This window comes from Nonomuraea sp. NPDC004186, from assembly GCF_053603495.1.
Window position 1 is genome coordinate 1 of sequence record NZ_JBSGFQ010000040.1, and the last position, 55,683, is coordinate 55,683.

General features: G+C 69.3%; 54 protein-coding genes and 3 pseudogenes. 37 read left to right on the forward strand and 20 right to left on the reverse strand.

The annotated features are described in order from the left end of the window. Positions 1-62 precede the first annotated feature (62 nt). Complete coding sequence (locus ACWEPL_RS29520; RefSeq protein WP_452438062.1) at positions 63-512, reverse strand: N-acetyltransferase family protein; 450 nt, start codon at positions 510-512, stop codon at positions 63-65. 197 nt (positions 513-709) lie between these two features. Between ACWEPL_RS29520 and ACWEPL_RS29525 the strand changes: the two genes are divergently transcribed. Further along, positions 710-1,414 carry a universal stress protein gene (locus ACWEPL_RS29525; RefSeq protein WP_452438063.1) on the forward strand — a complete coding sequence of 235 codons (705 nt, stop codon included), beginning with the start codon at positions 710-712 and terminating at the stop codon, positions 1,412-1,414. A 64-nt stretch (positions 1,415-1,478) separates the two neighbouring features. Continuing rightward, positions 1,479-2,318, forward strand: coding sequence for a universal stress protein (locus ACWEPL_RS29530; protein WP_452438064.1), 840 nt, complete (start codon positions 1,479-1,481; stop codon positions 2,316-2,318). Here ACWEPL_RS29530 and fdhF read toward each other — a convergent pair. The 3 genes from fdhF to ACWEPL_RS29545 all read right to left on the reverse strand — a co-directional run bounded on the left by fdhF (position 2,313) and on the right by ACWEPL_RS29545 (position 7,896). Further along, on the reverse strand, positions 2,313-4,988 hold the full coding sequence (fdhF, locus tag ACWEPL_RS29535) for a formate dehydrogenase subunit alpha (RefSeq protein WP_452438065.1): 2,676 nt from the start codon (positions 4,986-4,988) through the stop codon (positions 2,313-2,315). The genes ACWEPL_RS29530 and fdhF overlap by 6 nt on opposite strands. Further along, positions 4,985-6,628 (reverse strand): NAD(P)H-dependent oxidoreductase subunit E, encoded by a 1,644-nt coding sequence (locus ACWEPL_RS29540; RefSeq protein WP_452438135.1) that lies wholly within the window; start codon positions 6,626-6,628, stop codon positions 4,985-4,987. The genes fdhF and ACWEPL_RS29540 overlap by 4 nt, the downstream gene beginning before the upstream one ends. Before the next feature lie 422 nt (positions 6,629-7,050). Beyond that, a complete protein-coding gene (locus ACWEPL_RS29545; protein ID WP_452438066.1) occupies positions 7,051-7,896 on the reverse strand; it encodes a universal stress protein in 846 nt (281 codons plus the stop codon). Between the two features lie 186 nt (positions 7,897-8,082). On the opposite strand from ACWEPL_RS29545, the gene ACWEPL_RS29550 reads away from it, so the two are divergent. Continuing rightward, entirely contained in the window at positions 8,083-8,217 is a 135-nt protein-coding gene (locus tag ACWEPL_RS29550) for a hypothetical protein (RefSeq protein ID WP_452438067.1), read from the forward strand. Between the two features lie 338 nt (positions 8,218-8,555). Then, positions 8,556-9,281, forward strand: a complete 726-nt coding sequence (locus tag ACWEPL_RS29555; RefSeq protein ID WP_452438068.1) for a flavodoxin family protein — start codon at positions 8,556-8,558, stop codon at positions 9,279-9,281. Positions 9,282-9,409: 128 nt separating this feature from the next. Here ACWEPL_RS29555 and ACWEPL_RS29560 read toward each other — a convergent pair. Then, positions 9,410-9,589 (reverse strand): annotated as a pseudogene (locus ACWEPL_RS29560) (hypothetical protein); the annotation flags it as partial. Positions 9,590-9,747: 158 nt separating this feature from the next. After that, positions 9,748-9,828 (reverse strand): annotated as a pseudogene (locus tag ACWEPL_RS29565) (hypothetical protein); the annotation flags it as partial. Between the two features lie 130 nt (positions 9,829-9,958). On the opposite strand from ACWEPL_RS29565, the gene ACWEPL_RS29570 reads away from it, so the two are divergent. Both ACWEPL_RS29570 and ACWEPL_RS29575 read left to right on the forward strand, forming a co-directional pair. Beyond that, complete coding sequence (locus ACWEPL_RS29570; RefSeq protein WP_452438069.1) at positions 9,959-10,333, forward strand: hypothetical protein; 375 nt, start codon at positions 9,959-9,961, stop codon at positions 10,331-10,333. A gap of 644 nt (positions 10,334-10,977) precedes the next feature. Beyond that, positions 10,978-12,096, forward strand: coding sequence for a DUF4238 domain-containing protein (locus ACWEPL_RS29575; RefSeq protein ID WP_452438070.1), 1,119 nt, complete (start codon positions 10,978-10,980; stop codon positions 12,094-12,096). Positions 12,097-12,440: 344 nt separating this feature from the next. Here ACWEPL_RS29575 and ACWEPL_RS29580 read toward each other — a convergent pair whose 3' ends face one another. The 4 genes and pseudogenes from ACWEPL_RS29580 to ACWEPL_RS29595 all read right to left on the reverse strand — a co-directional run bounded on the left by ACWEPL_RS29580 (position 12,441) and on the right by ACWEPL_RS29595 (position 17,933). Then, positions 12,441-12,983: a hypothetical protein gene (locus ACWEPL_RS29580; RefSeq protein WP_452438071.1), complete on the reverse strand. Its 543-nt coding sequence runs from the start codon at positions 12,981-12,983 to the stop codon at positions 12,441-12,443. Between the two features lie 454 nt (positions 12,984-13,437). Then, entirely contained in the window at positions 13,438-16,059 is a 2,622-nt protein-coding gene (locus ACWEPL_RS29585; RefSeq protein ID WP_452438072.1) for a tetratricopeptide repeat protein, read from the reverse strand. A gap of 128 nt (positions 16,060-16,187) precedes the next feature. Continuing rightward, on the reverse strand, positions 16,188-16,670 hold the full coding sequence (locus ACWEPL_RS29590) for a hypothetical protein (protein WP_452438073.1): 483 nt from the start codon (positions 16,668-16,670) through the stop codon (positions 16,188-16,190). Between the two features lie 428 nt (positions 16,671-17,098). After that, positions 17,099-17,933: pseudogene (locus ACWEPL_RS29595) on the reverse strand (transposase family protein). Positions 17,934-18,833: 900 nt separating this feature from the next. Between ACWEPL_RS29595 and ACWEPL_RS29600 the strand changes: the two are divergent. Both ACWEPL_RS29600 and ACWEPL_RS29605 read left to right on the forward strand, forming a co-directional pair. Beyond that, on the forward strand, positions 18,834-19,904 hold the full coding sequence (locus tag ACWEPL_RS29600) for a tyrosine-type recombinase/integrase (RefSeq protein ID WP_452438074.1): 1,071 nt from the start codon (positions 18,834-18,836) through the stop codon (positions 19,902-19,904). A 114-nt stretch (positions 19,905-20,018) separates the two neighbouring features. Beyond that, the gene (locus ACWEPL_RS29605; protein WP_452438075.1) at positions 20,019-20,402 is read left to right on the forward strand and encodes a hypothetical protein; all 384 of its coding nucleotides are present in this window, start codon (positions 20,019-20,021) and stop codon (positions 20,400-20,402) included. 271 nt (positions 20,403-20,673) lie between these two features. Here the strand turns inward: ACWEPL_RS29605 and ACWEPL_RS29610 are convergent, their stop codons facing one another. Beyond that, positions 20,674-21,843: an acyl-CoA dehydrogenase family protein gene (locus ACWEPL_RS29610; RefSeq protein ID WP_350737744.1), complete on the reverse strand. Its 1,170-nt coding sequence runs from the start codon at positions 21,841-21,843 to the stop codon at positions 20,674-20,676. Positions 21,844-21,956: 113 nt separating this feature from the next. Here ACWEPL_RS29610 and ACWEPL_RS29615 point away from each other — a divergent pair, with 113 nt between their 5' ends. Next, a complete protein-coding gene (locus tag ACWEPL_RS29615) occupies positions 21,957-22,670 on the forward strand; it encodes a TetR family transcriptional regulator (RefSeq protein WP_363983049.1) in 714 nt (237 codons plus the stop codon). Here ACWEPL_RS29615 and ACWEPL_RS29620 read toward each other — a convergent pair. Beyond that, positions 22,660-23,070, reverse strand: coding sequence for an organic hydroperoxide resistance protein (locus tag ACWEPL_RS29620; RefSeq protein WP_452438076.1), 411 nt, complete (start codon positions 23,068-23,070; stop codon positions 22,660-22,662). The genes ACWEPL_RS29615 and ACWEPL_RS29620 overlap by 11 nt on opposite strands. An 80-nt stretch (positions 23,071-23,150) precedes the next feature. Between ACWEPL_RS29620 and ACWEPL_RS29625 the strand changes: the two genes are divergently transcribed. After that, positions 23,151-23,723: a TetR/AcrR family transcriptional regulator gene (locus tag ACWEPL_RS29625; protein WP_363983055.1), complete on the forward strand. Its 573-nt coding sequence runs from the start codon at positions 23,151-23,153 to the stop codon at positions 23,721-23,723. A 25-nt stretch (positions 23,724-23,748) separates the two neighbouring features. On the opposite strand, the gene ACWEPL_RS29630 is transcribed toward ACWEPL_RS29625, so the two are convergent. Next, positions 23,749-25,551 carry a PA14 domain-containing protein gene (locus tag ACWEPL_RS29630; RefSeq protein ID WP_452438077.1) on the reverse strand — a complete coding sequence of 601 codons (1,803 nt, stop codon included), beginning with the start codon at positions 25,549-25,551 and terminating at the stop codon, positions 23,749-23,751. Positions 25,552-25,667: 116 nt separating this feature from the next. On the opposite strand from ACWEPL_RS29630, the gene ACWEPL_RS29635 reads away from it, so the two are divergent. The 4 genes from ACWEPL_RS29635 (at position 25,668) to hypF (ending at position 32,005) form a co-directional block, all read left to right on the forward strand. Then, positions 25,668-26,687 carry a phosphotransferase enzyme family protein gene (locus ACWEPL_RS29635; RefSeq protein ID WP_452438078.1) on the forward strand — a complete coding sequence of 340 codons (1,020 nt, stop codon included), beginning with the start codon at positions 25,668-25,670 and terminating at the stop codon, positions 26,685-26,687. A gap of 97 nt (positions 26,688-26,784) precedes the next feature. Then, complete coding sequence (locus ACWEPL_RS29640; protein WP_452438079.1) at positions 26,785-28,392, forward strand: FAD-dependent oxidoreductase; 1,608 nt, start codon at positions 26,785-26,787, stop codon at positions 28,390-28,392. 35 nt (positions 28,393-28,427) lie between these two features. Beyond that, complete coding sequence (locus tag ACWEPL_RS29645) at positions 28,428-29,660, forward strand: cytochrome P450 (RefSeq protein WP_452438080.1); 1,233 nt, start codon at positions 28,428-28,430, stop codon at positions 29,658-29,660. Next, a complete protein-coding gene (gene hypF, locus ACWEPL_RS29650; protein ID WP_452438081.1) occupies positions 29,657-32,005 on the forward strand; it encodes a carbamoyltransferase HypF in 2,349 nt (782 codons plus the stop codon). Before ACWEPL_RS29645 ends, hypF begins: the two co-directional genes overlap by 4 nt. A 1-nt stretch (position 32,006) precedes the next feature. Here hypF and ACWEPL_RS29655 read toward each other — a convergent pair whose 3' ends face one another. Continuing rightward, the gene (locus ACWEPL_RS29655; protein WP_363983072.1) at positions 32,007-32,528 is read right to left on the reverse strand and encodes a hypothetical protein; all 522 of its coding nucleotides are present in this window, start codon (positions 32,526-32,528) and stop codon (positions 32,007-32,009) included. A gap of 110 nt (positions 32,529-32,638) precedes the next feature. Here ACWEPL_RS29655 and ACWEPL_RS29660 point away from each other — a divergent pair, with 110 nt between their 5' ends. Genes ACWEPL_RS29660 through hypE form a run of 13 tightly spaced genes read left to right on the forward strand, consistent with a single transcriptional unit; the run spans position 32,639 to position 42,196 of the window. Next, positions 32,639-33,685 (forward strand): NADH-quinone oxidoreductase subunit B family protein, encoded by a 1,047-nt coding sequence (locus tag ACWEPL_RS29660; RefSeq protein WP_350737770.1) that lies wholly within the window; start codon positions 32,639-32,641, stop codon positions 33,683-33,685. A 16-nt stretch (positions 33,686-33,701) separates the two neighbouring features. Then, complete coding sequence (locus tag ACWEPL_RS29665; protein ID WP_363983075.1) at positions 33,702-35,507, forward strand: nickel-dependent hydrogenase large subunit; 1,806 nt, start codon at positions 33,702-33,704, stop codon at positions 35,505-35,507. Continuing rightward, positions 35,507-35,962 (forward strand): hypothetical protein, encoded by a 456-nt coding sequence (locus ACWEPL_RS29670; protein ID WP_350737776.1) that lies wholly within the window; start codon positions 35,507-35,509, stop codon positions 35,960-35,962. Before ACWEPL_RS29665 ends, ACWEPL_RS29670 begins: the two co-directional genes overlap by 1 nt. Further along, positions 35,959-36,594, forward strand: a complete 636-nt coding sequence (locus ACWEPL_RS29675; RefSeq protein WP_350737779.1) for a DUF5947 family protein — start codon at positions 35,959-35,961, stop codon at positions 36,592-36,594. The genes ACWEPL_RS29670 and ACWEPL_RS29675 overlap by 4 nt, the downstream gene beginning before the upstream one ends. Then, the gene (locus tag ACWEPL_RS29680) at positions 36,591-36,809 is read left to right on the forward strand and encodes a hypothetical protein (protein WP_363983079.1); all 219 of its coding nucleotides are present in this window, start codon (positions 36,591-36,593) and stop codon (positions 36,807-36,809) included. The genes ACWEPL_RS29675 and ACWEPL_RS29680 overlap by 4 nt, the downstream gene beginning before the upstream one ends. Positions 36,810-36,823: 14 nt before the next feature. Next, positions 36,824-37,459 (forward strand): DUF6084 family protein, encoded by a 636-nt coding sequence (locus ACWEPL_RS29685; RefSeq protein WP_452438082.1) that lies wholly within the window; start codon positions 36,824-36,826, stop codon positions 37,457-37,459. A gap of 6 nt (positions 37,460-37,465) precedes the next feature. Further along, positions 37,466-38,383, forward strand: a complete 918-nt coding sequence (locus ACWEPL_RS29690; RefSeq protein ID WP_452438083.1) for a hypothetical protein — start codon at positions 37,466-37,468, stop codon at positions 38,381-38,383. Then, positions 38,380-39,201: a hydrogenase maturation protease gene (locus ACWEPL_RS29695; RefSeq protein ID WP_452438084.1), complete on the forward strand. Its 822-nt coding sequence runs from the start codon at positions 38,380-38,382 to the stop codon at positions 39,199-39,201. The genes ACWEPL_RS29690 and ACWEPL_RS29695 overlap by 4 nt, the downstream gene beginning before the upstream one ends. Positions 39,202-39,207: 6 nt before the next feature. Beyond that, positions 39,208-39,315 carry a DUF6893 family small protein gene (locus ACWEPL_RS29700; protein WP_397375203.1) on the forward strand — a complete coding sequence of 36 codons (108 nt, stop codon included), beginning with the start codon at positions 39,208-39,210 and terminating at the stop codon, positions 39,313-39,315. Positions 39,316-39,322: 7 nt separating this feature from the next. Beyond that, entirely contained in the window at positions 39,323-39,706 is a 384-nt protein-coding gene (locus ACWEPL_RS29705) for a hydrogenase maturation nickel metallochaperone HypA/HybF (RefSeq protein WP_350737794.1), read from the forward strand. Next, the gene (locus ACWEPL_RS29710; RefSeq protein ID WP_350737797.1) at positions 39,684-39,956 is read left to right on the forward strand and encodes a HypC/HybG/HupF family hydrogenase formation chaperone; all 273 of its coding nucleotides are present in this window, start codon (positions 39,684-39,686) and stop codon (positions 39,954-39,956) included. The genes ACWEPL_RS29705 and ACWEPL_RS29710 overlap by 23 nt, the downstream gene beginning before the upstream one ends. A gap of 12 nt (positions 39,957-39,968) precedes the next feature. Beyond that, a complete protein-coding gene (gene hypD, locus ACWEPL_RS29715) occupies positions 39,969-41,126 on the forward strand; it encodes a hydrogenase formation protein HypD (protein WP_363983090.1) in 1,158 nt (385 codons plus the stop codon). Continuing rightward, on the forward strand, positions 41,123-42,196 hold the full coding sequence (gene hypE / locus ACWEPL_RS29720) for a hydrogenase expression/formation protein HypE (protein WP_355211270.1): 1,074 nt from the start codon (positions 41,123-41,125) through the stop codon (positions 42,194-42,196). Before hypD ends, hypE begins: the two co-directional genes overlap by 4 nt. Here the strand turns inward: hypE and ACWEPL_RS29725 are convergent. The 3 genes from ACWEPL_RS29725 to ACWEPL_RS29735 are packed head-to-tail and all read right to left on the reverse strand — an operon-like array spanning position 42,179 to position 43,514. Next, entirely contained in the window at positions 42,179-42,811 is a 633-nt protein-coding gene (locus ACWEPL_RS29725) for a D-sedoheptulose-7-phosphate isomerase (RefSeq protein WP_452438085.1), read from the reverse strand. The genes hypE and ACWEPL_RS29725 overlap by 18 nt on opposite strands. After that, complete coding sequence (locus ACWEPL_RS29730; RefSeq protein WP_355211264.1) at positions 42,808-43,035, reverse strand: HypC/HybG/HupF family hydrogenase formation chaperone; 228 nt, start codon at positions 43,033-43,035, stop codon at positions 42,808-42,810. The genes ACWEPL_RS29725 and ACWEPL_RS29730 overlap by 4 nt, the downstream gene beginning before the upstream one ends. Then, the gene (locus ACWEPL_RS29735; RefSeq protein WP_452438086.1) at positions 43,032-43,514 is read right to left on the reverse strand and encodes a phosphoheptose isomerase; all 483 of its coding nucleotides are present in this window, start codon (positions 43,512-43,514) and stop codon (positions 43,032-43,034) included. The genes ACWEPL_RS29730 and ACWEPL_RS29735 overlap by 4 nt, the downstream gene beginning before the upstream one ends. Before the next feature lie 186 nt (positions 43,515-43,700). On the opposite strand from ACWEPL_RS29735, the gene ACWEPL_RS29740 reads away from it, so the two are divergent. Further along, entirely contained in the window at positions 43,701-44,240 is a 540-nt protein-coding gene (locus ACWEPL_RS29740; protein WP_363983105.1) for a DinB family protein, read from the forward strand. 37 nt (positions 44,241-44,277) lie between these two features. Continuing rightward, positions 44,278-44,988, forward strand: coding sequence for an alpha/beta fold hydrolase (locus ACWEPL_RS29745; RefSeq protein ID WP_452438087.1), 711 nt, complete (start codon positions 44,278-44,280; stop codon positions 44,986-44,988). Between the two features lie 73 nt (positions 44,989-45,061). Here ACWEPL_RS29745 and ACWEPL_RS29750 read toward each other — a convergent pair whose 3' ends face one another. Further along, positions 45,062-48,778, reverse strand: a complete 3,717-nt coding sequence (locus ACWEPL_RS29750; RefSeq protein ID WP_452438088.1) for an nSTAND1 domain-containing NTPase — start codon at positions 48,776-48,778, stop codon at positions 45,062-45,064. Positions 48,779-49,398: 620 nt separating this feature from the next. On the opposite strand from ACWEPL_RS29750, the gene ACWEPL_RS29755 reads away from it, so the two are divergent. From ACWEPL_RS29755 to ACWEPL_RS29775, 5 genes are all read left to right on the forward strand, one after another. Continuing rightward, entirely contained in the window at positions 49,399-51,081 is a 1,683-nt protein-coding gene (locus ACWEPL_RS29755; RefSeq protein ID WP_452438089.1) for a YncE family protein, read from the forward strand. 43 nt (positions 51,082-51,124) lie between these two features. After that, positions 51,125-51,445, forward strand: a complete 321-nt coding sequence (locus ACWEPL_RS29760; RefSeq protein WP_452438090.1) for a hypothetical protein — start codon at positions 51,125-51,127, stop codon at positions 51,443-51,445. Between the two features lie 279 nt (positions 51,446-51,724). Further along, positions 51,725-52,246, forward strand: coding sequence for a hypothetical protein (locus ACWEPL_RS29765; RefSeq protein ID WP_452438091.1), 522 nt, complete (start codon positions 51,725-51,727; stop codon positions 52,244-52,246). 96 nt (positions 52,247-52,342) lie between these two features. After that, the gene (locus tag ACWEPL_RS29770) at positions 52,343-52,858 is read left to right on the forward strand and encodes a hypothetical protein (protein WP_363983123.1); all 516 of its coding nucleotides are present in this window, start codon (positions 52,343-52,345) and stop codon (positions 52,856-52,858) included. 252 nt (positions 52,859-53,110) lie between these two features. Next, entirely contained in the window at positions 53,111-53,974 is an 864-nt protein-coding gene (locus ACWEPL_RS29775) for an NBR1-Ig-like domain-containing protein (RefSeq protein ID WP_452438092.1), read from the forward strand. A gap of 302 nt (positions 53,975-54,276) precedes the next feature. Here the strand turns inward: ACWEPL_RS29775 and ACWEPL_RS29780 are convergent, their stop codons facing one another. Together ACWEPL_RS29780 and ACWEPL_RS29785 are read right to left on the reverse strand one after the other, a co-directional pair. Then, the gene (locus tag ACWEPL_RS29780) at positions 54,277-54,414 is read right to left on the reverse strand and encodes a hypothetical protein (protein WP_452438093.1); all 138 of its coding nucleotides are present in this window, start codon (positions 54,412-54,414) and stop codon (positions 54,277-54,279) included. 5 nt (positions 54,415-54,419) lie between these two features. Continuing rightward, positions 54,420-54,716: a hypothetical protein gene (locus ACWEPL_RS29785; RefSeq protein ID WP_452438094.1), complete on the reverse strand. Its 297-nt coding sequence runs from the start codon at positions 54,714-54,716 to the stop codon at positions 54,420-54,422. Between the two features lie 57 nt (positions 54,717-54,773). Between ACWEPL_RS29785 and ACWEPL_RS29790 the strand changes: the two genes are divergently transcribed. Genes ACWEPL_RS29790 through ACWEPL_RS29800 form a run of 3 tightly spaced genes read left to right on the forward strand, consistent with a single transcriptional unit; the run spans position 54,774 to position 55,666 of the window. Next, the gene (locus ACWEPL_RS29790) at positions 54,774-55,013 is read left to right on the forward strand and encodes a hypothetical protein (protein WP_452438095.1); all 240 of its coding nucleotides are present in this window, start codon (positions 54,774-54,776) and stop codon (positions 55,011-55,013) included. 57 nt (positions 55,014-55,070) lie between these two features. After that, positions 55,071-55,274 carry an LLM class flavin-dependent oxidoreductase gene (locus ACWEPL_RS29795; protein ID WP_452438136.1) on the forward strand — a complete coding sequence of 68 codons (204 nt, stop codon included), beginning with the start codon at positions 55,071-55,073 and terminating at the stop codon, positions 55,272-55,274. Then, the gene (locus tag ACWEPL_RS29800) at positions 55,271-55,666 is read left to right on the forward strand and encodes a hypothetical protein (protein ID WP_452438096.1); all 396 of its coding nucleotides are present in this window, start codon (positions 55,271-55,273) and stop codon (positions 55,664-55,666) included. The genes ACWEPL_RS29795 and ACWEPL_RS29800 overlap by 4 nt, the downstream gene beginning before the upstream one ends. The last annotated feature ends 17 nt before the right edge of the window (positions 55,667-55,683 follow it).

Consider the following 55,683-nt stretch of genomic DNA (forward strand, 5'->3'; position numbering starts at 1 on the left):
CGGTCAAGAACGACAGCGGCAGGCTGCACGTCTGGAACGGCGAAGGCGCCAACGAGTTCTCCTCAGCCGCCGAACTCGGGCCCGGCTGGGAGCCGCCGGATCATCGGCCGGTTTTCGGCCAGCACGTCGGCCACCAGCTCGCGCACGCCGTGCTCGGCGGCGTCCACGGCGAGGTGCTCCAGCAGGAGCGTGCCCAGGCCGTGCCCGTGCACGGCGTCGTCCAGAAGGATGCCCAGGTCGGCACGGCCGTCCTCGATGGGGATGTACTCGGCTATCGCGACCAGCCGGCCGTGCAGACCGGCCACTCGCGCGCGGCCGTCGTACTTGTCACTGGTGATGCGATCGATGTAGGCGTGCGCGGTGTTGCGTCCGCCGGTGAAGAACCGCAGGTAGGCCGAGCGCTCCGACGAGCGGTCCACCAGCTCGTGCAGAGCCTCGCGATCGGCGGGACGCAGCGGGCGTACATGTGCGATGCCGCCATCACGCAGCAGTACGTCGTATCCGTCAGGCATGCCGGGCTCCCGTTCAGCCGAGTTTTGGCCCTTGAACCTGACGTTTCCGCACGACGGGTGTGCTCGGCAGTGCCGGACGACCTTCTGGCCGGGGACCAAGGTCCCGGCGGGCCGGGTCGCCGGACCCTACGGCGGGTTCCGGGAATGCTCCGACACTGAAGGTGATGACTTCCTGCCCGGGAAAGGGGCCCGAGGACATGGACCACATCGTGCTCGGCTACGACGGCTCGGACTTCTCGATGCAGGCCCTGGACTGGGCGCTGGACGAGGCGGAGCTCCGCAAGCTGCCGTTGACGCTCGCCCACGCCTGGCAGTGGCCGTACGGCGATGCGGAGGAGGAGGCCAAGTCCCACCTGCGTAAGGCGGCCGATCACGTGCTGTGGCACGGCGCCGAGTGCGCCCGCTCGACCAGTTCGGGGGTACAGGTCGAGACCGATCTCTACGAGGGCCCTGCGGCTCAGCGCCTCGTCGAGCTTTCCGGCGATGCCGTGCTCGTCGTGGTGGGCTCCCGCGGGTTGAGCGCGCTGCCCAGGGCCGTCGTGGGCTCGGTGGCCGGATATGTCGCCGCTCATGCCGAGTGCCCCGTGATCGTGGTACGCGGCCCGGGTCCCCTGCCCGCCCCGACGGATCCGGGACCGATCGTCGTAGTCGACAGGGAGCCGGATACCTCCGTCCTGGAATTCGCGTTCGGGGAGGCCGCCCTGCGTCAGGTGCCGGTGTCCGCCTCGGTGGACCTGACCGAATGGGCGGAACACCGCCCGGAAGTCCGCGTCCAGCCCGGCGAGGCTCATGATCACGCGACGCTCATGGTCGTCGGGCGCAGGCGCGCCGCCTGGGTCGGCGCGGCAGACTCCCTCCTCCAGCACGCTCCCTGCCCTGTGGCGGTGGTGCCCGAAAGGTGAGCGCCGTGTGCGCGGATGTCCGTTTCGGGAAGCAGGAGGTAGAGCTCTGGGAAGGAGGCGGATTATGGCCGGATCAATCGTGGTCGGCGTGGACGGCTCCACGCCATCGAGCGCGGCGGTCGAGTGGGCTGCGGCCGACGCCCGACGCAGACGGCTGCCTCTGAAGATCGTGCACGTGTGCGAACCATGGCCGGAGGGCTTCGACGGCAGGAAGTACTGCCTCGGCACGCTGGAAGCCGCCGCCGACAGCGCTCACGCGGTGGGCGGGGAGGTCAAGACAACCACGGAGCTGCTCGAAGGCAACGTGGTCGAAGCGCTCATCGGCCAGTCGGCGTCGGCAGATTCCCTGGTGCTGGGGAGCCGAGGATTGAGGGGATTCGCCGGACTGATGCTCGGCTCGGTGGGCCTGGGGGTCGCGGGCCATGCCGCCGGGCCGGTCGTCATCGTCCGCGCACCCGTAGCCGCCGAGCGGGGCCAGATCGTGGTCGGCGACGATGGCTCCGAAGCCGCGCAGAAAGCCGTGGCGTACGCCATCGAGCAGGCTCGCGCCCGCCGCGCACGGCTGCTCGCCGTGTACGCCTGGCAGGCGCCGATCGTCTCGGCCTACGCCCCGGACTACGGCGATCTGCTGGAGGACTCGTTCCAGGAGGCGGCCCGCACTGCTCGCGAGCGGATGATCCGATGGCGGAAGGACCACCCTGACATCGAGATCACAGACCGGCAGGTGCGCGAGCACCCGGTGCCCGCGCTCATCAAAGCCTCCGGCACGGCGGACCTGGTCGTGGTCGGCTCGCGCGGGCTGGGCGGGTTCGCCTCCGCAGTGCTCGGCTCGGTCAGCCACGGCGTGCTGCACCGCGCTCACTGCCCGGTCGGCGTGGTACGGCCACGCGGCAAGGAGTCATGAGTACTCCTGCGCGATGCGCAGGCGCACGGCGGTGACCTTGTACTCCGGGCATGAGGTCACGGTGTCGGCATGGTCGGAGGTGAGGGCGTTCGCCCGGCTGGACGCGAAGTGGAAGGTGCAGAAGAGCTGGCCCGGCGTGACCTCCTCGGTGATCCGTGCCGGAAACGTGGCCTGCCCGTGCCGGCTTTCGACCAGCACCGTGTCGCCGTCGCGGACGGCGTGCCGGGCGGCGTCGGCGGGATGCAGGTCGACGTGGTCCGAAGGGTCGAGTTCGATGGTGCCGGACCGCCGGGTCATGTTGCCGGAGTTGTAGTGCGCCCACCGGCGACCCGTGATCAGGATCAGGGGATAGTCATCGTCAGGGCTCTCGCCCGGCGGCAGGTAGGGGCGGGCGGCCAGATGCGCCAGCCCGTCCGACGTGGCGAATCCGTCCAGGTAGAGCTTGGCCTCTCCGGGCTGTTCGGGATCGGGGCACGGCCAGGGGATGGCGCCTTCGCGATCCAGCCGCCGGTGGGAGATCCCGGCGAACACCGGCGCCACCCGGCCGCATTCGGCCAGCGCCTCGGCGGGGGTCGGGCAGCCCAGGTCGGCGCCGTAGGCGGCGGCGATCGCGTGCACGATGGCGAAGTCCGTGCGTGCCTGGCCGGGCGGGACGAGAGCGGGCCGTACGCGCTGGAATCTGCGGTCGAAGTTGACGAAGGTGCCGTCCTTCTCCAGCCAGGACGCGGCGGGCAGGACCACGTCTGCGTGGCGGGCGGTCTCGGACAGGAACAGCTCCTGGCTGATGACCAGCGGGCAGCACTCCAGCGCTTCGATGACCCGGTTGGTGTCGGGGTCGGTGGCGCACACGTCCTCTCCGATGATCCACAGGGCCCGCAGGGCTCCTGAGCGTGCCGCCGCGAACATCTGCGGGATACGCAGGCCGTCGTGGTCCGGCAGCCGGGTGCCCCACACCTGCTCGGCCCGCCCGCGCGCGACGCGGTCGGTGATCCGGCCGTAGCCGGGGAGCAGGTCGGGCAGGGCGCCCATGTCGGAGGCCCCTTGGACGTTGTTCTGCCCCCTGAGGGGGTTCACGCCGAACCCATGGCCGGTGCCGACCGCGCCGCGCAGGATCGCCAGGTTCGCAAGTGTACGAACGCCGTCGGTGCCGTGCAGGTGCTCGGTCACGCCGAGCCCGTAGACGATGGCCGGCCGCTTGGCCACCCCGTACAGGCGCGCCGCGGCGACCAGATCCTCCGCGGGCACGCCGGTGATCTCGGCCACCCGATCGGGCGTGTAGTCGGCGAGTACCCCGGTCAACTCCGGCAACCCACTGACGCGGTGCCGCAGGAACTCCTCATCGACCAGCCCCTGCGTGAGCAGCACGTTGGCCAGGCCGTTGAACAAGGCGACGTTGGTCCCCGGGCGGGGCCGCAGGTGCACGTCGGCGTAGCCCGCGAGCCCGACGGCCCGCGGGTCGGCCACGACCAGCCGCGCGCCGTGCAGCACCCGCTGGAGCAGCCGCGCCCCGACGACCGGGTGCGCCTCGACCGGATTCGCGCCCACGACGAGCAGGCAGTCGGCGCGCTCCACGTCCTCGAAGGCGTCGGTGCCGCCGGACAGGCCGAACGCGGCGGTCAGTCCGGCGGCGGACGGGGAGTGGCACAGCCGCGAGCAGTTGTCGACGCTGTTGGTGCCGATGACCACTCGCATGAACTTCTGGATCAGGTAATTCTCCTCGTTGGTGGCCCGGGCCGAGGTGATCGCCGCCACCGCGTCGGGGCCCGCCTCGGTCACCGCGGTCCGCAGCCCGCGAGCGATGTGGGCGAGCGCCTCGTCCCAGCTCACGGGCTCCAGGCCGGAACGGCGGCGCAGCAGCGGCTGGGTGAGCCGTTCCGGAGAGCGCAGGAACCCGTGGGCGAAACGGCCCTTGACGCACGCGTGCCCTCGATTGACCGGGCCGTCCTTGGCCGGCCGCACTCCGGCGACCTCGCCGTCCCGGGTCAGCACGTCCAGGGCGCAGCCGACGCCGCAGTATCCGCAGGTGGTACGCGTACGGGTGAGCGTGGCCACCTGAGTCCCGAGCGGCAGCCCCGGCTCGGTGAGAGCGCCGGTGGGGCACGTATCCACGCATCCACCGCACGCGACGCAATCCGATTCCGCCCAGGGGCCACCGGTGCCGGGCGCGACCACCGTCTCCGAGCCGCGCCCCACCAGCGTGAGCGCGAAGGTGCCCTGGACCTCGGCGCACATGCGCACGCAGCGGCCGCAGGCGATGCACAGATCCCGGTCGAGCCGGACGAACCGATGGGAGCGGTCCAGACCCCTGCCGGCACCGCCTTGAGCGGCTTCCGCTCCGATGCCCAGGGCCCGGCACACCCGGGCCAGTTCCCCATCCCCCTCCAGCGCCCGAGGCGGAAGTGCTGAGACGATCACTTCCACGGCGTCATGGCGCAACCGGCGCAGGTCTTCTTCCTCGACGCTCACCTGGGCGCCGTCCACCGCAGGGGTCACGCAGGCGGCTACGACCCGCCCATCGAGCCGTACCAGGCAGGCCCGGCAGGAGCCGACGGGCGTCAGCCGGTCGTCATGGCAGAGGGTGGGCAGATCACGGCCTGCGGCTCGTACCGCCTGCAGCACCGCGGCATCCTGCGGAAGATCGACGACCGCGTCCTCCACCGTGACCCTCATCCGCCCCACCCCCGCAGACGGTCCTTGTAGGCGCGGGCCAGGCTCCGCACCGCATGCGGCAGCCGACGGCCGAACGCACACAAACTGGCCTCCCTCATCACGTTCAACATGCGGGCGTACGCGTCACCGGGCGGAAGCCCGGACCTGGCCTGTTCCAGCCCGCGACGGGAGCCGACCCGGCACGGCGAGCAGGCGCCACAGCTCTCCGCCGCGGCGAACGCCCACACATGCCGCAGCACGTCCAGCGGCTCCAGCCGCCGGTCGACGGCCACCAACCCGGCATGACCCAGCGCGGCGCCGTAACCCGCCAGCCCCGCCTCCGTGAGCGGCACATCAAGATCCTCTTCTGACAGGAACCCACCCAGCGGGCCACCGACCTGCAGCACACCAAGCTCGGCCCCCTCCCGCAGGCCACCGCCCAACTCAGTGACGATCCACCGCACCGGCACGCCGAGCTCGACCTCATAACAACCGGGCCGGGCGAACCGCTCCGACAGGCAGACCAGCTTCGTACCGGTCTCGCCAGGCGTGCCCCGGCGGGCATAGGCCTCGCCACCGCGGCTGACGATCCACGGCACCGCGGCCAGGGTCTCGACGTTGTTGACCACGGTCGGCGCATCCCACAGACCCTGGCTGGTCGGGTACGGCGGTCGGGCCCGCGCGCAGCCACGACCGCCTTCCAGCCCCGCGATCAGCGCCGTCTCCTCGCCCGCGACGTAGGAACCGGCGCCCGCCACCACCTCCATCTCCAGGTCCACGTCGCTGCCGTGCACCCCTCGGCCAAGGTGGCCCTCCGCACGCGCCTGCTCCACGGCCTGACGCATCGCCGCCAGCGCCCGCGGATACTCCGAACGCACCAGCACCAGACCACGGCGCGCCCGGCAGGCGAAGCAGGCCAGCGCCAGCCCTTCCAGCACCCGCGCCGGATCGGCCTCCATCAGCAGCCGGTCGGCGTACGAGCCTGGGTCGCCCTCATCGCCGTTGGCGATGACCACCGTGTCCGGCGAGCCGCCCGCCGCCGCCCACTTGGCCGCCACGGGGAAGCCCGCGCCGCCCCGGCCGCGCAGCCCGGAGGCCGCGACCTGCGACCGGACCAGCTCCGGCGAGCGCCGACCGACGGTTTCCATCCAGGTCCGCCACGCGGCTTCACCTGCCACGATCCCGGCCAGCACGACCGGGTCCCCGGTGGCGTCGGCCACCGGGATCGGCGGTGCCTGCGGCTGCGCACGTCCGGCCACCTGGTCGACGACGTCCGGGCCGACACAGGGTGTCTCGCCGTCCAGGCAGGCGGGCCCGGCGTAGCAGTAACCGAGGCACCGGACCGTCTGCAGGGAGACCCCGGCGTGCCGATCGAGATCGTCATCAGCCTTGACACCGAGTACGTCCTGGATGGCAGGCAGATGCCGGCCCGCCTGCGCCGCGAAGCACGCGGTCGCGGCGCAGACCCGCACGTGACGGTGCCCGTGCGGAACCGCCAGGTCCGCGTAGAAGCTGGCCGGGCCCAGCCCTGCCGCCGCGGGCAGCCCGAACCGCCTGGCCACCTCCGGCGCCCAGCTCCCAGGCGCTCCCCCATGCTCCTCGGCACCTTCGGCAAGAGCCTCGATCAGGCGAGCACCTGGCCGCCCGCGCCGCTCAGCCAGGGCGCGAAATGCATCGAAAGGGTCGCATCACGAATTTCTTCCTGCCCGTTTCCCGGATAACAGACACACGCGCACCCGCTCCTACCTGCGGATCTCTTCACCGACCGCGTGCGTCAGGAATCAACCGCAGCAGGGGTCGCGGCAGCGTAACCACCGCCCGGGCCCTGCCCAGGACCCAAGACCAATGACCCCTGAGCCTGGCCAGCGGACCGACGAGCCCCACAGCACGCCTGCGTGCTCGGAGATGCCGGGCCAGTCTCCACAACGCCGCCATGAACGATGAGGAGGTCGTCCTTGTCGAAGGTCACCTCGGATCTCACGTCCACGACTCCCTCGATCAGCTCACAATCCGCCGGCGCGGCCTCTGCCGGCAGCGGCGAACGTCCCCGATGCCGCGTGACCAAGGCCCTGACCAGCCATTACTATGCGCGGACCACCGCCACCGGGCAGTGAGCGTGGCACAGGACACCCCGGCTGACCGAGCCGAGCAGCATCGAACCCACGGCATCGCGCCCATGCGAGCCCACCACCAGCAGGTCCGCCCGCTCGGACGCGTCGATGAGCGCGTTGACCGGATGCGCGCAGTGCACATCTTCGACCAGCTTCACCTCCGGGTAGTCCGCGCTGAAGATCTTCACCCGGTCGCGCACGATTTGATGCTGCGCCGTACGGACCTCGTCCGTGTCGTAACTGCTGAGCCCTGGTGCGAAGGCGTGCACCGGCAGCTGCCAGGCGTGCGCCACCCGCAGCGTGCTCCCGCGCAGCTTCGCCTGTTCGAAGGCATAGGCGAGCGCAGGCTCGCACTCCGGTGAGTCGTCGACCCCGGCCACGACCTCCAGATATGTCGGCTGTTGCTTACCGCGCACGACCACGACGGGGCAGTGCACGTGGCCGGCCACGTGCACGCTGACCGAGCCCAGCAGCGCGCGGGCGAACCCGCCGAGCCCTTGGCTGCCGACCACGACCTCGGTGGCGTCCTTGGCCTGCTCGCGCAGGACCTCGGCGGGCCTGCCCTCTAGGTCCTCGGTCGTGACCTCGACGGTGGGCTGGCGCTCGCGCACGAGTTCCTCCGCCTCACGCAGGATCCTCTGCCCCTCTCGCTGCAGCACATCCAGGAAAGTGTCATTGGGGAATTTGCGGATCTGGTACGGCGAGCGGTCCACGGCATGGACGATCCGTAGCGGTTCCCGCATGCGGAACGCGTCGTCGGCCGCCCACTCCAGCGCGGCACGGGAGTTCACGGAGCCGTCCGTTCCTACGACGATCATTGCGTGCCTCCTCCGTCATCCTCCATCTGACCCGCTCGCGCCCGTCCGCAGCAGGGCCGGAGGTCGGTCCCGCAAGGGCCGAAGGACCCTGGCCGCCGAGCGGGTGGCTGGCTGGCTTCGTGGACATGTCCCGCCGGATACGTCCAGCACCTCGAAAGCCATCTGGGCACTCCCGACACAGGTACGGTGACCCGCCTGGCCATCGCCCTCGAAACGACGGCCGAGGACCTGCTGGGCGGTGGGCGCGATCGCCCGCCCGGCCCCGGATCCGGCTCGGCCGACGCGCACCGGATCACGGGCCGCCGCATCCACGGTCTCTGAGGGGACCCGGTGATCACTTCGGCGGCCCTTCAACGGCCCCGAAACGCCGAGGGCCGGCGTGACGCATCAGGTCCCCACGCCATGAACGGCGGCTCGTGACCGCTATCAGGTGCTTGGCGGCAACGGTTCGACAACGCTACGGGAGCTGAGCCGGTTCCAGTTCGCCGTGGCCCGCACCTCGGTGACTGGTTCGGGTGGGCGACCGGGTGAGCCAGACGGCGCAGCCGTCCGTCGCCTCGTCCCGTGGCTGCCGCAACGCGGCGAGCCTGCTGGCCGAAGAGCACGTACGGTCCGAAACTGCCCACGGAGGCACCTGGACCGCATCGAAGGGAACCGTCATGATGACAGTCAACGGAGCGCCTGCCCGGTATGACGATCTGCGGGCGCTGTTCATCAACTGCACCCTCAAGAAGAGCCCCGAGCGCAGCCATACCCAGGGCCTGATCGATCTCAGCGCGCACATCATGGACACGCAGCGTGTAAGCGTCGAGCAGTTGCGGGCGATCGACCACGACATCGCCACCGGCGTGTGGCCGGACATGACCGAGCACGGCTGGGAGAGTGACGAGTGGCCCGCCCTCTACCAGCGGGTGCTCGCCGCCGACATCCTGGTCATCGCCGGGCCGATCTGGCTGGGCGACAACAGTTCGGTGACCAAGAAGATCATCGAACGGCTGTACGCCTGCTCCAGCCTGCTCAACCAGGCCGGCCAGTACGCCTACTACGGGCGGGTGGGCGGCTGCCTGATCACGGGCAACGAGGACGGCGTCAAGCACTGCGCCATGAACGTGCTCTACAGCCTGCAGCATCTGGGCTACACCATCCCGCCGCAGGCCGATGCCGGCTGGGTGGGCGCCGCCGGACCCGGACCGTCCTACCTCGACCCGGGCTCGGGTGGGCCGGAGAACGACTTCACCAACCGCAACACCACCTTCATGACCTGGAACCTGCTGCACCTGGCACGCATGCTCAAGGACGCCGGCGGCATCCCGGCCCACGGCAACCAGCGCTCGGAATGGGACGCCGGATGCCGCTTCGACTTCGACAACCCCGAGCACCGATAGAGGCGATTCGGCTGGCACGCATGCTCCGGTGGAGGCGCTCAACGGCGGTTGGGCCGTAGGTCCCGCAAACGACCGACACCTCCGGCTGGGCCCACCGTTCAGCCCGGCCAGTCCGCCGACGTTGGTGGCACCTCGGAGTCGAGGCGGTCGTAGCAGCCCGCCACGTACGTGCCCGGCGTGCGCGGCTCGCCGTCCGGGGTGGCGCCCCGGGTGGCGAACCTGCCGTTGCGGAGCGTGCACAACGCCTCCCTCAGTCCCTCTCGACCGAGATCGAAGCCGTCGTACACGATCTCCCAGGCGGGGCCGATGCCGCCCAAATCCAGGACGCTACCCACACAAGCCCTGTCCAGCCCTCTCCGGACGCCCTGCCCCCGTGACCCCGAACCGCTCTTCCGAGCGGCACCGCCTACGTGCGCGACCCGGCTTCGCGTATGATCACTTAACCGGGTTCCCGCACGTCAACTGCCTACTTGAGGAGCTGGCGGGCCATCACCAGGCGCTGGATCTGGTTGGTGCCCTCGTAGATCTGGGTGATCTCCGATCCCCTCCGTGTCCATCTGCGAAAGCCTGTCGATCACGTACCTGACCAGGAGTTACTGTTGCGGCTGGCTCTCGTCGTTTCTTGCTGTTCTCGGCCATCCCACGGAACAGTGACGGAACAGAGCAGGAGGTTGCTCATGGCGATCCCTAAGAAGGGCTCGCGGCTCATCACCCTCGACGGCAGCGTATTCCGCTGGCGCGTCCGTCGTAAGCCCACGTACGACCAGGGGAACAGCTGGGGCCCGATGACGTTCGCGGTGGAACTGGCCGACGCGCCGGGTCGTGTCCTTCTGGTGTCGCTTCCCTGTTCACGGCCAGACGCATGGTGGGGAGAGCGGACGATGGCCATACGGCCGGCGCTCGTGACGGCGACCATACGCATGGCGCTCGGTCACGGCTGGGATCCGCGGCAAGCAGGCAACGCCTTCGACCTTACCCTCACTGATGAGGACCTGACCAAGCTGATGAACGGCCAACCGCCTGCCTACGACGTCCCGTTCATGCGGAGATAGCTTCCTGCGCAACCAGCACGACTGTCCGCTTTTCAGGCGGAACAATCACCCTGCTCGGCTCGTGGAGCCGTGGTCACGCACGTGTGGACGGTGGCGCGGATGCGTCGGTGTGTGGGGAGGTTGCTGTCAGTCTTGCTGTCACCACAGCCCTGGTCACCCGGTGCCGGGGCCCGACGAAGGAGGGCCTCGGCGTCGATCGCCCCAGCCACGTTGGCGAGAACCGAAGTCAGCGATCGTCACGGCCTCGACCGACCACATCGGCGTGAACTTGGGGCGTGAGAGTCCATGGAGGTCGGCATGGGCGTCCAGTAGCGAATCGAGGCCTCGAACGGTCGATGCAGCTTGAAGAGGTTGCTGCAGCTTTGTTGCTGTGCACACCCCAGGCTATCTCGACACTCCGTGAGCTTGAACGCACGGAGTGTTGTCGTGGAGCATGGCGCCGAACTTGCCACAGATCCGCAGTCTTCGCCGAGTTCAAAAAGATGAGCCGACAGCGTCACGGAGTTCGCCACGTCGGTGTGAACTCGCGATCGGCCACTGATCATCATAGTTGCCAGCCATCGACGGTAACGATCTTGCCGAGAGCTGCTGTAGAGCAAAGAAAGCAATTTTGGAGAGCGCATGTCACGCGCTATCCTAAAGCCATGGCAAAACTGGTGCGAAGGCAACACCTTGTGTCTAATTTTTACCTGCGCGGATTCGCCGATGAACGCGGTCAGATTCGGCGTGTTGAATTGCCCGGGACTAGGCAGCATAACGTCGGAACCAACAATGCCAGCGTTGCAAAGGATTTTTATACAATCACTCTTCCCGATGGGACTCGTAGCGATATCTTTGAGAAGATATTCGGCGACATCGAAGATGCGGCTTCATCGGCTCTGCGGCGAATTGCCGATGAGTACATGTGGCCTGTTATAGGTGAATCGCGTGAAGCCTTGGCTGCATGGGTCGCACTACAGCACCTCCGGAGTGAAGGAGTTCGCAATGGCCACATGCAGATGCAAGCTCAGTTGATCAAACTCGTGGTCGGCGCGTCCGGCAAAGAGGCTCTTCGCGAACTCATTTCAAAGGCTGAGGGACGTAGTGTTGATGACTTCGAGCTAGACCAGGAATGGGCCGACATAACTAAGCCAACTGGCCCAGATCTGATCCCCAGCGTAGATGAGCATCTCCGCTCGATAATGCAACTATGGGCTCCCACCATTCGGCAAATGGCTGCAAGAACATGGACGCTTTATCGGTTTCAACGTCGCTGCCTGATCACTTCCGATCACCCGGTATCGCTAGCGGTTGGACCTAATTATCCTGCACACATGGGTGTCGGACTCGCTACGGCGGAAGCATTCGTGGTTCCACTAAATAGAAGAGTCGGTCTCGTCATGGGTGACATCGACGATAGTGGCGTACCCGAATTTCAGCACCCCGGATCAACGAAGATGGCTAAAGCGTTCATTGGCGAAACCATTCGCAACTCGAGACGGTATCTCTACCATCACCCGGATGATACCCCTCTAGTCGGGCTTAGCCTTCCAGATCCTAATACTCAGGAGATTGGCGCCGCTGGCGATGATTGGGTTCGGGAGGAAGGGCTATTCGGGCAGCTTTCTCAACGTTCCGATGAATCGAAGAAATCGAGGGCACCACGGTCCCCAGAGTACGGTAAGCCCAATCGCGGGTTCACTATCGATGATCTGCAATGGCCTATACCTCGCCGCCGTAGCAACGTTCGACCGCGTCAGGATAGTAACCTGCCATCCAACTAATCAGCTGCGGAGAGTGCGATCACCTCATGTTTTTCCAAAGCCGGAATGCAGGACGCGCGCACAACACACGACACCGCCCCGGAAAGGGCAGGGGAAGACTGGCAGGAACCCGGTCTCGTCTTCACCACCGCCAATCGCCGGCCGATTGAACCGTCGTCCACCCATCCGTGCAGCTTCGCGAGGGCCTGCGCTATGGCGGGCGTTCGAGAAGTCCATGTGTACGCGACTCGCAAGAACAGCGCGTCGTCTGCTCGTAGCTCTAGACGTTCACTCGTGCGTGACCATGCAGATCCCTCGGCATTCGCAGATCGCGGTGACCATGAACATCGAGAGACTGCTCGCCTCTAAGGAAGCTCCCGCTCGATAACCTGCATAAGGGGGAGGCCTTGCTGATTGATCAACACGACCTTATATCGTGCACCTCGATGATCTCTGAGAATTATCGTCCAGGTGTCATCTTGGGCAGCGTACGATTCAGACATCAACTCTAGCGGATCGTCGGGGCCTGGCAGGTCTTCTCCAGATTCAGCGGCCAAGCGGGAATACCTACTCCATATCATCCATCGCGCAAACGATATGGCACCTTCGCGGTCGAGGTTGAAAAGCAGTGAAAAGTCATCAGCAGGCTTTCGCCCGTACTTTTTGTGGCGCCCCTGGAACTTTTCAAAAAGCTTTAGAGTGGTGGCCGCCAGAAGGCCATCTACTGTCGATTGAGCCAGGAATAGCGCTACTTCATAGAATGGTCCACCGTCGGCACCCCAAGAATAACGGCCAGCATGCTCGTCTATCACGTATCTTACTGAGCATTCCGGAGTATCAATGAATGCCGCTTCAAGTTCTTCTCGAATAAGACGGGCATCAGATCTTGGCAGGACTACGGTTGCCATCCACACACGAGAAGGAGCTCTTTGGGGTCCTGTAGTTTCTGCGATAGCTATCGTAGTCCGGGTCATCTCGTCGGACCGCTCGCCCATAACTAGTCCCCATTCAATAACAAATGCTTTTATGTCGCGACTTCTCAACATGCTGCTGGCCACTCTACATGGGACCTGTGCCCCTGAGAGAATTGCAGAGCAGAACGTGGGTTGTGGTCATCTCCTCGCCGAGCAGGCGCGTGCCATACCAGGCTGGCTGTGCCGGATCAAGCCGTCATTCGCGGGTACATGTGTCCCGGTGAGCTTCCTCGTCAACTGGTCGTCCTAATATAGCTGCCTTGCTCTGCTTCCCGGATACCGATGGATCTGTTAACCGCGATAGTGGTACAGGAATGCCTCGGAGAGGCCTGATTGGATATCTTGAATTGAAGCGACTAGTAACACAAAATATCTCGGGTGTTGACTGCTAAACGACGCCATGGCAGCGCTTTAGCTTCTTCCCCGAGCCGCAGAAACAAGGCGCATTGCGACCGAGACTCCCTAAACCGTCACGAACCTTTACATCGAGTGTGCATCCCCGCTGTTTCTTAACCCATTGAATAAGATCCAGGGTCCTTAGAGCACTGGGGTGTTCTTCTCCCAAGGTTCGGCGGCGTATCTCCCACACATTACGGCCCTCGCGCTCAGCCTCCTCGAACCGCCCCAAATCCCCCAGTACGGCCACAAGGTTGCCGCGGCTAGTCAAAGTATCGGGGTGTTCCTCACCAAAGATTCGGGCCATGGCCATATAAACAGCGCGGTTCTCACGCTCAGCCTCCTCCAATCGCCCCATCCGCCACAATAGTGATGCCAAATTGTCACGGCTGGTCAGCGTGGCTGGGTGCTCTTCGCCCAAGACTCTGCGGCGTATCTCCCAGACAGCGCGCCCCTCGCGCTCAGCCTCCTCAAACCGATCCAAATCCGTTAGCGCGGCCGCAAGGTTGCCGCGGCTAATCAAAGTATCGGGGTGCCCCTCACCAAAGATTCGGGCCATGGCCACATAGACAGCACGGCTCTCGCGCTCAGCCTCCTCAAATCTCTCAAGGCTCCATAGCGTTGAGGCAAGATTGTTATGGCTAATGAGTGTGTCGGGGTGTTCTTCTCCCAAGACTCTGCGGCGTATCTCCCAGACAGCACGACCCTCGCGCTCAGCCTCCTCGAACCGACCCAAATCTCCCAACACGGTCGCGAAGTTACCGCGGCTGATCAAACTGGTGGGATGTTCCTCGCCAAAGATTCTGGCCATGGCCATATAAACGGCACGGCTCTCGCGCTCGGCCTCCTCAAATCGGCCCAGGCATCTCAAGGTGATCGCGAAATTGTCGCGGCTGATCAGCGTTTTGGGATGTTCTTCGCCCAAGACTCTGCGGCGCATCTCCCAGACAGCGCGGCCTTCGCGCTCAGCCTCTTCGAACCGACCCAAATCCCCCAATACTGTCACTAGGTTACCGCGACTATTCAAAGTATCGGGGTGTTCCTCGCCCAAGGTTCTGGCCATAACCATATAAACAGCGCGATTCTCACGCTCCGCCTCTTCCAAGCGCCCCATTCGCCACAACACCGACGCCAAGTTGCTCCGGCTGGGCAGCGTGGACGGATGCTCTTCACCCAGCGCCCGGTAGAAGATCTCTAGCACCGCACGAACCTCGTCCTCGGCCTCCTCCAAGCACCCCAGATCCCCCAGAACGAGTGCCAGGTTGCTCCGGGTGGAGACCGTGGATGGGTGCTCCTCACCCAGGGTCGCCCTGTAGACGGCTAGGGCGTGAGATCCGAGTTTGTAAGCGCGATGGTAGCTACCCTCGCCGTGCTCGTAGCTGGCGACTTGACGGAAGATCTGAACGTTCCCCATAGATTCGGTGCTGATCGGGTAATGGTGAGTCAGGCCCTCCACATGCGGGCTCAGTGTCCGCCGCCGCATCCGCTGCTCAGATGATGACAGCTCTGCCGAAGCGGCCCAGGCATCGGCGAGCCACGTCAGTGCCAGTTCCGGAGCAGAGTCCCCCTCAAGGGAGGCCCTGCTCTCGTCCTCGGCCGCGACGACGGCCTGGATTAGCCGATGGACAGAAACAGTGTCCTCAGTCAGGGTTATAAGGCTGTAGGAATGCAGCAGCCGTAGCGCGTCCAGCACTGTGGGCCGATCGCTGTCGCCGCCCAGAATGTCACGGGGGATGCCGTCGGGGGCATAGCAGGCCAGCACCCGCAGTAGCTGCACCGCGTAGGCATTGCGCTTGCCGATGACATCCAGATGGACGCGCCAGAGTCGCGCGATGGTGCGCTCGATGTCTCCCCCTTCGGGAGATGCGGCGTACATGTGCGCGGGATGGGCCGTCAGCAGGGCCAGGTACTCAGTGGGGCTGATTTGGGATTCGCGCATGTACGCGGCGGCCTGTTCCAGCGCTAGCGGCAGGTACCCCAATTCTGCGGCGATCGCCTCGACAGCGGGCCAGTCTCCGGGCCGGTCCTGCTCGCTGAGCATAGTGATCAGCTCGGCTGCCGCACGCGTATCCAGTACCTCTAAGCGGATCGGCTGGACTCCGGTGGGCCAGCGCACCAGACGCCGCGTGGTGACCAGGATGTGCCCGGCATGGAACTGGGCCAGCAGATCTCGCACATGCGCTGGATCCTCCACGTTGTCGAGCACCAGCAACCAGCCTTCATGGGTCTGCAGCCACCCTCGGGCCCAGTCGGCCGTCTGCTCTCCGGTCAAGGCCAGTGCCGCCGGCGGGTGTAGCCGCTCGGTCAACGCGGTTAGCCCAGCCTGTATTTGCTCGGCGCTTTCGGCAGTGATCCACCACCTCAGCCGGTAACGATCCCGGTTAGCGATGGTGTACTGGCGAGCCAACTCGGTCTTACCGATGCCGCCCAGGCCGTGGATCACTTGGCTGATGACTACCTGCGCCCGGTCCCTGGATAGCTCGCAGTCGAGCCGCATCAACGTGCTCTCTCGCCCGACGAACACCGCGGCGGGCGCATCGGGCAAGTTCGTCAACGCCGCCGTCAGTTCCACCTCGGCTGGAGCCCGCAACGTTCCAGGCTCAAGTCTGATCATTCGGTTGTCCACGGGCGAGTGGTCCCCTGTAGTCACCGGCCCGTAGATCTCCTCGGCGGCTACCGCTCTATCACCTGATGCCTCGATTTCGGCACGGCGCTGCGGTGTTGTGTCACCATTGGCGGCTCTCAACGGTCGCCTGTGGCGTCATCGCCGGTGGAAGCGGTCCCCGAAATAGACTGCGCGGCGATCGACCGTTCCCCAGACGCGGTCACCGTCACCTGAGCCGCCTCGGCGGTCTGGGCAGCCTCGACAGCGGAGGCTGGTTCGGCCCGCGGGGTGTTGTTTGCAAGGTTCTTATCCTTCTCAGCCAAATCGCCGGGCACCATGTCGCCGGTGAGAGCGCTCCCCGAGATGGTCCGAGCAGCGATCGACCGCGTCCCGGATGCCACCACCTGCACTCCTGCGGCCTGAGAGCCGGATTGCAGAGCACGGCGGCTGAGCATCACGCTATACCCGGACAGTCCCAGGCCCAGCAGTCCCACGAATACGCCGATCACGCTGGCCCACTTGTCGGCATCGTCGAGGCCAGCTTTGAAAAGCAATATTCCTAGCACGATCAGAGCGAGCCCTGCCGATATCCCGCCAGCTATCCTCCACCCGCGCGTCATGACCCCATGATGAACCGTGCGTCTAACATCAAGCAGTTGCTCCTGGAGATCACCCTAATCGTTACATCCACTACTTCGGCGCATGTCTTCATCTTGGTGTGGTCCCGCACACATTCCCTGCCCTGCTCGCCTCGCACGCCGTCGAACCGCCGCGAGCAGCAGCGGGCCAAGAACGGAGTGTCAAGCGCGGCTTCGCGTTCCCATTCACTGACCGCCGTTCTGGGTCATGCATCGTCCTGCAATCACAGCCGGGCTTGATACGGAGGAGCCGGGACGGCTGGGCTTACCTGGGTCGATTGTGGGCGAGGTGAGTAAAGGTCCATCTCAGTCACTCCACAAGCTCCGCCATCGCGAGGCACCTCGGAGCCGGAGATCCCGCCAGAGGCGCCGTTCTTACCGTCTGGCTATGGCGGTTCACTGAAGTGATCTCAGCGAATTGCTGGTAGGTAGTTGTGCTCGAAGTGGGTGAGGACAAGGGCGGCGCTGGCGATGTCGCCGATTGCGCTGGGGCTGGCGGTGATGTGCTGGAGAATCCGCCAGCGGCCTTTGAGCAGGGCGAACCCGCGTTCGCCGAGACATCGCAGGGCGCGTAGGAGCCGGTTGTAGGTGCGGTTGTCCGGGCTAAGGGTCTGGTTGCCTTCGGGCTGTTTGATCGGCGTATGAATGCCGATCCCGGCGCCGTCGTAGCCGCTGTCGGCGAGGGTCGGCAGGCCGCCTGCGGCTGCGGCGTACAACGCGCCCAGCACGTGCGCGAGCGGCGGTCAGATCGTGGACCGAGCCCGGTTCGACGTCGGCGATCCACAGGGGGAGCCCGCTGGGTGCCGAGAGCGCTTGGAGGTTGCCGGCGTGCTGGTGGGCCTTGCCGGAGTACCAGGCGTCGATGGGCTCGCCCTTGACGCTGATGGCCTGCTCGGCGCAGCGATCGATCGAGATCAGGGTGCCGTCCAGGATCACATAGGCCAGCCCGTCGGCCTTGGCGCGGTCCAGAGTCTCGTGCAAATCAGGGGCTTGAACTGCGAGGACGTCGATTCCCTCGGCGATGTAGCGATAGGCTGTGGCCCGGGAGACGCGGTGATCGCGGCCGAGCTTGGGGATGTCGTACTCGCCCCGGAACCAGCGCAGCACCAGCACCGCTTGCCAGAACGGGGTCAGGGCACGACTGCCTTTGGGAGTGCCGAGCTGGCGACGTTCGTCCTGCAGCAACCGGGCAACGTACCGAACCAGTGCACGCGAGACGTCGAGCATGGCACGATGAGCAATCACGTGGAGCCTTTCGGCTGGCGGGGATTCTTGTGGTGAGAACTCATCTACCGGAAGCTCCACGTCTGTCTCCGGCCTTCGACGACTTCTCCCGAAAGGCCCGAAACGCCACCCCGGGCGTCCCGAAAATCCCCAATCGCCCGAATTATTTCTCTGAGATCACCTCACTGCAGGCAGGCCGCACACCGTGATGAGTATTCATCAGGTTATGGTTGCTCCGCGGGTCAGCGCGTGGGCGGTGTTGGCCGCGACCGGCCGGAGAGCCGCAGCGCGGCCAACAGGCCGTCCGACGCGCTGCCGACCGCCGCAGGCGGGCGGCCTTGATGACGTGTAGAGAAGTTGCTTTCAGGGCTGCCCGGTGTCTGGTCATGTCTCGTCGTGATGACGCGGGGCGGCGGTCCAGATGCGTACGAAGCTGGTGAGGTAGACCGCGGCTGTGCCCTGCTCTTCCTTGTGGTGGAGGTGCATGACGGGGCGTCGGCAGCTGGGGTGGCGTAGGCATGGAGGTTGACCAGGAGTTCGTTGTCTACCCGAAATATGGAGTTGTAGAGGACAGTTCGGTGGAGTCGGATCTCTACGTTGGGGACGTCGTGAAGCCGGCGGTAGAGGGTTAGGGCGTTCTTGATGCGGGCGGCCATGACTTCGGGGCCGATGCCCTCGTCGGTGCCTCGTCTGGCGACCTGGGGGCTGTCGGGGTCGCCGAAGAGGATGCGGATCTTGACGCCTGGTCAACATGCACGTGTACGGCACCCGCGCCGGGAACGCGCCCGTGCTGCATCTCCGAAGGGTGGCCGGCGGCGGGCAAGGGCAAGCGCTGGCTCGCCGTCTGGGTGGACCCCGAGGGCAAAGAGTGCTCGACCGGCCTATGACCGCAAGGCCGACGCCGAGCGCAAGATCGCGACCATGGGCGCCGACATCGCCCGTGGCGACTACATCGATCCGAACGCCGGCAAGGTGCTCTTCGCCGACCTCGCTGAACGCTGGCTTGCCTCCCGCATCGTGAACCCCTCGACCAAGATCCGGTACGAGTACATCCACCGCCTCCACGTCGCACCGGCCTACGCCAATCGCCAGGTGAAGAGCATCAAGCCGTCCCAGATCCAAGCGTGGATCAGTGACCTGAGCAGTCGCTTCGAGACCTCGACCGTACAGACGGCCTTCCTAGTCCTCCAGGGCATCCTTGATCTTGCCGTCGCGGACGAGGCCATCAAGCGAAGTCCCGCCAAGTCCCCCATCGTCCAGGTGCCGAAGCGCGTGTCCGAAGAGATAACGGCCTGGTCGGACGAACAAGTCAGCGCCCTGATCGACGCTCACCCTGCCCTCTTCCGCCTACTGCCGATGCTCGGCGCCGCATGCGGACTGCGGCAGGGTGAGCTGTTCGGCCTGGCCCTCGAAGACGTCGACTTCGAGGAGCGTCTTCTCCGCGTACGACGACAGATCAAGAAGCTAGGAACGGACCACGTCTTCGCCCTGCCCAAGAACGACCACGAAAGGGGGGTGCCGCTGCCTGAGTGGGCCGCTGAAGCCATCAAACGGCACGTCTCGACTCATCCCTCGCTGACCTGTTCCCTGCCCTGGGAGAAGACAGACGGCAAGCTTCGTACACACAACCTGTTGTTCCGCTGGACGGACGACCGCTTCATCAAGGCCAGAAGCTACAGCGAAACCGTCTGGAAGCCCGCTCTGGTCGAAGCGGGCGTGATCCCGGCACCGGACAAGGACGGACGCCAGCGGAGCCGCTACGTCACCTCGCGCAAGGAGGGGCTACACCAGCTCCGGCACTACTACGCGAGCGTCATGCTGACCGGCGGCGTCTCGGTCAAGGAACTTGCCGAGTACCTCGGGCATGCCGACCCCGGCTTCACCCTCCGCGTCTATGCCCACATGATGCCGGGCTCCCATGACCGTGCTCGCATGGCCATGGATGACCGTCTTCTCCGCCTCAAGACGGTACCGGATCTCAAGAACCAGTGACCAGGAGCGAGTGCTTGCTGACAGATACAGCACCGCCAAATCTCCAAGAAGATCCACCAAAGCTCCTAGGGAAAACGTATTGCGGATGCTCCAAGAATTATGGATGCTGATGCCATGAACAACCAAACCCCTTTCAGGGACAAGGTCCTCACGCTTCGCGAGAACGGCCTCAGCTATGTCGACATGAGTCGAGAGTCTCTCAGCGTTCGCTCCGACAGCTGGTGGAACGCCGTAGCCCTACACGGCGCGTGGGGTGGCGGCCCTAGCGCACGCGTAGGCCCACCCGCGCCGGAGACCTTCGAGGGCATCGCTCACCTCTTCAGGATGAGCAAGGAGGAAGTCCAGGCCATGATCGCCGCCGACTGGTACGGCGCCCACCCTAAGCAGCAGACATCCTCTGCCGCTCAACGACTCGAAGCTCCCCTGAACAAGCTCTCCGCCAAGGATCTCAACCTCGTCGAAAGCCTCGTCCGTCGCCTGGCGGACGCGAGCTCCTGAGACAACAAGCTCCCACAGGAAATAGGCAAGCGCGCGAGCCACCGGATCTTTCACCGTCCGACAGCTCGCGCGCTTTTCAGATCGATGACTGTCAGGGGCCTCGCTCGGCGAAGTCATTCTGATCGCGCCCAGCGAGGGCTTCGATCGCCAGGCATACGCACCCGTGAACTCTCACGGAACAGGCACGGAACAGTGATCGCTAACCTGACGACCACAAGACAGCGAACCCCGCCCCAGCCGACCGGCAGGCGGGGTTTTCGCACGTCAAGGGCTACTTGAGGAGCTGGCGGGCCATCACCAGGCGCTGGATCTGGTTGGTGCCCTCGTAGATCTGGGTGATCTTGGCGTCGCGCATCATCCGCTCGACCGGATAGTCCCGCGTGTAGCCGTACCCCCCGAGCAGTTGGACGGCGTCCGTGGTGATCTCCATGGCGGCGTCCGAGGCCGCGCACTTGGCCGCGCTGGAGAAGAAGGTCAGCTCCTTCACCGGAGTCCCGCGCATGGCCGTCTCGGACATGCCCGCGGCCGTGTACGTGAGCTGCCGGGCCGCCTCCAGTTTCATGGCCATGTCGGCGATCATGAACTGCAGACCCTGGAAGTCGGCGATCGGGCGGCCGAACTGGCGGCGCTCCTTGACGTAGCCGATCGCGTAGTCGAGGGCGCCCTGGGCGATGCCGAGGGCCTGGGCGGCGATGGTGACGCGGGTGTGGTCGAGGGTGGCAAGGGCGGTCTTGAAGCCGGTGCCCGGCTCGCCGATCATGCGCCAGGCCGGGATGCGGACGTCCTCCAGGATCACCTGGCGAGTCGGTGAGGCCTTGATGCCGAGCTTCTTCTCCTTGGGGCCGAAGGAGACGCCCTCGTCGGACTTCTCCACGACGAAGGCGGAGATGCCGCGCGCGCCGGCCGAGGGGTCCGTCACCGCCATCACCGTGTAGTACTCGGACACGCCGGCGTTGGTGATCCACATCTTGGTGCCGTTGAGGACGTAGTCGTCGCCGTCCCGGACCGCCCGGGTCTTCATCGACGCCGCGTCCGAGCCCGCCTCCGGCTCGCTCAGCGCGTACGAGAACATGGCCTCGCCACTGGCCACCGAGGACAGGTAGCGGGACTTGAGCTCCTCCGACGCCGACAGCAGGAGCGGGACCGTGCCGAGCTTGTTGACGGCCGGGATGAGCGAGGACGAGGCGCATGCCCGCGCCACCTCCTCGATGACGATCACCGTGGCCAGCGCGTCCGCCCCCGCGCCCCCGTACTGCTCAGGGATGTGTACGGCGTGGAAGTCGGCCGCCACGAGGTCCTTGTAGACCTCCCAGGGGAACTCCTCGCTCTCGTCCGCGGCGGCGGCCTGCGGGGCGATCTTCTCCTCGGCGAGGGCCCTGATCGCCTCGCGGAGCATGGGGTACTCCTCCGCCACGTCGTGCAGGTGGCCGGCCAGGCTCATACGCTTCTCCCAACTCAAGGACAGGCACTCAGTGACTTAAGATAAGGCACTGAGTGACATGACGCCAGAGCAGGTGTACGGTGAAGCCCCCGTTGGCGGATGGAAGGGAGCAGATGTCCGCGAGGCGAGACGCGCGCCGGGAGTTGATGTCCGCGGCCATCAGCATGTCGCTCGAGGCCGGGTTCGACGCGACCACGGTGGACGAGATCGCCAAGGCCGCCGGAGTGGCCAGGCGGACGTTCTTCCGGCACTTCCGCACGAAGGAGGACGCGATCCTCCCCGACCACGACGCGTGCCTGGGGCGGGTGACGGAGTTCCTGGAGTCCGCCTCCCCGCTGCGCTCGCCGCTTCTCGTGATCGCGGACGCCGCCGGGATCGTCCTGGACATGTACGCCGAGGACCCGGAGACCGCCGTCAAGCGGTACGAGCTGACGCGTCGGGTGCCGGCGCTGCGCGAGTGGGAGATCGCCGCCACCAGCCGCTATCAGCGGGCCTTCGTCGGCTACATGAACGGCCGCCGCGCGAAGGACGAAAGGCCGGAGTTCCGGCTGCGCCACGAGGTCGCCTCCGCCGCCGTGGTGGCCGCGCACAACCACGTGCTGCGCGGCTGGCTGCGCTCCGCCGGCCACGGGGACGTACGCGCGCGGCTCTCGGCGGCGATCTCGGAGGTGACCAAGGCCCTCGGCCCCTGGGTGGACGGCCTCGAGGCCGAGGCTGCCGCGGACGAGGTCATGGTCGTCCTCACCACCCGTCGCACGCCGCTGTGGAAGATCGCCGAGGAGATCGAGGCCGCCACCGGCCGCCCCGACGACCCCGCTACTCGATGACCAGGTTGACGGGGATGTTGCCGCGGGTGGCGTTGGAGTAGGGGCACACCTGGTGGGTGGCCTCGACGAGCTCCCTGGCCGCCTCCGGCGCGATGGAGTCGGGCAGCTCGACCCGGAGCGTGGCCTCGAGCTGGAAGCCGCCCTTGCCGTTGGGCGACAGGCCGATCTCGGCCGTGATCGACGCGTCCGAGACGTCGAGCTTCTGCTGCGCGCCCACCAGCCGCATCGCCGAGGCGAAGCAGGCGGCGTAGCCGGCGGCGAAGAGCTGCTCGGGGTTGGTGCCCTCGCCGTCGCCGCCCAGCTCCTTCTGCAGGGCCAGCTTGACGTCCAGCTTTCCGTCCGAGGAGACCGCGCGGGCGTCGCGTCCGGCGGAGGTGGCGATGGCGGTGTAGATGCTCATGTCGTTGCCCTTCGTTAGACAGACCTGTCTGTCTGCCGCTAGGCATGAGAATAGACAGGTCTGTCTGGTACCGTCAACTCGTGAGCGCAGAAACGTTGGAGGGCCGTCGCCCCAGCCCGGCGCGCGAGCGCGTCCTCGAGACCGCGACGCGCCTGTTCTACACGGACGGCGTCCACTCGGTCGGGATCGACCGGATCATCGCCGAGGCGGGCGTCGCCAAGGCGACCTTCTACCACCACTTCCCGGGCAAGGACGACCTCGTCCGCGCCTACGTGGTCCAGCAGACCGCGCTGCAGCGCACCCTGGTCACGACCCTGCGGGCCACCTCGCCGCGCGAGAAGCTGCTGGAGATCTTCGCCTACATGTGCGAGTTCGGCGCGGGCACCAGCTATCGCGGCTGCCCGTTCGTCAACACGGCGGCCGAGTATCCCGACCCCGCCCACCCCGTACGGCAGGCCATCAGCGAATATCGCCGCTGGGTCCGCGACCTCTACCGCGACCTCCTGGCCGCCGACGGCCACCCCGACCCGGAGCGGACCGCCGACATCGTCCTGCTGCTCAGGGACGGGCTCGTGGTCGGCTTCGACCTCGACGATCCCGCCACGGTCCGCGCCGCCGTCCAGGAGGCTCTCACCAGGGTGCTGGCCACCTGAGCCTCCCGGCCGGCGGGCTCAGGGCTCAGGCGGCGAGCAGGTTCGCCGTGGGGATGATCTGCCGCTGTACGGTGGGGCTGGACCAGTGGAGCTGGGCGATGGCGTCGTAGCCGCTGTCGTAGAACTCCATCTTGATGTCGTGCGCCCCGGCGCTCAGCGCGATCTGGCCGCTGTCGTCGCGCTTGGAGTGGTCCGTCCAGTTGTCCACGAGGAGCGTGCCGTCCACCCAGAGCCGCACGCCGTCGTCGCTCGTGGTGATGAACGTGTACGTCTCGGCGCGCTCGGCGATCACCTTGCCGGTCCACCGCACGCTGAACGTGTCGGCGGACACGGCCGGGTCGGGGGCGTTCGCGCCCCAGTCGAAGTCCACCGCCGGGTCGATCCGGGTCAGCTTGGGCGCGGTCAGGTCGGCGTTGTCGAAGTAGGTCGCCGACAGGCCCTGCTGGTCGATGACCAGGGTCGTGGCCGAGCGCGCGGGGAGCGTGAGCGTCGCGGCGCCGCCCGCGACGGCGGCCGTGCCGGTGCGGTGCGGGGCCCACGCGTCGGAGGTGCTCTGCCAGATCGCGGCCGTGCCCGCCGTCAGGCCGGTGAACGCGAGCCTGGTCTCCAGCGGCTGGGCGCCGACGTTGACCAGGACGACGTTCTTGGACCCGTCCGAGGCGAACGCGTACAGCTGGTCGGTGTCGGCCGTCGCCTGCACCATGGTCGTGCCGAACGGGCGGAACAGGCCCTCGCCGGTGAACATGCCGATGCCGTGGTAGATGGGCAGCGGCTCGCTGCGCGGGATGCCGCCCTCACCCTTCGTGCTGGTCAGGCCGAGCTGGCCGTTCTTGTCGCCGTACTGGTAGGCGGCGGCTCCGGCGTGCAGGATCTGGCCCAGCGCCGCCGCGCCCCAGAGCGTGTTGAAGTGGGTCAGCGTACGGTGGCCGTCGGGGTCGTCGAAGTCGGAGTTGAACTCGCCGATCTGGAGGTCGATCTTGCGGCCGAGCACGGACTCGGCCAGCGCGCCGACCTCCTTCAGGTCCGTCTCGTAGCTGCGGATGGCGGCGCCCAGGAGGTCCTCGTCGCTGATCGGGTCCGTGCCGTTGCCGTAGTCGTGGTAGTCGAGGAAGTCGACCCGGTCCCGCGAGCCCTCCAGGAACGTCCTGATGTACGACAGGTCGTTCCAGGCCGTGGCGGGGCCGCCGACGCGGACCGCGGAGTCCACGGCATCGAGGGCGTCGGTGATCAGGTTGAAGCGCCGGCTGTACTCAGATGCCGACATTTCCGGCTTTTCTGGGGTACAGGTGCAGTTGAGTTCGTTGCCCAGAATGAAGCGGCGCACCGGCGTGCCCGAGGCGGCGAAGTGCCGGTAGAGGGCGACCGCGTCGTCCCGGTTCACCTCGGCGGTCTGGCGGCCGTCCACCTGGAGGATGACGACCGGCTCGGCACCCAGGTCGCGAATGGCCGCGATCCAGGCGTCGCCCGTGATGGTCGTGTCGCATTTGTACCCGCCGCACACGATCGGGCTGGAGTGGTTGCCCGGCTCCTGGTAGTGCAGCTCTATGCGCATCCGGCCCGCTTTGAGGTTGCGCAGGTTTTCGCGGTGCCGGGAGTCGTTCGTGATGTACGAGCCCTCGCCGTACCCGGTGATGCCGACGCCGTAGTCGCCGGCGGACAGCGTACGAACCGGCTTGGTGAAGTCCACCGACACGGCGGCGGACACGGCGGCGGACACGGCGGCGGGCACGGCCGCCTCCGCGGGTGCCGCCACCGGCCAGATCGCCACGGCCGCGGCCAGGCCGCCCGCGAGAGCGGCGCGGAGCGCGCGGCGCGCTAATGCAGTCATCCTTCTCCTGTCACAAGATCCGTGAGAACCCGTGGATCATGACATATGCGGATGACAGTCGAGTGAACGCCGCTGTGGCGGTTCATACTCGAACGCGTGGATCTCACCGCGGAGGGATGAGCGTGGTCACGGAGCTGGTCGCGTACGTGCGCGAGGCGTTCGGGTGGGATGACGACGTCGTGGTGTCGGCCGGGCCGCGCGGCGCGCTGGGGCAGATCTGGCGGCTGGAGGTGGGCCCGGCGCGCTACGCGCTGAAGGAGATCTTCGGCGAGCCGCCGTCGGAGGCGTTGATCGAGGCGGAGCTGGCGTTCGCGCGGCGGGCGGCCGAGGCGGGAGTGCGGCTGCCGGCCGGCTACCCCGACCGCGCGGGCCACCATCTGCTCAGCGCGCCCGGCGGCGGGCCGTGGCTGCGCCTTTACGACTGGATCGACCTGCGCCCGGTCGATCTCGCGGCGCGGGCCACGCCGCAGGAGCTCGGAACGCTGCTGGCGCGCCTGCACCGATGCGCTCCCGCCGCGACGGCGGAGGCGGACGGCGGGCCACCCGCCGCCTGGTACCACCAGGTCCCCGCCGAGCGGGAATGGGCGCGGGCGGAGTATCACCGGGTCCCCGCCGAACAGGAATGGGTGCGAGGGGGCCCGGCCTGGGCCGGGCGGCTGGCCGAGCGGCTGGCCACGCTGCCCGAGCTGTGCGCGGCGGTCGCGCCGGCCGATCCCGCCGAGCTGATCGTCTGCCACCGCGACCTGCACCCGGAGAACGTCCTGGCCGACCCCGCGGGCGCCCTGGTGGTCGTCGACTGGGACAACCTCGGCCCGGCCGCGCCGGGGCGGGAGCTGGCCAGGGCGCTGTTCGACTGGTTCTGCGACGGCCCGGACGCGGACCTCGACGCCATGCGGGCCATGTACGAGGCCTACGTGCGCGACGGCGGGCCGGGGCGCATCACGGAGGCGGCCGACTTCTCGATGCTGCTGGCGACCCGGCTGAACTTCCTGCTGGTCCAGACCCGCGTCGCGCTGGACCCGGGGACCGAGCGGCGGCACCGCGAGTGGGCGGAACGCGAGATCGACGAGTCCCTGCGCATCCTGCCGACGCCGCGCCAGCTCGCGGACGTGCTGGCGCTGGCAGCCTCCCGCTGACCCGCGGGGCGGTTGGTGTGGCTATGACCGCAATGGGTATGCCACCCATGATTACTCACAGTAATCGCTACACTACGTGTCGAAGAGGGCGAACCAGATGAGAGTCGTCGTTGATCTCACCCGTTGCGAGGGCTACGGGCAGTGCGCCTTCCTCGCGCCGGATGTCTTCGCGATGCGCCGTTCCGAAGCCCTCATGTACGAGCTCCACCCGGACGACTCCGAGCGCACCCGCGTCCTGCGCGCCGCCGCGGCCTGCCCGGTCCAGGCCCTGGTGGTCGACCAGGTCCACACGCTCGGAAGGCCCGCCAAGGCCGCCCCGCCCAGGCCGGTGAACGGGAAGAGACCCGTGGAGGTCGGCCGCATCGTCATCGTGGGCGCCTCGCTGGCCGGGCTGCGGGCGGCGACGACGTTGCGCAGGGAGGGCTACGCCGGGTCGCTGACCCTGATCAGCGCGGAGCCGTACGAGCCGTACGACCGGCCGCCGCTGTCCAAGCAGGTCCTGACCGGGCAGGTGGCCGCCGACGGCACCGCGCTGCCCCGGCGGGCCGAGTTCGAGGCCGAATGGCTGCTGGGGCAGACGGCGACCGGGCTGGACCTGGCGGCCAGGCAGGTCCACCTCGCGGACGGCCGGAAGGTGGACTTCGACCGCCTGCTGATCGCCACGGGAGCACGCGCCCGGCCCTGGCCGAACGCGGAGGAGGCCGCCCTCGACGGGGTGTTCGTGCTGCGTACCAACGAGGACGCGGCCCGGCTGCGGCAGCGGCTGACCGCGGGCCCTCGCCGCGTGCTGATCATCGGCGCCGGCTTCACCGGGTCGGAGATCGCCTCCGTCTGCCGCGAACTGGGCCTGGACGTCACCGTCACCGAGCGCGGGAAGGCGCCGCTGTCGGGCGCGCTGGGCGGGACGATCGGGGCGATCGCGGCGGACATGCAGCGCGACCACGGCGTGGACCTGCGCTGCGGGGTCACCGTCGAGGCGCTCGAAGGGGACGGCGACGGTCGCCTGCGCCGCGCCCGCCTGTCCGACGGCACCACGCTCGACGTGGACGTGGCGGTGGCCGCGCTCGGCGCGGAGCGCAACGTCGAATGGCTGGAGGGCTCGGGGCTGGCCGCCGGGGTGTGGGGCGTCGCCTGTGACGCGGGCTGCCGCGCGTTCGACGTCAACGCCCTGGTCACCGACAACGTCTTCGTCGCCGGCGACGTGGCGCGCTTCCCGCACCCGGTGTACGAGTACCAGTTCCTGTCCCTCGAACACTGGGGCAACGCGGTGACCCAGGCCCAGGTCGCGGCGCACAACATGATCAGCGCCGAGAGCGACCGCTGGCCGCACGTGTCCCTGCCGGTCTTCTGGTCCGCCCAGTTCGGCGTCAACATCAAGTCCGTCGGGGTGCCGACCTTCGCCGACGAGGTCGTCATCGCGCAGGGCTCGGTCGCCGATCGCCGGTTCGTCGCCGTCTACGGCAACCGGGGCCGCATGACGGCCGCCGTCGCCTTCGACCAGGCGATGTGGCTCGACTTCTACCAGGCGCAGATCGAGCGGGCCGCGCCGTTCCCGCCCGGCCCCGGCATGGTCGGGCAGCCCGACGGCCTCCAGGTCATGCCGGCCGACGTACCGCAGCGGATCTCCCCCACCTACGGCGCGACCGTGGTGCTGACCGGCCACAACCCGGACGAGCGCCGCGTGACGCTGCAGCGGCGGCAGTGAACCACACCGAGCGAGCACATCAGGGAGCCGTCATAGTGGCAGAGGAAGTGGCAGGGGCAAGCGTCTACGAGCAGATCCTCGACTACGCCAACCGCGCCGATCCGTACCCGCTCTACGCCGAGCTCCGCCGGACCCCGGTGGCGCGGCAGGCTGACGGCAGCTATGCGGTCAGCGGCTACCGGGAGATCGTCGCGCTGCTGCACGACCCGCGCGTCAGCTCCGACGTCCGCAACATTCCCGACATCGCCGCCGAGCAGGAGTCGGGGACGGCGCTGCCGTCGTCCTTCATCAGGACGGACCCGCCGGACCACGACCGGATCCGCTCCATGATGATGCGGCACTTCGGGCCGCCCCACTCCCCCGGCCGGGTCGACGGCATGGAACCCCGGATGATGCGGATCGTCACGGACCTGATCGACCGGTTCGCCGGAAAGACCCGGGTCGACATCGTCGAGGACTTCGCCTATCCGTTGCCGGTCACGGTGATCTGCGACCTGCTGGGCGTGCCCCGCGAGGACGAGCCCCGCTTCCACCGGTGGTCGCAGGCCATCATCGAGACCATCGACCCGACGACCGGGACCGTCGCCGAGCGGGAGCGGCGGAACATGGAGGTCAGGACGGAGCTCGGCACGTACATGAAGGAGCTGATGGACGCCCACCGGCGGCGGCCGGGCGACGACCTGCTCTCGGCCATCGTCACCGACCCGGCCATCGACCTGCGCCTGGAGGAGCTGCTGAGCGCCGCCGCGACGCTGCTCGTCGCCGGCCACGAGACCACCGTCAACCTCGTCGCCAACGGCATGCTCACGCTGCTGCGCAACCCCCGCGTGCTGGACCGGCTGCGCCACGAGCCCGACCTGGTCGTCGGCACGGTCGAGGAGCTGCTCCGCTTCGAGCCGCCGGTGCAGCTGCTCAGCCTGCGCCGCTCCGCGCTGGCCGACATCGACATCGCGGGCACGACGATCCCGAAAGGCGCCATCATCAGCCTCGTGCTCGCCGCCGGGAGCCGTGATCCCGCGCGTTTCCCCGATCCCGACCGTTTCGACCCCGACCGGCAGGACAACCAGCACCTCGGCTTCGGCAGCGGCATCCACTACTGCTTCGGGGCCCCGCTGGCGCGGCTGGAGACGCAGCTCGCGCTGGGCGAGCTCGCGCGGCGGCTGGTCAATCCGCGCCTGGTCGCCGACCCGCCGCCGTACCGGCCGAACCCGGGGCTGCGCGGGCCCCGGCACCTCTACGTGGAGTTCGACGACGTCCTTCCCGCATGAGCGATCCGCGCCTCGCCGACGGGGTGATTCAGTCGGGGCCGTTCTCGTTGCAGACTGGCCCGATGGGGGTGCGGGTCCGGGTCGAGGGCGTCGTTCAGGGGGTGGGGTTCCGGCCGTTCGTGCACGGGCTGGCCACGCGGCTCGGGCTGGCGGGCCGGGTGGGCAACGACGCGCACGGCGTCTTCGTCGAGCTGGAGGGCGGGCACGGCCAGATCGCGGAGTTCCTGGTACGGCTGGAGCGCGACGCGCCTCCGCTGGCCGCGATCGAGCGGGTGACCGTCACCTCGCGTGCGGTGCGCGCCGACGGCCGGTTCCGGATCGTCGCGAGCGACCCGTCGGGGGCCTCACGCACGCTGGTGTCGCCCGACATCGCCACCTGCGCCGACTGCCTGGCGGAGCTGGCCGACCCCGCCGACCGGCGCTACCGCTACCCGTTCGTCAACTGCGTCAACTGCGGGCCGCGGCTGACGATCGTGCGGGCGATGCCGTACGACCGGCCCCTGACCACGATGGCGGGGTTCGCCATGTGCGACGGCTGCCTGGCCGAGTACCACGATCCGGCCGACCGGCGCTTCCACGCGCAGCCCATCTGCTGCCCGGCCTGCGGCCCCGCGCTCAGGCTCGTCGGTGCGACGGGCGAGCCGCCGGCAGAGCTCGTCGGCGCGGCGGGCGACCCGCTGGCCGGGGCCGTGCGGGTGCTGCGGCGGGGCGGGGTGCTGGCGGTGAAGGGGCTCGGCGGCTACCACCTGTCGGTGCCGGCCGCCGACGAGGACGCCGCCGCCGAGCTGCGGCGGCGCAAGCGGCGCGAGGACAAGCCGTTCGCGGTCATGGTCGCCGACCTGGCCGCGGCCCGGCGGCTGTGCGAGGTGGACGAGGCCGGCGCCGCGCTCCTGACCGACCGCGCGCGGCCGGTCGTCCTGCTGCCGCGCCGCCCGGACGCGGCGGTGGCCGGGGCGGTCGCGCCGGGGAGCCGCGAGCTCGGGCTGATGCTGCCGTACACGCCGCTGCACCACCTGCTGCTCGCCGACCTGGGCGCCCCGATCGTGCTGACCAGCGGCAACCGCTCGGACGAGCCGATCGCGTACGACGACCGCGACGCCCTGGAGCGGCTCGGCGGCATCGCGGACGCGTTCCTCACGCATGACCGCCCGATCCACCTGCGCGCCGACGACTCGGTGGTGCGGCCCTTCCGGGGGAAGGGGATGGCCGTGCGGCGCTCGCGCGGCCACGCCCCGCGCCCGTTCCCGCTGGCCTGGGAGGCGTCCCGGCGGATCCTCGGCTGCGGTGCCGAGCTGAAGAACACCTTCTGCCTGGTGAAGGGGCGGCACGCGTTCGTCTCCCCGCACATCGGCGACCTGGAGGACTACGAGACCTTCCGGTCGTACGTGGAGGGGATCGAGCATTTCGCCGCGCTGTTCGACGTGCGTCCCGAGGTGGTGGCCCACGACCTGCACCCGGAGTACCTGTCCACCAAGCACGCCCTGGGCCTGCCGGACGTGGAGCTGGTCGCCGTCCAGCACCACCACGCGCACGTCGCCGCCTGCCTGGCCGACAACGGCGAGCACGGCCGGGTGATCGGTGTCGCGTTCGACGGGCTCGGCTACGGGCTCGACGGGACCCTGTGGGGCGGCGAGTTCCTGCTGGCCGACCTGGTCGCGTTCGAGCGGGCCGGGCATCTGGCGCCCGTGCCGATGCCGGGCGGCAGCGCGGCGATCAGGCAGCCGTGGCGGATGGCCGCCGCCTACCTGGACGGCGAGGGCGAGGCGTCGGCCGTGGCCCGGCGCAACGAGCGGCGGTGGGGGCAGGTGAGCGCGCTGGCCCGGCGCGGCGGGACGGCCGCGCCGCTGACGTCCAGCGCGGGCCGGCTGTTCGACGCGGTGGCGGCGCTGCTCGGCGTGCGCGACGCCATCACGTACGAGGGGCAGGCCGCGATCGAGCTGGAGCAGCTCGCCGACCCCGCCGAGCGCGGCGGCTACCCGGCGGCCGTCTCCCGTGACGGCGGCGTGCTGGTGGTGGCGGGCTCGGACCTGGTACGGGCCGCCCTGGCGGATCTGGCCGCGGGCGTCGGCGTGCCGGTCATCTCCGCCCGCTTCCACAACGGCGTGAGCGATCTCATCGTGCGCTGCTGCCGGATGCTGCGCGACGGGACGGGGCTGACGACGGTCGCGCTGTCCGGCGGCGTCTTCCAGAACGTGCTGCTGCTGCGGCGCACGGTGGACCGGCTGCGCGGGGCCGGGTTCCGGGTGCTCACCCACTCCGGCGTGCCGGCCAACGACGGCGGCATCAGCCTCGGCCAGGTGGCCGTCGCCGCCGCCAGGGACCGGCTCGGCCCGGTCGGTCCATAGGTCAGTCGACAGGGCTTTCCGGCACGTCCCGGTGAGGCCACGGGGAGGCGCCGACCACGACCCCGTACAGCAGGTGGTCGGCCAGCAGCGCCAGGCGCTCCGTCGTGGTGCGGGGATGGCGCGGCAGGCCGAGGGCGGGCGCGATGGCCGCCTCGAAGGCGAGCCAGAACGCCACGCCGTAGGCCGGCCCGGCCCAGGCTCGGCGGCGCAGCCGGTGCGGCAGCAGCCCGTACAGCGCCCCTCCGGCCGTACCGTACCCCCAGTGCGTCAGCTCTACCATCGCGGGTCGCCGCCGGTGGTGCACCCGGTGGAACAACCGCGGGACGGTGCGCTCCAGCACGGCCTCGGGCGGCACCTTCGCCACGAGGCCGATCGCCGTCGTGAACTGCCGCAACCCGGACATCGCCATGGAGCCGATCGCTCCCCGCGCGGCGGCCCGCACGAGGGCCTGCGCAGGCCGGGTCGAGACGCGTTCGCGCAGCTCATCGCGGGTGCCGGTACGGGTCGGCAGGGTCTGCGTCATGGTTTACAACCTCCGTCATCACGGTATGTCCGCTACGTAGAGTCGCAGGTCGGATACCAAATGATATGGGGGCCTAAACCTCTACGCGGGCCAAGAAGGGGGCTTGGGCCATGACAACCACACAAACACCGAAAGCTCTGGACGAGGTGCACATCCTGTGGACCTCGGAGGGCATGAGCTGCGACGGCGACACGGTCTCGGTCACCGCCGCCACGCTGCCGAGCCTGGAGGACGTCCTGCTCGGGCTCGTACCGGGACTGCCCAAGGTGCACCTGCACAACAAGGTGCTGGCCGCGGAGACGGGTGACGCCTTCATGGCCCCGTTCCACCGGGCCCACGAGGGTGAGCTCGGCCCGTTCATCTTCGTGGTCGAGGGTTCCATCCCGAACGAGAAGATCAACGGCGACGGCTACTGGACGTCCATGGGCAACGACCCGGCCACCGGCCAGCCCATCACGGTCAACCAGTGGATCGACCGGCTCGCGCCCAAGGCCTGGGCCGTGGTCGCGATCGGCACCTGCGCGGCGTACGGCGGCATCCACGCCATGGCCGGCAACCCGACCGGATGCATGGGGCTGGCCGACTACCTGGGCCGTGACTTCCGCTCCGCGGGCGGGCTGCCCATCGTCAACGTGCCCGGCTGTCCCGTCCAGCCGGACAACTTCACCGAGACGCTGACCTGGCTGCTGTACCAGGCTGCGGGCATGGCGCCGACGATCCCGCTCGACGACATGCTGCGCCCCACCTGGCTGTTCGGCAAGACCGTGCACGAGGGCTGCGACCGGGCCGGCTACTACGAGCAGGGCGACTTCGCCCTCGACTACAACTCCCCCAAGTGCCTCGTGCGCGTCGGCTGCTGGGGGCCGGTGGTCAACTGCAACGTCACCAAGCGCGGCTGGATGGACGGCGTCGGCGGCTGCCCGAACGTGGGCGGCATCTGCATCGCCTGCACCATGCCCGGCTTCCCCGACAAGTTCATGCCCTTCATGGACGAGCCTCCGGGAGCGTCCGTCTCGGTCGCGATGAGCGGCGCGTACGGCGCGATGATCCGCAGGCTTCGCGCGATCACGAACAAGGCAGCGAACAAGGAGCCGAAGTGGCGCCACAACCGCCGCCGGCTGACGAGCGGGTTCGACCCGCGCTGGGGAAACGGCTGAGAGGGAGAGCGGCGAGGTGGCCATCCGTACGGCAGGTGAGAAGAAGCTCAAGGGCGAGGCCCGCGAGCTGGTGGAGATGTCCTGGGACCCGATCACCAGGATCATCGGGAACCTGGGCATCTACACGAAGATCGATTTCAAGAACCGCGAGGTCGTCGAGTGCAAGAGCACCTCGTCGCTGTTCCGCGGCTACAGCGTGTTCATGAGGGGCAAGGACCCGCGCGACGCCCACTTCATCACCAGCCGCATCTGCGGCATCTGCGGTGACAACCACGCGGTCTGCTCGATCTACGCGCAGAACATGGCGTACGGCATCAAGCCCCCTCCACTCGGTGACTGGATCATCAACCTGGGCGAAGCCGCCGAGTACATGTTCGACCACACGCTCTTCCAGGACAACCTCGTCTTCGTCGACTACTGCGAGCAGATGGTCAAGGAGACGAACCCGAGCCTGCTGCGCCGGGCCGAGACGACCCAGGCGCCCAACTCCGCGATCCACGGCTACCGGACGATCGCCGACATCATGCGCGCGTGCAACCCGTTCACCGGTGACCTGTACCGCGAGGCGCTGCAGGTGAGCCGGGTCACCAGGGAGATGTGCTGCCTGATGGAGGGCCGGCACGTGCACCCGTCCACGCTGTACCCCGGCGGCGTGGGCACGGTTGCCACCCCTCAGGTGTTCACCGACTACATGGTGCGGCTGCTGCGCGTCCTCGACTTCGTCAAGCGGTCCGTCCCGATGAACGACGACCTCTTCGACTTCTTCTACGAGGCCATGCCCGGCTACGAGGAGGTCGGCCGCCGGCGCGTGATGCTCGGCTGCTGGGGCGCGTTCCAGGACCCGGCGGTCGTCGACTACGACTACCGGAACATGAACGACTGGGGCCGCCGGATGTTCGTCACGCCGGGCATCGTGGTGGACAACGAGCTGGTCACGACGAACCTGGTGGACATCAACCTCGGCATCAGGATCCTGCTGGGCAGCTCGTACTATGACGACTGGCAGGCCGAGGAGACGTTCGTCACCCACGACCCGCTGGGCAACCCGGTGGACCAGCGCCACCCGTGGAACCAGACGACCCTGCCCAAGCCGCAGAAGCGCGACCTGGAGAACGGCAACTACAGCTGGGTGATGAGCCCGCGCTGGTACGACAAGCGCACCGGCGACCACCTGGCGCTCGACACCGGCGGCGGCCCGCTGGCCCGGCTGTGGACCACGGCGCTGGCCGGGCTCGTCGACACCGGCACGGTGCGGGCCACCGGCCAGAGCGTGGAGATCAATCTGCCCAAGAGCGCCGCCTTCCCGGAGACGCGGCTGGAGTGGAAGATCCCGCGCTGGGCGAACACCATCGAGCGCAACCGCGCCCGCGTCTACTTCGTGGCGTACGCGGCGGCGATGGCCGTCCACTTCTACGAGCAGGCGATGGGCGAGGTCAGGGCCGGGCGCACGCAGGTGTTCACCGACTTCGAGGTGCCGGACGAGGCGATCGGCTGCGGTTTCCACGAGGCGGTGCGCGGCGTGCTGTCGCACCACGTGGTGATCCGCGACGGAAAGATCGCCAACTACCACCCGTACCCGCCGACGCCGTGGAACGCCAGCCCGCGCGACAGGTACGGCACGCCGGGCCCGTACGAGGACGCGGTGCAGGGGTTGCCGATCTTCGAGGAGAACGGCGCCGACTCGTTCAAGGGCATCGACATCATGCGTACCGTGCGCAGCTTCGACCCGTGCCTGCCCTGCGGGGTGCACATGTACCTGGGCGGCGGCAAGGTGCTCAAGCAGGTGCACTCGCCCACGTTCGGCGCGAGCGTCTCCGGCTGATGAACGAGCGCGTCCGCAGGATCGAATCCCTGCTCGACAAGGCCGACGGGGCCGCCACGGAGCTCGTCGCGGAGGTGCTCGGCCTGTACGGCGAGGGCCTGGCACGGGTCATGACACTCGTGGGCGACGAGGCGGCGGCCCGCCTGGGCGCCGACGAGCTGGTCTCGCCCCTGCTCCTGCTGCACGATCTGCACCCGCTGGACACCCGGACCCGGGTGGAGCAGGCGCTGGCCGGCGCCGCCGACCTGCTCTCCGTCGAGGGCGACCTGGTACGGCTGCGCTTCCGCCCGACCGGCTGCCGCTCCTCGGCGGCCGGGGCGGCCTCGGCCCTCCGGGACGCGGTACGCGAGGCGGCCCCGGAGATCGAGCGGGTCGAGATCGAGGTCGCGGACGCGGCCCTGATCCCGGTCGAGAGCCTGACCGTCCGCCCCGCCTCGCGGGCCCCGGTGCCATGACGGGCCTGCTGCGCCGGCTCGCCGCGCAGTCGGTCGAGCCCGCCCGGCGTGAACCGCGCACGCAGCGCTGCGAGCTGTGCGCCGAGCCGCTGCCGGCCGTCCACCGCCACCTGCTGGAGCTGGCCGGGCGCGAGCTGCGCTGCGCGTGCCGCGCCTGCCAGGTGCTGTTCGACCACGCGGCGGCCGGCGGCGGGCACTACCGGCTGGTGCCCGAGCGCCGCTGGCGGCTGAGCGGCTTCCGCCTGGAGGAGGGGGCCTGGGCCCGGCTGCGGGCCCCGGTGCGCACGGTGTTCCTGATCCACGACTCGGACACCGGTGACCCGGTCCTGTACTACCCGAGCCCGGCCGGGGCCGTGCGGGCGCCCGCCGACCGGACCGCCTGGGAGCTGCTGCGGCGCGACAACCCGGTGCTGCGGCGGCTGGAGCCGGACGTCGAGGCCCTGCTCGTCGACCGCGAGGCCTGGATCGTGCCGGTGGACGACTGCTACGCGCTCGTCGGAGCCATCCGCGCGCACTGGCGGGGCCTGACGGGTGGCAAGGACGTACGCGAGCACATCACCCGATTCTTCACCGACCTCGGCGGCCGGTCCGTCACCGTACCGGCCACCGGCAACGACAGGAGTCCCGCGTGAACAAGAAGTCGACGATCAAGACCGGGCGGCGCGACGTGCGCCCCGACGCCCCCTCCCACGTCAAGGGCGTGGCCGAGGGCAACGCGCTGGGCGGCTACGGCAGGCAGAAGGGCCACCTGCCCGACGGCCGCTCCACGGCCCGGCGCTCGACCGGCGTCAACCCGCGCATGCACGACCCGATCGACCCCGACATGCCCAACCTGTCGCCCGCGTGATGCCGCCGACCTCAATGACGACGACACCGGTTCTGCGGATCGAGGTGCGCGACGTCGAGCCCGCCACGCCCGCCGTCGCGCCCGCTCTGTGTTTCCGGCTCGACCTGCGGTCGGACGCTCCGGTCCAGGCGATCACGCTGGCCACGCAGATCCGCATCGACGCCACCGCCCGCGGCTACGACGGGCAGGCGCCGGAGCGGCTCAAGGAGCTGTTCGGCCCGCCCGAGGACTGGGGACGCAACCTGTCCAGCCTGCTGTGGACGCAGACCGTCACCCACGTCCCGGCCTTCACCGGCGGCACGACCACGCCGGTCACGGTCGCGTGCACCTACGACTTCGACGTGGCCGCGGCCAAGTACCTGCACGGCCTGCCGGACGGCGAGGTGCCGCTGCGGTTCCTGTTCACCGGGACCGTGTTCTACCTCGACGACCGGCGTCTTCAGGCGGCCTGCCTGCCGTGGGACACCGAGGCGGACTTCCGCATGCCGGTGACGGTCTGGAAGGACCTCATGGACCGCCACTTCCCGGACACCGCCTGGATCCGGCTGGAGCGCGGCACGTTCGACCGCCTGTACGCGCACCGGGTCCGGCACACCCTGCCCGGCTGGGACGACGCGGTGCGGTCGCTGCTGGAGACGGGCGGAGGCTGATCCCACATGGACCCTGTCAGGCAGATCGCGCAGGCCGTGCTGTACGAGGGCTACCTGCTGTGGCCGTACCGGGAGTCGTCGCTGAAGAACCGGCACCGGTGGACGATCGGCGGCGTCCACCCCGAGGCGTACGGGCGCGCCAATGACGGCAACCCGTGGCTGACGCGTACCGAGTGCCTGCTCGAAGCCGGGCCCCGCGACCTCGTCGACGTGTCCGTGCGCTTCCTGCACGTCGTCACCCGGCTCCGCGCCGGGGAGCCGGAGGCGACCGGCGAGGAGGCCCAGGAGCGTGAGGTGAGCATGCCGGGCCTGGTCCTGGAGGACCTGCTGCACGGCCCGGTCATCGAGAAGATCGACATCCCGGCACGAGATCAGTCTCCCGAAGGCGGCTGGCGGGAGCTGAACGGCCGGATCGAGGCGAGCGCGCGGCGGCTGCGCCCGGACCTGTTCCGGATCACGGTCGAGGTGGTCAACACCACGCCCTGGCCCGGGGGCGGCCGCGAGGAGGCCATGCGGCGCACGCTGGTCTCCGCGCACACCGTGCTGCGCGCGCCGCGGGCGAGGTTCGTCTCCCTCATGGACCCGCCGGAGGAGTTGCGGGCGGAGGCGGCGGACTGCGACAACGCCGGCGTCTGGCCGGTGCTCGCCGGGCCGGAGGGCGACCGGCACACCGTGCTGTCCGCGCCGATCATCCTCTACGACCACCCGCGGATCTCGCCGGAGAGCCCCGGCGACCTCTTCGACGCGACCGAGATCGACCAGCTCCTCACGCTGAGCGTGCTCGCCCTCAGCGACCGGGAACGCGAGGAGATCCGCCACGGGGACCCGCGCGCCCGCGCGATCCTCGACCGCTGCGACTCCCTCACACCCGACGAGCTGATGCGGTTGCACGGCATCATGCGCAGGACGGAGCCACACGAATGACTGGATTCTGGACCCGGATGGCGGGCCGCGGACCGGCCGAGATCGTCATCGCCGGCGTGCCGGTCGGACCCGGCAGCCGGGTACGGCTGCGGCCCCGCGCGCAGGCCGACGTCTTCGACCTCGTGCTCGACGGCCGCGTGGCCGTCGTGGAGAGCGTGGAGCAGGACGACGAGGGCGCCTTCCACATCGCGGTCACACTCGACGACGATCCCGGGCGTGACCTGGGCGAGGCCCGGCTGCCCGGGCACCGGTTCTTCTACTCCGCCGAGGAGATCGAGCCCCTCGGGGAGCAGGACGGCCGCCCGGCCCCCGGCCGCGTCCTGGTGGCCGGGATCGGCAACGTGTTCCTGGGGGACGACGGGTTCGGCGTCGAGGTGGCCCGCCACCTGGCCGGGCAGGCGGGCGTGCCGGGCATGGAGGTCGTCGACTTCGGCATCCGCGGCATGGACCTGGCCTATGCCCTGCAGCGGGACTACACGGGCGTGGTCTTCGTGGACGCCGCCTCGCGCGGCCTGGCTCCCGGCACGCTCACCGTCCTCGAACCCGAGCTGCCGGACGGGGACGACGCGTCGGTGGAGACGCACGGCATGGACCCGGTCCGGGTCCTGCGGCTGGCCCGGCAGCTCGGCCGGCTCCCCGCGCGGGTGCGGGTCGTCTGCTGCGAGCCGGCGTCGGTCGAGGAGGACCCGTTCGAGCTGAGCGCGCCGGTGCGCGCGATGATCGGCGAGGCGGCCGGCCTAGTGAAGTCCCTGGTTATGGACATGATTGCGGAAAGTGCCACTCCGGACGCCCGCGATCCGGCACCCACGGTGAGGTGATGTGAGATGTGGAAGTCGCGCACGGTGAAGCTGGTCGTGCTCTGCGGGATGGCGCTGGTCGTCATCCGCCTGTGGCCGGACATCCGGCGATACATCAAGATGGAGCGAATGTAGGGGCAGCATGCATGAGATCGGGATGTGCGAGGGGCTCGTCGAGCTGATCGAGCAGCAGGCGGGAGGCAGGGCGGTCGCGGCCGCCCGGGTACGCGTCGGCGCCCGGCACGCCGTCGTCGACGAGGCCTTCGGGCAGGCGTTCACGCTGGCCGCGGCCGGCACGGCCGTGCAGGATGCGGTGGTGGAGCTCGTCATCACGCCGATGACGGTCGGCTGCCGCAACTGCGGCGAGCGCTCGGAGTCGGTCGACACGCTGGCGGTCTGCCCGGGCTGCGGCGACGACGGCGTCGACATCAGCGGCGGCGAGGAGCTGGTCCTGGAGTCGCTCACCTTCGCCACGTCAGGCGCTTCCGGCGGGGAGGTGTCCGGTGTGCCTTGGCATTCCAGGTGAGCTCGTCGAGCGCCTGCCCGAACACGAGGACCTCGCCGTGGTGGACGTCAGCGGCGTGCGCCGGCGCATCAACGTCGGCCTGCTCGCCGACGAGGCGCTCGCGCCCGGCGACTGGGTGCTCGTGCACGTCGGGTTCGCGCTGTCCAAGATCTCCGAGCTGGAGGCGCAGGCGGTGCTCGACTACCTCAACGGGCTCGGGCAGGCGTACGAGGACGAACTCGACGCGCTGCGCACCTCGGACATCGCCTAGGAAGGACCTCTGATGCGGTTCGTCGATGAGTACCGCGACGCGGGCACGGCGCGGGCGCTCGCCGCGCAGATCGCCGCCCGCTGCCGGCCGGGGCGCCGATACACGTTCATGGAGGTGTGCGGCGGTCACACGCACACCATCTACAAGCACGGCCTGGAGGACCACCTGCCGGCCGAGGTGAACCTCGTGCACGGCCCAGGCTGCCCGGTCTGCGTGATCCCGATGGGCCGCGTGGACGACGCCATCCACATCGCCCGCCGGCCGGACGTGATCATGACGTCGTTCGGCGACATGATGCGGGTGCCCGGTGGGCAGGGCTCGTTCCTGGATGCCAAGGCGGCCGGGGCCGACATCCGGATGGTGTACTCGCCGCTGGACGCGCTCAAGATCGCGCGGGCCAACCCGGACCGCAAGGTCGTCTTCATGGCCATCGGCTTCGAGACCACGGCGCCGTCCACGGCCATGACCGTGCTGCGCGCGGAGGCCGAAGGGCTGGCCAACTTCTCCGTCTTCTGCAACCACGTCATGATCATTCCGGCGATCAAGGCCATCCTCGACTCGCCGGACCTGCGGCTCGACGGGTTCATCGGGCCCGGCCACGTGTCGGCGGTGATCGGCTGCCAGCCGTACGAGTTCATCGCCCGCGACCACGGCAAGCCGCTGGTGGTCGCCGGGTTCGAGCCGCTGGACATCCTTGACGCGGTGCACCGCCTGCTGACGCAGCTCGCCGAGGGCCGCTGCGAGGTGGAGAACCAGTACTCCCGCGTCGTGCCGTGGCAGGGCAACCGCATCGCGCTGTCGGCCATGGGCCGGGTGATGCGGCTGCGGCCGCATTTCGAGTGGCGCGGGCTGGGGTTCATCGCGCACTCCGCCCTCGCCATGTCGGACGAGTACGCCCGCTTCGACGCCGAACGCGTCTTCGACCTGCCCGGGGTCCGCGTCGCCGACCCGCGGTCGTGCCAGTGCGGCGAGGTGCTCAAGGGCGTGCTCAAGCCGTGGGAGTGCAAGGTGTTCGGCACCGCGTGCACCCCGGAGACGCCGATCGGCACCTGCATGGTCTCCTCGGAGGGCGCGTGTGCCGCGTACTACAACTTCGGGCGCTTCAGCCGGGAGGAGATGCGCGCGACCTCCTCCGGCCGGCCGCCGGCGGAGGAGGCGAGCCGGGCATGAACCGCGAACAGCAGGTGCTCGCCCGCATCGAGCGGATCCGGCGGCGCAAGCCCGTCGTCAGGGAGGAGCGCATCACGCTCGCCCACGGCGCCGGGGGCAAGGCCACCCACACGTTGATCGAGGCCGTCTTCCTGGAGGCGTTCCGCAACCCGTTGCTCGCGCCGCTGGACGACGGCGCGCTCCTGCGGGTGGGCGGCGAGCGCCTGGCCTTCACCACCGACTCCTTCGTGGTCTCGCCGCTGTTCTTCCCCGGCGGGGACATCGGTGACCTGGCCGTCAACGGCACTGTGAACGACCTGGCCATGTGCGGGGCCCGACCGGCCCACCTGTCGGCCGGCTTCGTCCTGGAGGAGGGCTTCCCCGTCGCCGACCTGCGGCGCATCACCGACTCGATGGCCGCCGCCGCGGCGGCGGCCGACGTCACGATCGTGACCGGCGACACCAAGGTCGTCCAGCGCGGCAAGGCCGACGGCTGCTTCATCACCACGGCCGGGGTCGGGCTCGTCGAGCTGCCGGTCACGCTGTCGGCCTCGCACGCGCGGCCGGGGGACGCGGTCATCGTCTCGGGCCCGATCGGGGAGCACGGCGCCGCCATCATGCTGGCCAGGGACGACTTCGGCATCGAAGCGCCGATCGTCTCCGACACGGCGCCGCTGCACGCCATCGTCGCCGAACTGCTGGCCGCGATGCCGCAGCACGTCCGTACGCTGAGGGACGCCACCCGGGGAGGGGTGGCCACCGTCGTCAACGAGGTGGCCAACGCGTCGGAGGTGGCCGTCGTCCTGCGGGAGGACGACATCCCGGTACGGGCGGAGGTCACCGGCGTCTGCGAGCTGCTCGGCCTCGACCCTCTCTACGTCGCCTGCGAGGGCCGGTTCGTCACGGTGGTCGACGGCGAGCACGCCGGGCGGGCCCTCGAGGTGCTGCGCTCCCATCCGCTGGGCGCCGAGGCCGCGATCATCGGGACCGTCGCCGCGGCACCGGCCGGGCTGGTCCTGCTCCGCACCGCCTTCGGCGGCACCCGGGTGGTCGACGTCCTGGTGGGCGACCCGCTACCCCGCATCTGCTGAACCCTGGTGTGAGGAGGTCTCGCGGGCGGCCGACACCAGCTCGGCCAGCACGTGGTAGAGGGTCGCCTGCGCCTCCTGGATGCGGTGCACCGACGACGACGGGATCACGAACAGGTGCTCGGCCAGCCGTTCCTCCGCCATGCGGCCGCCTCCGGAGCCGGCGAACCCGACGGTCACCATCCGCAGGCCCGCGGCCCGCTCCAGGCCGCGCAGCACGTTGGCCGAGCCGCCGCTGGTGGACAGGGCGCAGGCGATGTCGCCCTCGCCGCCGAGCGCGGCGAGCTGGCGGGCGAACACCACCTCGAAGCCGACGTCGTTGCCGAGCGCCGTCACGAGCGCCGTGTCGGCCGCCAGTGACACCGCGGGCAGGCCACGTCCGGTGAACAGGTCCGCCACCGACTGCGCGTCGGTGCTGCTGCCGCCGTTCCCGAACGTGAACAGCCGCCCGCCGCCGCGGAAGGCGGCGGCCAGCGCCGCCGCGCACGCCACCAGCGGGCCCTCCATCTCGTCGAGCACCCGCCGCCGCAGCTCCAGGCTCTCGCGGGCCTTCTCCGCGGTGGACGCGGTCACGTCGAGCGGGTCGCGCCGCAGGAACGGGTAGAGCGTCTCGGTCATCGGGCGTCCTTTCCGAGTACGGCGATCGCCTCGCCCGCGTGCACCAGCACGGTGTCCCCGACCTGGGCCTCCACCAGCGCCACGCTGATCTCCTCGGTCCCGGCGCCGGTGTCGGCACGCGCCAGCCCGTCGGGCAGCAGCCCCACGACCCGCACAGCCACGGCCACATCGCCACACGTCACGCAGGAGTCGCAGACCTCCTCGTCCGCCGGCTCGCCGTTCACGCGGGGCACTCCGATTCCTGGAACACGTGGACCAGCTCCCACAGCAGGTGGTACATCGTGATGTGGATCTCCCTCGCGACCAGCGGATCCTTGCTCCGCGCGGTCAGCACGTGCTCCGCCTGCGCGCACTCCTCGTCCGCCGTCAGTGCGACGGTCAGCATGCCGAGCCCGCGGGCGGCGGCCAGGTCGCCGTCGAGCGGCCGGATCCCCACGGCGATGTCCTGGGGGCGTCCCAGAACCGGCAGTGAAGTGGGCTCGGCGCCCAGGCTGAGCGCCGGAAGGGCGCGCTTGCCCACGATCACCGGGTGGGTGAACTCCACGGCGACGTGCGCCGCGTCCGAGGCGGCCTCGCCCCGGCCGAAAGCCAGCAGCCTGCCACCGCGCCGGAACCGCCCGGACATGGCGGCCGCCGCCGCGACGACCGCGCCGACGTCTTCCACCAGCGCCGTTCCGGCGGCCTCACGGACCCGATCGAGCACTTCGGCATCCCGCCTTCCTGCGCTGCACGACATCGCCCATTCCACCGTGGTCCACCACGAACGGCGCGGCTTTCCCCGCCACCGATTCGGCAAGGTCCCGGCAAGATTCGCCCACCCGAGGTGGCATAGGCTCCCGACAGGATTCACCCACCCGAGGCGGCGGCCGAACCCCTAGACTCAGCGCTCGTGACTCAACTGGACGAGCAGGGCCGCCACGAGCCCCCTCTGGCTGCCGACGAGACCGCGACCCTCCTGGGCTTCCTCGACTATCAGCGCGAGACTTTGGCATGGAAGTGCTCGGACCTGGACGCGGGCGGGCTGAAGGCGACCGTCGGCGTGTCGTCGATGACGTTGGGCGGGATGCTCAAGCACCTGGCCTACGTCGAGAGCTACTGGTTCAGCCGGGCGCTGCGCGGCGGAGAGTGGCCGCCTCCGTGGGACACGGTGGACTGGAAGTCCGACCGCGACTGGGACTGGCGCTCGGCCGCCGGCGACTCCCCCGAGCAGCTCTTCGCGCTCTGGCAGGAGGCGGTGTCCCGCTCGCGGTCCGCGGTGGCGGAGGCCCTGGCCGACGGCGACCTCGGCCAGCCGGCCAAGCGCACCTGGCCCGACGGCCAGACGCCCAGCCTGCGGTGGATCCTGTGCCACATGATCGAGGAGTACGCGCGGCACAACGGCCACGCGGACCTCATCCGGGAGTCGGTGGACGGGCTGACCGGGGAGTAATCGAATATTGTCGGTGAGCTGCTCTAACCTCGGGGCGATGGACATCATCCTGATTCCCGGCCTCTGGCTCGACGGCTCGTCCTGGGACGAGGTCGTCCCCGCGCTCGAGCAGGCCAGCCACCGGCCCCACGCGCTCACGCTGCCCGGCATGGAGTCGAAAGACGCCGACCGCTCCCAGATCACCCTGCGCGACCACGTCGACGCGGTCGTCAAGGTGATCGACTCCTTCGACCCCGCCGGCGGCAAGGTGGTGCTGGTCGGCCACTCCGGCGGGGGCGCCATCGCGCACGTCGCCACCGACGCGCGCCCCGACCGGGTGGCCCGGGTCGTCTACGTCGACAGCGTGCCTCCCGGCGAGGGCGGCCTCATCAACGACGAGCTCCCGGTCGAGAACGGCGAGATCCCGCTGCCCGACTGGGGGCTCTTCGAGGCGGAGGACCTCGTCGACCTCGACGACGAGCTGCGCGCGGCCTTCCGCGAGCGGGCGATCCCCTCGCCGGCGCGGGTCGCGAGCGACCGGGTGCGGCTGTCCGACGAGCGCCGCTACGAGGTGCCCGCCACCGTCATCGCCTGCGAGTTCTCGACCGCGACGATCCAGAAGTGGATGGAGCAGTCGCTCGCGTTCACGCGGGAGCTCGCCCAGATCCGCCACGTCGACTACGTCGACCTGCCCACGGGCCACTGGCCGCAGTTCACCCGTCCGGAGGAGCTGGGACGCGCGATCGCGACCAGCGTCGGCCCCGCCTGACGGCGCGGTCGTGGTGGCGCGGTCGTGGTGGCGCGGTCGTGGTGGCGCGGTCGTGGTGCCCGGCGGGCGGGGGTCAGCCCGCCGGGGCGCGGCCGGTGGCGGCGTCCTTTGGGCAGGGCGGGTCGTAGGGCACGTCGGGCAGATACTGGCGCCACTCCGCCGGGGTGATCGGCGGGAAGGCCAGCGCGCAGATCTGCCGGGCGGCGGCGCCGGGGTCGACCGGCCACAGGCGGGCGGTCGAGTCGCCGGACACCGTGGCCAGGGTGGCGCCGTCCGGGCTGAAGACCGCCTTGTTGACCTGCCCGAGATGGCCGGTCAGGGTGGCCAGCGCGGTCGCTCCGGCCGGGTCGGCGATGTCCCAGAGCATCGCGGTCCGGTCGTCACTGGCGGTGGCCAGCGTGCGGCCGTCGCGGCTGAAGGCCACCGACTGCACGCTGTCGGCGTGGCCCCGCAGGACGGCGATCGGCCGGTCGAGGGAGCGCACGTTCCAGAGCCGGGCCGTGCGGTCGCCGCTGCCGCTGGCCAGCAGCGTGCCCGTGCGGTCGAAGGCGAGGTAGTAGACCGTGCCGCCGTGGCCTGTGGCGACGCCGAGCGGGGCCAGGTCGGCGGTGCGCCACAGGCGGATGGTCCGGTCGCCGCCGCCGGTGGCCAGCAGCAGGCCGTCGGGGCTGAAGGCCACGGCGTTGACGGCGGCCTCGTGGCCCTTGGCGACGGCCCGGCGTACCGGATGCGCGGGGTCGGAGATGTCCCAGACGTACACGTCGAACTTCTCGCCCGCCACCACCAGGCTCCTTCCGTCGGGGCTGATGGCCGCGGCGAAGATGTTGCCGATGCCGGCCGCCGTCTCGGACAGGAGCCGGGGGCGGGCCGGGTCGGTGAGGTCCCACAGGCGCACCGAGCTGTCCAGGTCGGCACTGGCCAGGAGCGTGCCGTTGCGGGCGAAGGCGACGGCGGTGACGCCGTTGGCGTGCCCGGTGAGCGTGGCCAGCGGGCGGGGATCGGCCGACACGTCCCAGATCTTGATCACCGGATGGCCGGCCGTGGCGAGCAGGCGGCCGTCGGGGCTGTAGGCGAGCGCGTAGACCGTGCCGCGGTGGCCGCCGAGCAGGGGCCGGCCCAGGTCCCACACGCGTACGGTGTCGTCGCGCCCGCCGGACGCGAGGACGCGGCCGTCGGGGCTGTAGCGGACGGTGTAGACGGTGTTCGAGTGCCCCGTCATCACGATCGGGTCGGCGCGGAAATCGGTCAGGTCCCACAGCCGGATCGTGCGGTCGTAGCTGCCGGTGGCCAGGGAGCGGCCGTCGGGGCTGAAGTCGATGGCGACCACGCCGTTCTCGTGCCCGGAGAGCGTGGCCAGAGGCCTGCCGTGCCGGGGATCGCGCAGGTCCCACAGCCGTACCGTGTTGTCGAAGCCGCCCGTGGCCAGGGTGTCGCCGTGGAAGGCTGCCACCAGCACGGCCCCGGTGTGACCGCGCAGGTCGGGCAGGCGTTCGGGGTGGCGCGGGTCGCCGACGTCCCAGAGCATGACGTCGTTGGAGAAGGCGGTGACGACCAGCGTCCTGCCGTCCGGGCTGAAGGCGACGTCCGACAGCTCCTTGGGAGCGCCTTTGAGCGTGCTCTGCAGGTACGGTTTGCTGGGATTCGTAACGTTCCATAACAGCGTGGTGGCGTCGTAGGAGGCGGTCGCCAGCATCGTCCCGTCGGGGCTGAAGGCCACCCCGATGATCCCCATGCTGTGCCCGCCCATCGTGGCCAGCGCCACGGGGTGCCGGGGGTCGCGCACGTCCCACAGGTCGGCCGTGTTGTCGTTGCCGGCGGTGGCCACCAACTCTCCACTCGGCGCGAACGCGGCCGCGGCGAGGCCCTTCGCGTCGCCCATCACCGACGACAGCGCGCCCGGCCGCAGCGGATCGGTCACGTCCCACATCCGCAGCGTGCCGTCGAGCGCCACCGTGGCCAGCCGCCTGCCGTCGGGGCTGTAGTTCACCGCGTAGACCGCGCCGGCGTGGGCGGTCAGCACGTTGGCGTACGGGTTGGCCGGCGTGCTGAGGACCGCGCCGCGCGACTCTGTGCTCGGCCGGAGCCGCTGGGCGGCCAGGGCGAGCTGCGCGGCCAGCGCCGGGTTGCCCGCCCGCAGCGCGACCGACTCGTTGGCGACCTTGCCGGACAGCGCCGCGTTGCGCTGATCGCGGATGTCGCGCTGCCCGCGTACGGCGACCACCACCGCCACCGTGGTCAGCAGCAGCAGCGCCGCCAGCACGGCCACCAGCCGGCGCAGCCGCCGGGTGCCGCGCCGCCGCGCGGCGGCCTCCGCCTCCTGGCGTTCGACGGACGCCGCCAGGAACCGCCTGGCCTGCGGTCCGGGAGCGGCGTGCGGTCCGGCGCCCTCGGCCCAGAGGCGGGCCACGGCCAGCCGCGAGCCGCGGTAGAGCGCGCCGGGGTCGTCCCCTTCCTTCGCCCACCGCGCCGCGGCCTCGGCCAGGTCGCGGCCGACGACCAGCCCCGCCCGGTCGCTCTCCAGCCAGCCGGCCAGCCGGGGCCAGGCGGTGAGCAGGGCCTCATGGCTGATCTGCACCTTGTCGAGGTCGACGGTGATCAGGCGCTCGGCCACGAAGCCGTCGAGCACGTCCTCCGCCTCGGCCGCCACGGCGGGGTCGTGGTCGGCGAGGACCTCGGCGATCGTCATGCTCCTGCGGGTGGCGGCGGTGTCGGACGCCACGTGGACGAGCGTCAGGAACAGCCTCCTGGCCAGCTCCTGGCGGTGCTCGCTCAGGCCCAGGTAGACCTTCTCCGCGCTGTCGGCCACGGCCCTGCCGATGCCGCCGACCTTGCGGTAGTCGGCGATGGTCAGCCGCCTGCCCTGGCTCTCGCGCCACATCGCGTAGAGGGCGTGGGAGACCAGCGGCAGCGTACCGGCCTCGTGCGCCTCGCCGTCGGCGCCTGCCGGGGCGACCTCGCGCAGCAGCAGTTCGACCAGGCCGTTCTCGATCTCTATGCCGGCCTTGCGGGCGGGCTCGACGACGGCGGCGCGCAGTTCGTCCTCGCGCATCGGGCCGACCACGAGCTGGCCGGAGCGCATCGCCGCGAGCAGCTCGGGGTGGCGCATGGCCTGGCCGTAGAAGTCGGCGCGCAGGCCGGCCACGACCACCGTCCGCTCCGCCGCCTCGCTCAGCGCCGCGACGAACCTCGTACGCTCGTCCTGGTCCTCGCAGACCGTGAAGACCTCCTCGAACTGGTCCACGATCAGCACCTCACCCCGCTGCCGCGCCAGCGCGGCCATCGGGTGCGGCCCCGGCGTGAACACGGCGGCGCTCCTGCCCAGCGCGGGGACCACCCCCGCGCGCAGCAGCGAGGACTTGCCCGAGCCCGAGGCGCCCACCACGAGCCGGAGGCCCGGCTCGGTCAGGCGGGCGACGAGCTGCCCGGTCAGCGCCGCACGGCCGAAGAACCACTCGGCGTGCTCGGTCTCGAAAGCCGCCAGCCCCCGGTATGGCTCCGGCCCCGCCGGCCGCCGGCCGGGCGCGCGGCGTACCCGGTGCCAGGCGTTGAGCCACTCTTCCACGGCCGCGTCGTCGCTCACCCCGCACACCCGCAGGACCTCGACCAGCAGGTCGCGGGAGGAGAGGGAGGGCAGGCCGCGCCCGGCGAACCAGTCGCCCAGCGTGCTGGAGGCGATGTCGGCCCCCACCTTGGCCGCCACCTGGCGCACCGACACCCCGGCCGATTCGCGCAGCCGGGTCAACGCCTGGCCGAACTCCTCGCGGGTCGTGATGAGTGCCTGCTCCTGCACGAGCGCCTCCTCAGGCCCGGCTCGCCGTCATGGTAACGGGCTGCGTACGGACTTGTACGGATAATCGCGGACCACTCCCCGGCGCTGGTCGAAGGCGCTGACGTTGATCGACATACTCGCCCGCCGATCCCTCCCGAGCGGGACAGCCGGCGATCCTGCGGCGCCTGCACCGGGCGCACGCGGCCGGGCGGCCACTGGAGACGGACGGCCTGCTGACGACGTTGATCCTGCTGGAGGCGGCCGACCGGCTGGCGGAGGGCCGGCCGGCCGAGCGCGACGGCGCGGCCCTGCCGTACCGGCTGCTGGGCGGGATCGACGCGCTCTGGGCCGGGCACACCCACGGCAGGCACGGCTCCCGGGCGCAGGGGGCTGGACGTCGAGTTCATGCGGCAGCAGCTCGCGTACGGCCGGCGCGAATCGGAGGCCTACATCGACCAGGCAGGTCAACGCCGCCTGAGGCTCGTGACACCTTTCTTGCCGGCATCCCATGACCGATGCCCTGGACGGCAATCTCACACTATGCGAATATGTGTTCGATTAACGAAGATCGTCAGCGGGAGCGGGTCCCGTAGTCATGCCGGGTGCTCGACTCTCCCCTTCTCCTCCAGAACGGAGTGCCTGTGCGCCCACCAACCCCTGCCTGTGCTCCCCTGTCCCGCCGATTAGTCGCCTGGGCCGGGACACTGCTCCTGACGGCGGCCCTGCTCGTCACCCAGGCGCCCGTCGCCGCGGCCGCCGCGACCGTCACCGACCTCGGCGTCGCCGGGAAGGGCGGAGACGTGGTCGCGCGCAGCAGCAAGGTCTTCGTCGCCGCCGGCGACCAGATCGTGGTCACGTCCATCGACGGCAAGGTCATCGACACGATCCCCGGCCTGTCCGGTGCTGTCGCCCTGGCCTCGCCGGAGACCGGCAGGAAGGTGTACGCGGCGCTACGCGATTCGCATGAAGTGATCGAGATCGACACCACCACGCTCTCCATCACCAAGCGCATCGACCTCACCGCGTACCCGTGCCCGTCGAGCCTGGCGCAGTCGTACGATCGGCTGTGGATCGGATTCGGTTGCGGCGAAGCGGGAGAGGGAGGCGTTCTCGGCCTCATTCCGGCGGCGGCGACACCCACCCCCGTCCGGGTCGGGCCGGCCACGACCCAGGCTCCGCTCGTCGCCGTCGCCGGGAGCACGCTGGTGTCCGGGGAGCCGGGAGTCAGCCCCGCCACAGTCAAGGTGTACGACATCAGCACCACGCCTGCCACTTCGCGCGGCGAGATCCGCGGCGACGCGAACGGGCTGCCGGCCCTGCGGGATCTCGCACTCGCCGAGTACGGGTCGGCGGCGCTGTCGGCGTTGGACGGTACCCGCCGGTTCGACACCTGGGACACGACAGCCCTGACTCAGAGCCGCGCCTACGACAGCAGCGGGTTCGGCGAGCACGGTCTCCCCACCGCTGTCGCGGCCAGCCCGGACGGCGCCTACGTCGTGGGCGGCTGGAACTCTTCCGCGGGCGACGCGGCGGAGCTCGTGGTGTACGACGCGACCAACGCGGAGGTCATCTACACAGCCGCCCACCAGGGGAAGGCGGTGGTGGCGGGCAGCATCGAGTTCTACGGCACACTCACCTTCGCGGTTCTGAAAGAGCCCGGCACCGGGCGGATGCACCTCTGGCGGCTGCCGCCCTCGCCCTACCACTCCTCCACGCTGACCTTGACGGCTCCCTCCAAGGTGACCGCGCTCAAGCAGTCGACCCTCAGCGGACGACTCACGCTGAGCAGCGGACTGCCGCCCGGCGTACAGACGCTCGAACTGTACCGCTGGCTCCCCGACGGCACCTCCAGGCCGTTCCAGGAGATCACCACGGCGGCGGACGGGACCTACCGATTCACCGACGCCCCGCCGTCCATCGGGGCGTTCAAGTATCACGTGTACTGGCCGGGCAACTCATGGTTCCGGGGTAGCGGCTCCTCGGTGACCGTCACGGTGGCCTTGTACGAGCCGACGCTCACCGTGACCGGACCGGCGACGGGCAACGTCGGCGAGCGACTCGAATTCAGCGGGACCTTCGGCGCCGACGGCATCACCTTCCCGCGGACGATCGTCACCGTCTCGCGCAAGGTCGTCAGCCCAGATGGCACCGTCACCTCGAAGGGCCTGGTGAAGCTGGCCCCCGCCGCCGACGGGTCGTTCAGCTTCTCCGATACGCCGACCACGGCCGGCGAACACACGTACACCGTCAACTTGCTCGGCAACTCGACCATCGAGTCAGCGAGCACCACCCACGTGGTCACCGTCCTCCAGCCGCCCGCGTAGCATCCCGACGCCCGGGTGACGGCGACCCGGCTCGCCGTCACCCATGCTTGCCCACGCCAAGGGACTACAGATCGCCAAGGCAGCCATGGTGGAGGTCCGCCTGAGCGCCGGCGGAACGACACCGTCCATCGACTGGATCGCGGCGGCCGCCGACGTGTCCCACCGCACGGGTGAAGTCCTCACCCGAGCCCTCCTCGCTTACTCACCACAGTCGCTCCCCCTGGGCCGCCGCCTCATCCGGCTGACCGTCGACCCGCCGCTCGATGCCGGTGACAACCGATGCCTTGCCGCCCTGCGAATTGTTGGAGTGCCGCAATTGCTGCGACACTCCGAGGCGGGCTCGATGTGGGCACTGATCGTATGAGGCCGGGAAAGATTCCGCCGGCACGTTGAATCCCTATCGCAAGTTCCTGACCTGCGGATTCGATTGTCCTAATAGCTCTGGACAATGTTTGGATGATTGGACGGGGCAGATCGCTTGCCGGTGCCGGGCATTGGCGGTCAGAGTGGTGCCGTTCCCGGCGCCAGCGTTCGGTATCGGCGCCATTGGCAGGTGTTCGGATATTCCGCTGAATCTCTGTGCGCGGTTGATCGGGGACTCCCGAGTCGGAAAGTGCAGAGGATTTCTTTGAAAGGAGATCCGATGATCGGACGAAAAGGGATTACAGGAGCGGCTCTCGTCGTCGGGCTGACGGCCGGGCTCATGGCGGGGTCGTCCGCGTCGGCGCAGGCGGGGCTGGGCGTCACCGCCGCCTCGGACAGCTCGGCCGTCCTGGCGCCGGGCTGGTCGGCGAAGTCCTACCTGGGGATCGGGTACCACGACCGCTGCAAGGGCTGGCAGCGGATAAAGACCCCGTACAGGACAGGCGCCTACATCACGACCAGCAGGCAGGTCCACTGCGAGAAGGGCGAGTGGGGCCGCCGGGCCGTGGTCAAGACGAGCCTCCAGCAGTATCGCGGGCTCGGTTTCTGGCGGACGAAGGCCACCTCGGAGGTGAAGAAGGGAAGGGCGGCGTTCACCGTGACGACGACCCCTTCGTGGAAGTGCTCCGGCGGCAGTCAGCTCTACCGCAACCAGACGAAGGTGCATCTCTACTCTGTCCTGCGCGGCAGCGAAGTGGCCACCCTGTACAAGCGGTCGCAGGAGCGCCGGATCCGGTGTTGATCCCGAGCTGGGACGGGGACACAGCTCGGCCGGACTTCGGCCCTTGGCGCTCGCGCGAGCGCCAAGGGCGTTCTCTTCCGAAGGAGGGAGCGGCGGATGAGATCGCGTGAGAGCAGGCATGTCCCGGCGTGGCGCGTGATCGTCGGCGGGGTCGTGCCGGCCCTTGCCATGGTGCTGTGGGCAACGGTCTCGGTGGCGGAGGAGGAACCGTACGAGGACGTCAAAAGGCAATACATCGCCGCCGTGGACGCGGTGTGTGAGGAAGCGTCCCGGCAGTCGGATCTCCGCGAGGAGCCACCTGCGAACCTGCCCGAGGAGGTGGACGAGCTGCGCCGCGCGTCGGAGTCGATGACCGGCACCATCGCCGCGATAGAAGCGATCGCGCCGCCCGATGGTGACGTCCCGCAGGTGCGGAACAGGTTCTTCGTGCCCGCCAGGGCGCTGGCCGCGAGCCTGCGCGAGCTCAGCGGACGCGCGGAGGCGGCGATGCGCGCGGGCAGGGAGGGCGAGGCGAAGAAGGCGGTGGAACAGTCCTTGGAACCGGACGAGAACGAGAAGGCATTGCGATCCTTCGCGGCGGGGTACGGCTTCCGGGCATGCGCGGGTGAATGACCGGGGCGTCCAAGCAACCCGCAGATTTCCGGACTTATTCGGACAATTCAGGTAATCTCATTTGCTCTCAGGCGTCACAGGCCATGCCGGGTCGTCGGCACGGCCGGATGACGGCGCCGGATAGGGCAGGTGAAGATGCCGGAATTACCGGGGACGTCAGGCTCGCAGGGAGACGAGCCTGATCCGCAGTGGACGGGCAGAGGAGCTCGGCCCGGGCGAAAGCCGGTCCGGCCTGAACCGGCCGCGGGCCCGGTGGCGGCCCTCGCGTACCGCCTGTGGGAGCTCAAGGCGGAGGCGGGCGACCCGTCCTTCGCGGAGATGTCGACCCGTATGGGCGCGGCGGCCTCGAAGTCCTCGCTGGCAGCCGCCGCCCGGGGGCAGGTCCTGCCGACCTGGGAGACGACGTGGGAGTTCGTCCGGGTCCTCGCCGTCGACCGGTTGAGGCAGGACGCCGAGGAGGCCAGGCGCGAGTGGCGAGCCCACTGGGAGCGGGCCGCGAGCGCCGCCGCACGTAGCGAGACCACCGAGGGCCGTACGGGTCACGACGAGACCCGCGCCGGACCCGCCGAGGCCCGTGCCGGGCGCATCGAGACAGAGGTCCGTATGGCGGAGCATCCCGAACGCCGAACCCGACCTCCCCTTGCCCGGAGGCCGGCCATGATCGCGGCGGTCGCGACCGCCGCTGCCGCCGCCGGTGCCGCCCTCTTCACCTGGTTCTCCCCGCTCTCCGGAAAGGACGAGCCCACCGCGCCGAACACCCCGGCACGGGCCGCCTCCCCCTACGACGATTCCGCCTTCGAACAGGACGTCACCCATCCGGACGGCACGGTGGTGAAAACGGGGACGGAGTTCACGAAGATCTGGCGGATCAGGAACACCGGCACCATCCCGTGGCGGGGACGCTTTCTCACCCGGCTGAACGACACCCCGTGCCGCGCCCCCAAACGGGTCGAGATAAGGCCGGTCCAGCCGGGCGAGCCCGTCGACATCGCGGTACGCGTCCGCGCATCGGACTCCCCCGGCAGATGCAAGATCTACTGGAAGATGACCGACGAGACCGGGACCCAGTTGCTGTCCGCCAAGAAGCCGATCTTCCTGGACGTGGTGGTCGGCTGATCAGCTCTCGAAGCGTGTCTTGGAACCTGCTGACGTAAAGGGCTGGTCCGATCTTGTTGATGTAACCCTGGTGAGCGGCCGGCAGCTGCAGGACCTTGCCGCGCCGGTCGGGCTGGTCAGGACCGGTAGCGGTGGCGGGTCGCTCCAGCGGCCCTGGGGTGGCCGGCCTGCCAGTTCGCGCGTGAGGCGGCAGGTCATCCGGTGCACGGTGGCCCACCAGATCATGACCTCGTGGTGTCCGGGCTTGCGTTCATGGATGCGCACCATCACGATCTTGCACCGACGCTGCGGGTGCCGATTATTCAACCGGCCAGGTCAGGCGGCATCCTGAGAGCACGATGCGGCCGGTGCTCGGCGTAGAAGGTCCGCAGCTCGTGAAGGAGATGGCGCTCGTTCCAGATCAAGGTCCGGTCCAGCGGGGACCTGGCTGTGGTGCCCATATCCTCTAGTCCATGACAAGGTTACGGCGGGTGGCATGCTCGATGGCCGCCAGAACGTACGGGCGAGCGCCGATGAGAGTACGGACCTCGAAGAAGTCGCATGCCGGCAAGACACCTGCCTGGCTGCGCAGGAACGCGGCCCAGGTCGTAGCCGTCCGCTCGGGAGTCGGGTCGATGCCGTGCGTTTTGAGGTTCTCCCAGACCGTAGAGGCGGCGACCTTGATACCGAGCGCGGCCGGCTCACCGTGAATGCGCCGGTAACCCCATGAGCCGTTCTCCCGTGCCAGCCGCAACACCAGCAATCAAATGGCCGGGACGGTACGCGGACGTCCGCGCCGGCGAGGCGAACCGGCTCCGGCGTGACGGCGCCGCAGCAGATCGCGGTGCCGGCGCAGGACGGTGTCCGGGCGGACCACCAGCACAAGGCGCCGAAGCTTGTCCTTCGGCAGGCGATGAAGCAGCCCAGCAAGGAGCCGATCAACTCGCATGGCCGCCCGCCGGTCTCCGGAGTCCTGCCCGTCGCCGATCTCCAAGCGCTCCTGCGGTACGACCCGACCGGCTCACACGGCATCCCGATCAAGCCTGACCGGCCAGGCTGACGGACGATCCGGTCACGCCCATCGCACCATCCCTTTTCTGAAGGAATCAGTGACCGTCTGGCCTGGTCGACGCCGGAGCCCTTCACGACGTCGGCCGCCGCAGCCGGCGCCACCTCGCGCATCCGGCTCCTGACCAGCGTGCTTCTCGCGCCCCTGCACGCCAACCATGCACTGTTCGCCAAGGCCTTCACCACCCTGGACCAGCTCGCCGGGCCCGGCCGCCTGCGGCTGGGGCTCGCCCCGCCTCGTGGCACTCGGTGATGTACGCGCTCGGGCCCGATGCCAGGACCGCGATCTCCGATGCCATCGGCGCTTACTACGCCATCGCCGGCGACGAGTACGCGCAATACGGCATCTCCATCGCCCGCACCGAACCAGAACAGCTCACCGCCGCGATCGTCACCTTCGACCAGATCGGCTGTGACGAACTGATCTTCATGGGCAACGATCCCGACCCCGCACAGGTGGACCTCCGTGCCGACGTGATCAGCCTCTGGTGCGGTGACCACGAACCTTCACCGGGCCGACGCAGGGAGAACCCGCCCCAGGATGTCTGCCTGGCTTGTCGAGCGCCTTCGATCGTAAACATGGGGGGCCACGAGCCCAGCCGTGCCCCCCATGCCCGCTACCTACGATGCCTCTATCGCTCGTAACGCCGGCGCCTGGCGGA

Bases quoted from the DNA above. Each gene is read 5' to 3' on its own strand.
- hypD (WP_363983090.1), top strand. From the start codon at position 39,969: ATGCGGTTCGTCGATGAGTACCGCGACGCGGGCACGGCGCGGGCGCTC.
- ACWEPL_RS29600 (WP_452438074.1), top strand. From the start codon at position 18,834: ATGGGCGCCGACATCGCCCGTGGCGACTACATCGATCCGAACGCCGGC.
- ACWEPL_RS29705 (WP_350737794.1), top strand. From the start codon at position 39,323: ATGCATGAGATCGGGATGTGCGAGGGGCTCGTCGAGCTGATCGAGCAG.
- ACWEPL_RS29655 (WP_363983072.1), bottom strand. From the start codon at position 32,528: ATGACGCAGACCCTGCCGACCCGTACCGGCACCCGCGATGAGCTGCGC.
- ACWEPL_RS29745 (WP_452438087.1), top strand. From the start codon at position 44,278: ATGGACATCATCCTGATTCCCGGCCTCTGGCTCGACGGCTCGTCCTGG.
- ACWEPL_RS29725 (WP_452438085.1), bottom strand. From the start codon at position 42,811: ATGACCGAGACGCTCTACCCGTTCCTGCGGCGCGACCCGCTCGACGTG.
- ACWEPL_RS29770 (WP_363983123.1), top strand. From the start codon at position 52,343: ATGAGATCGCGTGAGAGCAGGCATGTCCCGGCGTGGCGCGTGATCGTC.
- ACWEPL_RS29670 (WP_350737776.1), top strand. From the start codon at position 35,507: ATGAACGAGCGCGTCCGCAGGATCGAATCCCTGCTCGACAAGGCCGAC.
- ACWEPL_RS29765 (WP_452438091.1), top strand. From the start codon at position 51,725: ATGATCGGACGAAAAGGGATTACAGGAGCGGCTCTCGTCGTCGGGCTG.
- fdhF (WP_452438065.1), bottom strand. From the start codon at position 4,988: ATGAGGGTCACGGTGGAGGACGCGGTCGTCGATCTTCCGCAGGATGCC.
- ACWEPL_RS29580 (WP_452438071.1), bottom strand. From the start codon at position 12,983: ATGGCAACCGTAGTCCTGCCAAGATCTGATGCCCGTCTTATTCGAGAA.
- ACWEPL_RS29590 (WP_452438073.1), bottom strand. From the start codon at position 16,670: ATGACGCGCGGGTGGAGGATAGCTGGCGGGATATCGGCAGGGCTCGCT.
- ACWEPL_RS29685 (WP_452438082.1), top strand. From the start codon at position 36,824: ATGACGACGACACCGGTTCTGCGGATCGAGGTGCGCGACGTCGAGCCC.
- ACWEPL_RS29520 (WP_452438062.1), bottom strand. From the start codon at position 512: ATGCCTGACGGATACGACGTACTGCTGCGTGATGGCGGCATCGCACAT.
- ACWEPL_RS29605 (WP_452438075.1), top strand. From the start codon at position 20,019: ATGAACAACCAAACCCCTTTCAGGGACAAGGTCCTCACGCTTCGCGAG.
- ACWEPL_RS29635 (WP_452438078.1), top strand. From the start codon at position 25,668: ATGAGCGTGGTCACGGAGCTGGTCGCGTACGTGCGCGAGGCGTTCGGG.
- ACWEPL_RS29610 (WP_350737744.1), bottom strand. From the start codon at position 21,843: ATGAGCCTGGCCGGCCACCTGCACGACGTGGCGGAGGAGTACCCCATG.
- ACWEPL_RS29620 (WP_452438076.1), bottom strand. From the start codon at position 23,070: ATGAGCATCTACACCGCCATCGCCACCTCCGCCGGACGCGACGCCCGC.
- ACWEPL_RS29690 (WP_452438083.1), top strand. From the start codon at position 37,466: ATGGACCCTGTCAGGCAGATCGCGCAGGCCGTGCTGTACGAGGGCTAC.
- ACWEPL_RS29570 (WP_452438069.1), top strand. From the start codon at position 9,959: ATGGCGATCCCTAAGAAGGGCTCGCGGCTCATCACCCTCGACGGCAGC.
- ACWEPL_RS29780 (WP_452438093.1), bottom strand. From the start codon at position 54,414: ATGGGCACCACAGCCAGGTCCCCGCTGGACCGGACCTTGATCTGGAAC.
- ACWEPL_RS29555 (WP_452438068.1), top strand. From the start codon at position 8,556: ATGATGACAGTCAACGGAGCGCCTGCCCGGTATGACGATCTGCGGGCG.
- ACWEPL_RS29695 (WP_452438084.1), top strand. From the start codon at position 38,380: ATGACTGGATTCTGGACCCGGATGGCGGGCCGCGGACCGGCCGAGATC.
- ACWEPL_RS29615 (WP_363983049.1), top strand. From the start codon at position 21,957: ATGTCCGCGAGGCGAGACGCGCGCCGGGAGTTGATGTCCGCGGCCATC.
- ACWEPL_RS29675 (WP_350737779.1), top strand. From the start codon at position 35,959: ATGACGGGCCTGCTGCGCCGGCTCGCCGCGCAGTCGGTCGAGCCCGCC.
- ACWEPL_RS29760 (WP_452438090.1), top strand. From the start codon at position 51,125: ATGCTTGCCCACGCCAAGGGACTACAGATCGCCAAGGCAGCCATGGTG.
- hypE (WP_355211270.1), top strand. From the start codon at position 41,123: ATGAACCGCGAACAGCAGGTGCTCGCCCGCATCGAGCGGATCCGGCGG.
- ACWEPL_RS29530 (WP_452438064.1), top strand. From the start codon at position 1,479: ATGGCCGGATCAATCGTGGTCGGCGTGGACGGCTCCACGCCATCGAGC.
- hypF (WP_452438081.1), top strand. From the start codon at position 29,657: ATGAGCGATCCGCGCCTCGCCGACGGGGTGATTCAGTCGGGGCCGTTC.
- ACWEPL_RS29700 (WP_397375203.1), top strand. From the start codon at position 39,208: ATGTGGAAGTCGCGCACGGTGAAGCTGGTCGTGCTCTGCGGGATGGCG.
- ACWEPL_RS29575 (WP_452438070.1), top strand. From the start codon at position 10,978: ATGGCAAAACTGGTGCGAAGGCAACACCTTGTGTCTAATTTTTACCTG.
- ACWEPL_RS29585 (WP_452438072.1), bottom strand. From the start codon at position 16,059: ATGATCAGACTTGAGCCTGGAACGTTGCGGGCTCCAGCCGAGGTGGAA.
- ACWEPL_RS29630 (WP_452438077.1), bottom strand. From the start codon at position 25,551: ATGACTGCATTAGCGCGCCGCGCGCTCCGCGCCGCTCTCGCGGGCGGC.
- ACWEPL_RS29640 (WP_452438079.1), top strand. From the start codon at position 26,785: ATGAGAGTCGTCGTTGATCTCACCCGTTGCGAGGGCTACGGGCAGTGC.
- ACWEPL_RS29545 (WP_452438066.1), bottom strand. From the start codon at position 7,896: ATGATCGTCGTAGGAACGGACGGCTCCGTGAACTCCCGTGCCGCGCTG.
- ACWEPL_RS29525 (WP_452438063.1), top strand. From the start codon at position 710: ATGGACCACATCGTGCTCGGCTACGACGGCTCGGACTTCTCGATGCAG.
- ACWEPL_RS29660 (WP_350737770.1), top strand. From the start codon at position 32,639: ATGACAACCACACAAACACCGAAAGCTCTGGACGAGGTGCACATCCTG.